Annotated in this window: 53 protein-coding genes and 1 pseudogene (1 of these 54 cut by a window edge); all 54 read left to right on the forward strand. The window is 53.7% G+C overall.

Translation table 11 applies throughout. From position 1 onward, the window contains the following. On the forward strand, nt 1-679 hold a 679-nt coding region (gene prfB, locus DTF_RS27060), incomplete at its 5' end, for a peptide chain release factor 2 (protein WP_226989176.1). Nucleotides 680-871: 192 nt separating this feature from the next. After that, nucleotides 872-2,350: a lysine--tRNA ligase gene (gene lysS, locus DTF_RS0105265; protein WP_027714472.1), complete on the forward strand. Its 1,479-nt coding sequence runs from the start codon at nt 872-874 to the stop codon at nt 2,348-2,350. 86 nt (nt 2,351-2,436) lie between these two features. After that, the gene (locus DTF_RS0105270; protein WP_027714473.1) at nt 2,437-3,687 is read left to right on the forward strand and encodes a lipoprotein-releasing ABC transporter permease subunit; all 1,251 of its coding nucleotides are present in this window, start codon (nt 2,437-2,439) and stop codon (nt 3,685-3,687) included. Nucleotides 3,688-3,737: 50 nt separating this feature from the next. Next, nucleotides 3,738-4,403, forward strand: a complete 666-nt coding sequence (locus tag DTF_RS0105275; RefSeq protein ID WP_027714474.1) for an ABC transporter ATP-binding protein — start codon at nt 3,738-3,740, stop codon at nt 4,401-4,403. Between the two features lie 93 nt (nt 4,404-4,496). Further along, the gene (bamA, locus tag DTF_RS0105280) at nt 4,497-6,797 is read left to right on the forward strand and encodes an outer membrane protein assembly factor BamA (protein ID WP_027714475.1); all 2,301 of its coding nucleotides are present in this window, start codon (nt 4,497-4,499) and stop codon (nt 6,795-6,797) included. Between the two features lie 27 nt (nt 6,798-6,824). Continuing rightward, nucleotides 6,825-7,355: an OmpH family outer membrane protein gene (locus DTF_RS0105285; RefSeq protein ID WP_027714476.1), complete on the forward strand. Its 531-nt coding sequence runs from the start codon at nt 6,825-6,827 to the stop codon at nt 7,353-7,355. 10 nt (nt 7,356-7,365) lie between these two features. Then, nucleotides 7,366-8,397, forward strand: a complete 1,032-nt coding sequence (gene lpxD, locus DTF_RS0105290) for a UDP-3-O-(3-hydroxymyristoyl)glucosamine N-acyltransferase (RefSeq protein ID WP_027714477.1) — start codon at nt 7,366-7,368, stop codon at nt 8,395-8,397. Further along, the gene (gene fabZ, locus DTF_RS0105295; RefSeq protein WP_035055869.1) at nt 8,394-8,837 is read left to right on the forward strand and encodes a 3-hydroxyacyl-ACP dehydratase FabZ; all 444 of its coding nucleotides are present in this window, start codon (nt 8,394-8,396) and stop codon (nt 8,835-8,837) included. Before lpxD ends, fabZ begins: the two co-directional genes overlap by 4 nt. Nucleotides 8,838-8,907: 70 nt before the next feature. After that, nucleotides 8,908-9,678 (forward strand): acyl-ACP--UDP-N-acetylglucosamine O-acyltransferase, encoded by a 771-nt coding sequence (lpxA, locus tag DTF_RS0105300; protein WP_027714479.1) that lies wholly within the window; start codon nt 8,908-8,910, stop codon nt 9,676-9,678. A gap of 95 nt (nt 9,679-9,773) precedes the next feature. Continuing rightward, entirely contained in the window at nt 9,774-10,706 is a 933-nt protein-coding gene (locus DTF_RS0105305; protein ID WP_027714480.1) for a Gfo/Idh/MocA family protein, read from the forward strand. A gap of 126 nt (nt 10,707-10,832) precedes the next feature. Further along, the gene (locus tag DTF_RS0105310) at nt 10,833-11,915 is read left to right on the forward strand and encodes a DegT/DnrJ/EryC1/StrS aminotransferase family protein (protein WP_226989177.1); all 1,083 of its coding nucleotides are present in this window, start codon (nt 10,833-10,835) and stop codon (nt 11,913-11,915) included. A gap of 51 nt (nt 11,916-11,966) precedes the next feature. Beyond that, on the forward strand, nt 11,967-13,136 hold the full coding sequence (gene lpxB, locus DTF_RS0105315) for a lipid-A-disaccharide synthase (protein ID WP_027714482.1): 1,170 nt from the start codon (nt 11,967-11,969) through the stop codon (nt 13,134-13,136). After that, on the forward strand, nt 13,133-14,866 hold the full coding sequence (locus tag DTF_RS0105320) for an ABC transporter ATP-binding protein (protein WP_226989178.1): 1,734 nt from the start codon (nt 13,133-13,135) through the stop codon (nt 14,864-14,866). Before lpxB ends, DTF_RS0105320 begins: the two co-directional genes overlap by 4 nt. Nucleotides 14,867-14,868: 2 nt before the next feature. Then, entirely contained in the window at nt 14,869-15,540 is a 672-nt protein-coding gene (locus DTF_RS0105325; RefSeq protein ID WP_027714484.1) for a lysophospholipid acyltransferase family protein, read from the forward strand. Then, the gene (locus DTF_RS0105330; RefSeq protein ID WP_027714485.1) at nt 15,524-16,813 is read left to right on the forward strand and encodes a 3-deoxy-D-manno-octulosonic acid transferase; all 1,290 of its coding nucleotides are present in this window, start codon (nt 15,524-15,526) and stop codon (nt 16,811-16,813) included. Before DTF_RS0105325 ends, DTF_RS0105330 begins: the two co-directional genes overlap by 17 nt. 4 nt (nt 16,814-16,817) lie before the next feature. Beyond that, nucleotides 16,818-17,879, forward strand: a complete 1,062-nt coding sequence (lpxK, locus tag DTF_RS0105335; protein ID WP_027714486.1) for a tetraacyldisaccharide 4'-kinase — start codon at nt 16,818-16,820, stop codon at nt 17,877-17,879. Between the two features lie 9 nt (nt 17,880-17,888). Continuing rightward, nucleotides 17,889-18,071 (forward strand): Trm112 family protein, encoded by a 183-nt coding sequence (locus DTF_RS0105340; protein ID WP_027714487.1) that lies wholly within the window; start codon nt 17,889-17,891, stop codon nt 18,069-18,071. 71 nt (nt 18,072-18,142) lie between these two features. Beyond that, on the forward strand, nt 18,143-19,174 hold the full coding sequence (waaF, locus tag DTF_RS0105345; protein WP_027714488.1) for a lipopolysaccharide heptosyltransferase II: 1,032 nt from the start codon (nt 18,143-18,145) through the stop codon (nt 19,172-19,174). Further along, entirely contained in the window at nt 19,171-20,226 is a 1,056-nt protein-coding gene (gene waaC / locus DTF_RS22020; RefSeq protein ID WP_035055870.1) for a lipopolysaccharide heptosyltransferase I, read from the forward strand. The genes waaF and waaC overlap by 4 nt, the downstream gene beginning before the upstream one ends. Beyond that, complete coding sequence (locus DTF_RS0105355) at nt 20,214-21,053, forward strand: lipopolysaccharide kinase InaA family protein (RefSeq protein WP_027714489.1); 840 nt, start codon at nt 20,214-20,216, stop codon at nt 21,051-21,053. The genes waaC and DTF_RS0105355 overlap by 13 nt, the downstream gene beginning before the upstream one ends. 38 nt (nt 21,054-21,091) lie before the next feature. After that, nucleotides 21,092-21,919, forward strand: a complete 828-nt coding sequence (locus tag DTF_RS0105360) for a glycosyltransferase family 2 protein (RefSeq protein ID WP_027714490.1) — start codon at nt 21,092-21,094, stop codon at nt 21,917-21,919. Beyond that, complete coding sequence (locus tag DTF_RS0105365) at nt 21,916-23,097, forward strand: glycosyltransferase family 4 protein (protein ID WP_027714491.1); 1,182 nt, start codon at nt 21,916-21,918, stop codon at nt 23,095-23,097. The genes DTF_RS0105360 and DTF_RS0105365 overlap by 4 nt, the downstream gene beginning before the upstream one ends. Further along, the gene (locus tag DTF_RS0105370; protein ID WP_027714492.1) at nt 23,097-24,035 is read left to right on the forward strand and encodes an SDR family oxidoreductase; all 939 of its coding nucleotides are present in this window, start codon (nt 23,097-23,099) and stop codon (nt 24,033-24,035) included. Before DTF_RS0105365 ends, DTF_RS0105370 begins: the two co-directional genes overlap by 1 nt. 17 nt (nt 24,036-24,052) lie before the next feature. Continuing rightward, complete coding sequence (locus tag DTF_RS25215) at nt 24,053-24,895, forward strand: class I SAM-dependent methyltransferase (protein ID WP_155890726.1); 843 nt, start codon at nt 24,053-24,055, stop codon at nt 24,893-24,895. 104 nt (nt 24,896-24,999) lie between these two features. Further along, the gene (locus DTF_RS0105380) at nt 25,000-25,971 is read left to right on the forward strand and encodes a glycosyltransferase family 4 protein (RefSeq protein WP_027714494.1); all 972 of its coding nucleotides are present in this window, start codon (nt 25,000-25,002) and stop codon (nt 25,969-25,971) included. Nucleotides 25,972-26,007: 36 nt separating this feature from the next. Beyond that, a complete protein-coding gene (locus DTF_RS22030) occupies nt 26,008-26,733 on the forward strand; it encodes a class I SAM-dependent methyltransferase (RefSeq protein WP_051360947.1) in 726 nt (241 codons plus the stop codon). Between the two features lie 46 nt (nt 26,734-26,779). Beyond that, nucleotides 26,780-28,288 carry a lipopolysaccharide kinase InaA family protein gene (locus DTF_RS0105390; protein WP_027714495.1) on the forward strand — a complete coding sequence of 503 codons (1,509 nt, stop codon included), beginning with the start codon at nt 26,780-26,782 and terminating at the stop codon, nt 28,286-28,288. Nucleotides 28,289-28,303: 15 nt separating this feature from the next. Continuing rightward, the gene (locus tag DTF_RS0105395; RefSeq protein ID WP_027714496.1) at nt 28,304-29,827 is read left to right on the forward strand and encodes a glycosyltransferase family 39 protein; all 1,524 of its coding nucleotides are present in this window, start codon (nt 28,304-28,306) and stop codon (nt 29,825-29,827) included. Continuing rightward, nucleotides 29,824-30,417, forward strand: coding sequence for a D-sedoheptulose 7-phosphate isomerase (gene gmhA / locus DTF_RS0105400; RefSeq protein ID WP_027714497.1), 594 nt, complete (start codon nt 29,824-29,826; stop codon nt 30,415-30,417). Before DTF_RS0105395 ends, gmhA begins: the two co-directional genes overlap by 4 nt. Further along, entirely contained in the window at nt 30,407-31,378 is a 972-nt protein-coding gene (locus tag DTF_RS0105405) for a hypothetical protein (protein ID WP_027714498.1), read from the forward strand. Before gmhA ends, DTF_RS0105405 begins: the two co-directional genes overlap by 11 nt. A 127-nt stretch (nt 31,379-31,505) precedes the next feature. Beyond that, nucleotides 31,506-32,990: a bifunctional D-glycero-beta-D-manno-heptose-7-phosphate kinase/D-glycero-beta-D-manno-heptose 1-phosphate adenylyltransferase HldE gene (gene hldE, locus DTF_RS0105410; protein ID WP_027714499.1), complete on the forward strand. Its 1,485-nt coding sequence runs from the start codon at nt 31,506-31,508 to the stop codon at nt 32,988-32,990. Further along, on the forward strand, nt 32,990-33,571 hold the full coding sequence (gmhB, locus tag DTF_RS0105415; protein ID WP_369798549.1) for a D-glycero-beta-D-manno-heptose 1,7-bisphosphate 7-phosphatase: 582 nt from the start codon (nt 32,990-32,992) through the stop codon (nt 33,569-33,571). Before hldE ends, gmhB begins: the two co-directional genes overlap by 1 nt. Nucleotides 33,572-33,786: 215 nt before the next feature. Further along, the gene (locus DTF_RS0105420; protein WP_155890728.1) at nt 33,787-35,103 is read left to right on the forward strand and encodes a nucleotide sugar dehydrogenase; all 1,317 of its coding nucleotides are present in this window, start codon (nt 33,787-33,789) and stop codon (nt 35,101-35,103) included. Nucleotides 35,104-35,134: 31 nt separating this feature from the next. Beyond that, complete coding sequence (gene rfbB, locus DTF_RS0105425; RefSeq protein ID WP_027714502.1) at nt 35,135-36,244, forward strand: dTDP-glucose 4,6-dehydratase; 1,110 nt, start codon at nt 35,135-35,137, stop codon at nt 36,242-36,244. Beyond that, nucleotides 36,241-37,170, forward strand: a complete 930-nt coding sequence (rfbD, locus tag DTF_RS0105430) for a dTDP-4-dehydrorhamnose reductase (RefSeq protein WP_027714503.1) — start codon at nt 36,241-36,243, stop codon at nt 37,168-37,170. Before rfbB ends, rfbD begins: the two co-directional genes overlap by 4 nt. Nucleotides 37,171-37,186: 16 nt before the next feature. Further along, nucleotides 37,187-38,062, forward strand: coding sequence for a glucose-1-phosphate thymidylyltransferase RfbA (gene rfbA, locus DTF_RS0105435; RefSeq protein WP_027714504.1), 876 nt, complete (start codon nt 37,187-37,189; stop codon nt 38,060-38,062). Nucleotides 38,063-38,193: 131 nt separating this feature from the next. Further along, complete coding sequence (rfbC, locus tag DTF_RS0105440) at nt 38,194-38,739, forward strand: dTDP-4-dehydrorhamnose 3,5-epimerase (protein ID WP_027714505.1); 546 nt, start codon at nt 38,194-38,196, stop codon at nt 38,737-38,739. Between the two features lie 226 nt (nt 38,740-38,965). Continuing rightward, a complete protein-coding gene (locus tag DTF_RS0105445; protein WP_027714506.1) occupies nt 38,966-40,453 on the forward strand; it encodes a mannose-1-phosphate guanylyltransferase/mannose-6-phosphate isomerase in 1,488 nt (495 codons plus the stop codon). A 53-nt stretch (nt 40,454-40,506) separates the two neighbouring features. After that, nucleotides 40,507-40,875, forward strand: a complete 369-nt coding sequence (locus DTF_RS25970; RefSeq protein WP_081702807.1) for a four helix bundle protein — start codon at nt 40,507-40,509, stop codon at nt 40,873-40,875. A gap of 55 nt (nt 40,876-40,930) precedes the next feature. After that, nucleotides 40,931-42,277 carry a phosphomannomutase gene (locus DTF_RS0105450; protein ID WP_304412849.1) on the forward strand — a complete coding sequence of 449 codons (1,347 nt, stop codon included), beginning with the start codon at nt 40,931-40,933 and terminating at the stop codon, nt 42,275-42,277. A gap of 224 nt (nt 42,278-42,501) precedes the next feature. Further along, the gene (locus tag DTF_RS0105455; RefSeq protein ID WP_081702808.1) at nt 42,502-43,467 is read left to right on the forward strand and encodes a Wzz/FepE/Etk N-terminal domain-containing protein; all 966 of its coding nucleotides are present in this window, start codon (nt 42,502-42,504) and stop codon (nt 43,465-43,467) included. 35 nt (nt 43,468-43,502) lie between these two features. Beyond that, nucleotides 43,503-43,716 (forward strand): annotated as a pseudogene (locus tag DTF_RS27065) (IS481 family transposase); the annotation flags it as partial. A 160-nt stretch (nt 43,717-43,876) separates the two neighbouring features. Then, on the forward strand, nt 43,877-45,430 hold the full coding sequence (locus DTF_RS25975; protein WP_081702809.1) for a lipopolysaccharide biosynthesis protein: 1,554 nt from the start codon (nt 43,877-43,879) through the stop codon (nt 45,428-45,430). After that, a complete protein-coding gene (locus DTF_RS25980) occupies nt 45,415-46,779 on the forward strand; it encodes a glycosyltransferase family A protein (protein WP_226989180.1) in 1,365 nt (454 codons plus the stop codon). Before DTF_RS25975 ends, DTF_RS25980 begins: the two co-directional genes overlap by 16 nt. Next, the gene (locus DTF_RS0105470) at nt 46,776-48,266 is read left to right on the forward strand and encodes a hypothetical protein (protein WP_027714511.1); all 1,491 of its coding nucleotides are present in this window, start codon (nt 46,776-46,778) and stop codon (nt 48,264-48,266) included. Before DTF_RS25980 ends, DTF_RS0105470 begins: the two co-directional genes overlap by 4 nt. 46 nt (nt 48,267-48,312) lie before the next feature. After that, nucleotides 48,313-49,341 carry a polysaccharide biosynthesis protein gene (locus tag DTF_RS0105475; RefSeq protein WP_027714512.1) on the forward strand — a complete coding sequence of 343 codons (1,029 nt, stop codon included), beginning with the start codon at nt 48,313-48,315 and terminating at the stop codon, nt 49,339-49,341. Further along, on the forward strand, nt 49,329-50,174 hold the full coding sequence (locus DTF_RS0105480; protein WP_027714513.1) for an SDR family oxidoreductase: 846 nt from the start codon (nt 49,329-49,331) through the stop codon (nt 50,172-50,174). The genes DTF_RS0105475 and DTF_RS0105480 overlap by 13 nt, the downstream gene beginning before the upstream one ends. Further along, the gene (wecB, locus tag DTF_RS0105485) at nt 50,171-51,304 is read left to right on the forward strand and encodes a non-hydrolyzing UDP-N-acetylglucosamine 2-epimerase (protein ID WP_027714514.1); all 1,134 of its coding nucleotides are present in this window, start codon (nt 50,171-50,173) and stop codon (nt 51,302-51,304) included. Before DTF_RS0105480 ends, wecB begins: the two co-directional genes overlap by 4 nt. Before the next feature lie 118 nt (nt 51,305-51,422). Continuing rightward, the gene (locus DTF_RS25985; RefSeq protein WP_081702811.1) at nt 51,423-52,514 is read left to right on the forward strand and encodes a glycosyltransferase family 1 protein; all 1,092 of its coding nucleotides are present in this window, start codon (nt 51,423-51,425) and stop codon (nt 52,512-52,514) included. A gap of 11 nt (nt 52,515-52,525) precedes the next feature. Further along, complete coding sequence (locus DTF_RS25990) at nt 52,526-53,719, forward strand: glycosyltransferase family 4 protein (protein ID WP_081702812.1); 1,194 nt, start codon at nt 52,526-52,528, stop codon at nt 53,717-53,719. Between the two features lie 13 nt (nt 53,720-53,732). After that, entirely contained in the window at nt 53,733-54,341 is a 609-nt protein-coding gene (locus DTF_RS0105495) for a sugar transferase (RefSeq protein ID WP_035055872.1), read from the forward strand. A gap of 3 nt (nt 54,342-54,344) precedes the next feature. Beyond that, complete coding sequence (locus tag DTF_RS0105500; protein ID WP_035055873.1) at nt 54,345-54,983, forward strand: acetyltransferase; 639 nt, start codon at nt 54,345-54,347, stop codon at nt 54,981-54,983. Nucleotides 54,984-55,050: 67 nt separating this feature from the next. Further along, nucleotides 55,051-56,280: a DegT/DnrJ/EryC1/StrS aminotransferase family protein gene (locus DTF_RS0105505; protein ID WP_035055874.1), complete on the forward strand. Its 1,230-nt coding sequence runs from the start codon at nt 55,051-55,053 to the stop codon at nt 56,278-56,280. Between the two features lie 44 nt (nt 56,281-56,324). Further along, nucleotides 56,325-57,671, forward strand: partial view of a nucleoside-diphosphate sugar epimerase/dehydratase gene (locus tag DTF_RS22035; RefSeq protein ID WP_051360949.1) — the 5' portion only. It continues 573 nt past the right edge of the window; the window shows 1,347 of its 1,920 coding nt (coding positions 1-1,347); its start codon is at nt 56,325-56,327; its stop codon lies off the right edge, out of view.

The raw sequence follows: 57,671 nt of genomic DNA on the forward strand, positions 1-57,671 counted from the left end.
CCAGGATTGGGCCGAGATGCTGCTTCGCATGTATCTGCGCTTCTGCGAGAGAAAGGGTTTCAAGACGGAGATCACCGATTACCAGCCGGGCGATGAGGCGGGGGTCAAGGGAGTCACCTTCACCGCCGAAGGAGACTATGCCTACGGGTGGCTGCGGGCCGAAATGGGGATCCATCGCCTGGTGCGCATCTCCCCCTTCGATTCCAGTGCCAAGCGGCACACTTCCTTCTGCTCGGTGTTTGTCTTTCCTGAACTCTCCGACGAGGTGGAGGTGGAGATCAACGACAAGGATCTCAAGGTTGACACCTATCGCGCCAGCGGGGCCGGCGGACAACATATCAACAAGACCGATTCGGCCATCCGCATCACCCACTTGCCGACGGGAGTCGTCGTGGCCTGCCAGAGCGAACGCTCCCAGCACAAGAACCGGGCTACGGCCATGAAACAGCTGAAGGCGCGGCTTTATGAACTGGAGGTTGGTAAAAAAGAGGAGGAAGCTTCCGCTCTCACCGGCGAGAAAAAGGAGATCGCTTGGGGAAGCCAGATCCGCTCCTACGTGCTGCACCCCTATCGCATGGTCAAGGATCACCGCACCGGCTACGAGGTGGGTAACACGGATGCGGTGCTTGACGGTCACCTGGAGGGTTTCGTCGAAGCCTATCTGCTTAGCCGGAAATAATCGAAAATCAAGCTGTAAGCTCTAAGCTTCAAGCTGTAAGCTGAACCTTTAAACTCATAGGTTTTTGCTTATAGCTTACAGCTTACAGCTTATAGCTTGCAGCGTGCAGCTTGCAGCTTTCCCTTGACTTGCCCCGCCTCGGAGTATATGGTATCAACCCGTCGAATCCGGGGATGAAAGGTATTGGAATAAATGGAAGAACTCAACGAACTCCTTCTGCAGCGCCGGTCCAAAATGGAGGAGTTGCGTCAACAGGGAATCAACCCCTACGCCAACGATTTTGCCGCCGAGCATACGACCGCCGATGTAGTGGCGGCGCATGGTGAACAGGAAGATCTGGAGGATTGTGCGGCGCGTTACATCCTGGCCGGACGGATCATGGCCCGGCGCGATTTCGGCAAGGCCGCTTTCATTCAGGTACAGGATCGGAAAGGTCTTCTGCAGGTGTACGTCGCCCGGGACAGGGTGGGGGAGGAGTCTTTCGATCAGTTCCGCAGATTCGACCTCGGAGACATCGTCGGCTTCTCCGGCACCCCCTTTCGCACCAAGACGGGAGAGCTGTCGCTGCGGGCCGACGCCATCCGAATTCTGACCAAATCCCTGCAGCCGCTGCCTGAGAAATGGCACGGCCTGACCGATGTCGAAACCCGCTACCGGCAGCGCTACCTCGACCTAATCGCCAATCCGGAAGTCAGGGAAGTGTTTCTGAAGCGCAGCCGGATCATCGGCCTCATCCGCGATTTCATGCAGCAGCGTGACTTTCTCGAGGTGGAGACTCCGATGATGCAGCCGATCGCCGGCGGCGCCACGGCAAAGCCTTTCGTCACCCATCACAACACCCTGAAGATGGACCTGTTTCTGCGTATCGCCCCGGAGCTCTACCTCAAGCGCCTGGTGGTGGGGGGCTTCGAGCGGGTGTTCGAGATCAACCGCAATTTCCGCAACGAGGGAATCTCCATTCAGCACAACCCCGAGTTCACCATGATGGAATTCTACCAGGCCTATGCCACCTACAAGGACCTGATGGACTTCACCGAGGAGCTGATCTGTCATGTGTCCGGGGAGGTGGTCGGGAAACTCAAATTCACCTACGGCGGCAAGGAGGTTGATCTGACACCCCCCTGGGACAGGCTGAGCGTCCGGGAGGCGATCGTGAAGTACGGAGACATTGCCGCCGCGGATCTGGAGGACCGGGAGAAGCTCCTGAAATACGCCGGGGCTCTGGGTCTGGAGGTGGACCGGAATATCGGCCACGGCAAGCTGCTGACTGAGATCTTCGACGAGGTGGCCGAGCCGAATCTTTGGAACCCTACCTTCATTACCGAATACCCGACGGAAATTTCTCCCCTGTCACGAAAGAACGAAGCCAATCCCGAGGTGGTGGACCGCTTCGAGCTGTTCATCGTGGGGCGGGAGCTGGCCAACGCCTTCTCCGAGCTGAACGATCCTCTTGATCAGAAAGAGCGTTTTCTCAGGCAGCTGGAAGAGAAGGAAGCGGGTGACGAGGAAGCCCATGCCATGGATGCGGATTATATCCGCGCGCTGGAGCATGGACTGCCGCCTACGGCCGGGGAGGGGATCGGCATCGATCGCCTGGTCATGCTGTTGACCGACTCGGCTTCTATCCGCGACGTCATTCTCTTTCCCCAACTGCGGCCGGAGACACGGTGAGGAGTGAGGCGTGAGGAGTGAGGCGCCAAATCTTTTTGTCCTCGCTCCTCGTTTTTTCTCCTTACCCTCACCCCTCACGAGATCTTATGAGTTACGAACTTTTCGTCAGCTTGAGGTACTTGCGGGCCAAGCGCAAGCAGACCTTTATTTCCGTCATTTCCTTTATTTCCATTGCCGGAGTCACTCTCGGCGTGGCGGCTCTGATCGTCGTGCTGGCGGTCATGACCGGTTTCCACGACGGCGTGCGGCAGCAGATCCTGGGCAATATTCCCCATGTTCTTATCCAGAAACATGGGGAAGACATGGCCGACTACGAGGAAACGATTTCCAGGGTCAAGGCCGCGCCGCACGTGCTGGACGCCACCCCCTTCGTTTCCAAGGAAGCCATGCTTCTCTCCAACCGCAATGTGGCAGCGGTCAGTGTCAAGGGGATCGAAGAAGGCAATAAAATTTTCCAGCAGAAATTCCTGACGGTGGGCGACCGTGATGTCGAAGATCTGCTCTTCGACTCCGAAGCGACCCGGCCCGGCATTGTCATCGGCATCGATACCGCCACGTCGCTGGGGGTCGCCGTCGGCGAGACGATCAACGTCATTCCTCCCATGTTCACCATCACCCCTTTCGGCATGATCCCCAAGATGAAGCCCTTCAGGGTGGTCGGTATTTCCCGCCATCGGGGAGGTTTTCTCGATACCTATTTTGCCTATGTCGCCCTGTCCGAAGCCCAAGTCTTTCTTGGAGAGGAGAATCAGGTGACGGGGGTGGAGGTGGAGGTCGATTCCTTTGACCACGCCAAACCGGTCGCATCCTCCCTGCGTCAGGATTTCAGCTATCCTTTCGTGGTCCGCTCGTGGGAAGATCTCTTCGGCTCCTTTCTTTCGGCTCTGCGCCTGGAGAAGCTCGGTCTTTTCATCGTCCTGGGGATTATCGTTCTGGTGGCGGCGTTCAACATCGCCACGACCCTGATCATGGTGGTGATGGAAAAGCATAAGGACATAGCCATTCTCAGGTCGATGGGAGCGAATGCCAAGAGCATCATGAAGATATTCGTTCTGGAAGGGTTCATCATCGGTACCCTGGGAACCGCTCTCGGCACGATGTTGGGCCTCATCGTGGCGAAGAATGCCGATCCGATCATCAAGCAGCTGGAGAATCTGTTTCACGTCAAGATCTTTGACCAGTCGGTCTACGGCATGGAGAATTTCCCCTCAGTGGTTAACTCTTCGGATGTCATGGCGGTGGTGCTCGTAGCCATGACCATCAGCCTGCTCGCCACCATCTATCCGGCCTGGAGAGCTTCCCGGATGGACCCGGCCGAGGCGTTGCGGTACGAATAAAATCCGAGAGGGGTGCGAGGTAAGCGGGTACGCTTCACAAGGGGTAAAGAGTGATTGAAGTCAAAGATCTGAAAAAAGGTTTCGCTTCCGGCCGGGGGCGGGTCGAGGTTCTCGATGGCATCGATCTGATCATCCGTGAAAACGAACGGGTGGCTGTCGTGGGTGCTTCCGGAGCCGGCAAGACGACGCTCATGCATATCATCGGCGGCCTTGATCACCCAACCTCCGGGACTGTCCTGTTCGAGGGGAAGGATATTTTCACCCTCAAAGGGGCCGCGCTCGATGCCTTTCGGAACAGGACCATCGGCTTCGTTTTCCAGTTCCATCAATTGCTGCCCGAGTTTTCGGCCTTGGAAAATGTCATGATGCCGGCCCTTATCGCCCGCCAGGATCAAAAGGAAGCCGCCGAAAAGGCTGAAAGTCTGCTGGAGGAGGTGGGACTCGGTCATCGACTGACCCATAAGCCGGGGGAGCTTTCCGGAGGCGAGCAGCAGCGGGTGGCCATTGCCCGGGCGCTGGTCATGTCGCCCCGTCTGCTGCTGGCCGACGAACCTACCGGGAATCTGGACAGCGGCACTTCCGATGAAATCTATCGCCTGCTTCACCAGCTTCATCAGACCCGCGGACTGACCATGGTCATTGTGACACACAGTGAAACACTGGCAAAACGTCTTGACCGGATAGTGCACATGGCGGACGGGCGTTTTCTGGATTAACGGACCCGTTAGTTTTGATTTGCGCCCCTGATGGGCTTTGACCTATAATGCGCCCTTTCAATTCAGAATCTTTTCTGCGGAGTTTTCGATTGCATGTATAAGAGGGTTTTCACGGCACTGATTGTGGCGATGCATCTGTTGCCGGGTATTTCCATGGCACAGGAGTATGCCATCGGCGAAGTTGTGATCGAGGGAAATCGGCGGGTGGAGCGAAGCGCAATCCGTTCGGTCATTTCCATTGAGGCCGGCCAGACCGTTTCGGACGAGGATATCGACCGGGATATCCGGGCTATTTACAAGCTGGGCCGTTTCGAAGATGTGTCCGCCGAGTTCGAAAAGAGCGACGGGGCCGGTACTCTGATTTTTCGGCTCACCGAATATCCTCTGATCCGGAACATCGAGTATTCCGGAAACGACGAACTCTCCACCGAAAAGCTGAGGGAACTGGTCACCATCCGCACCCCCGAAATCTATAGCCCCAGAGAAGTCGCAAAAAGCAGTGAGGCGATCAAAAAGGCTTACATCGAGGAAGGATTTCATGCGGTCGAGATCAGCTCGAAGATCGACATCAATGATCTCCACGAAGCGACGCTTACCTTTGACGTCAAGGAGGGCGACAAGGTTCTGATCCGTGATATCCGCTTCGAAGGGAATACGGTCTTCACCGACCGGCAGCTCAAAAAAGTCATTGAAACCAAGGAACGCTGGTTCCTTTCCTGGCTCACGGGGCGGGGCACTTATAAACAGGAAGTCCTGGAGAACGATCTGGAGATCATCGCCGATCAGTATTACAACGACGGCTATGTACAGGTGAAGGTCAAACAGCCCCTGGTGACGCTGCGTGAAGACAAGCAGAGCATGGATCTGCTTATCGAAATTGAGGAGGGTGAACAGTTTCAGATCGGGGAGATGGATGTACAGGGGGACCTCATCCGGAGCAAAGAGGACCTGCTGAAACTGGTGAAGCTCACGGAAGGCGACATCTTCAATCGAAAGCAGTTGCGCGAGGACGTTTTTACCCTCAATGATCTCTATGCCGACCAGGGCTATGCCTATGTGAACGTCTCTCCCCTGACCCGTCTCGATGTTCAGCAGAAGCGGATCAATGTGACCTTTGACATCGAGCAGGGAATCCAGGTCGTGATAGGCCGGGTTCAGATCTCGGGGAATACGAAAACCCGGGACAAGGTCATACGCCGGGAGATGAAGCTGGTGGAGGGAGAACTGTTCAGCGCCAGCAAAGTGAAGGAGAGCCGGCGCCGGATAAACAACCTGGGTTTTTTCGAAGAGGTAAACGTCACCACAGGCAAGGGGACGGACGAAGCCCACATGGACCTGGATGTGAATGTCAAGGAGCGACCGACCGGAACGTTCAGTGTCGGATTCGGCTACTCCTCCGTGGACGGCATCATCGGCCAGGGCTCGGTCTCCCAGGAAAATTTTCTCGGACGGGCTCTTAAGCTGAACCTGGCAGGTTCCTTCGGCGGCAGGAGCACCACATACCAGTTGGGGGTTCTCGATCCCTACTTCCTCGATAAAGACCTGGCTCTCGGCTTCGATGTGTTCAAAACCGAACGGGAATACGTCGATTTCAGCAAGAAAGCGGTTGGGGCAAACATAAAGCTCGGCATTCCGCTGACGTACGATCTCAGGACCTTCTTTCTCTATCGTTACGAGGAAAAGGAAATTTTCGATGTCGACGCGAACGCTTCTTTCCTGATCCGGGATCAGGTGGGGACTTCCACCATCTCTTCGATCACCGCATCATTGACCCGCAATACCACCGATTACCGGCTAGATCCTTCGATGGGATCCGTTTCCGAAGCTTCGATCGAATTCGCCGGGTTGGGCGGTACGGAAAAATTCGCAAAGTACAACATTGATCACCGCCATTTCTTTCCCTGGAAGTGGGGAACGGTTTTTTCCGCTCACGGTCGTCTCGGCTATATCCAGGAGGTCGGAGGAGAGGATATTCCTCTCGATGAACGATTCTGGCTCGGCGGCATCAACACCATTCGCGGCTTTGAAACCCGAGAGGTCGGACCGAAGGTTCGACGGACGACGGAACAGATTGATCCCGTCACCGGAAAAACCGTAACGGTCCCGACCGATGAATTCGAGTTCATCGGTGGGGAAAAACAGGCCTATTTCAACTTCGAATATACTTTTCCACTGCTCAAGGACATGGGCCTCAAAGGGTTGCTCTTCTTCGATGCCGGCAATGCCTGGAGAAAGGATGAAGATTACTTCTCAAACATGCGCTACAGCGTCGGCGGCGGCATCCGATGGTTCAGTCCCATGGGGCCGCTGCGACTTGAATGGGGTTATAATCTCGACCCTGAAGAAACCGAGAAGCCCAGTCAGTTCGAATTTTCCATCGGCAAATTTTTCTGATCAGTGTATCAGCACAAGGAGACAGTTATGAAACGACTCATCGGTTTGACTCTCATCATGCTACTGACATCGGCAGGGGCGGCCCTGGCTGCTGAAGCCAAGATCGGCTACGTCGACCTGCAGAAGGCATTGAATCTCTCCGTGGCGGGTAAAGCCGCCAAGGAGAAGATCTCAGGCAAGGTCAAGGAATACGAAACCATTGTCGAATCCCGCCAGGAGGAACTCAGGAAGCTGAAGGAGGAACTGGAAAAGAAGGCCCTTCTCCTGTCCGAGACCGCCCGCGCCGACAAGGAGCGGGATTATCAGCAGAAACTTAAGGAATTCCAGCGCTTCACCAAGGACATTCAGGAAGAGTTGCAGCAGCAGGATGCCGATCACACCCGGCGGATACTTGAAGAGCTGTTCCAGGTGATCAAGGAGGTCGGGGTAAAGGAGAAGTATACGCTGGTTCTTGAAAAAACCGAAAGTTCCATTCTTTTTGCCGATGATCAGATTGATCTCACTGCCAGGATCATCAAGGCCTATGATGCAAGGTTCGCCACCGAATCGACTAAGTAGGAGGGGGAGCGTGGCGCTGCTAAAAGAACTGGCCGAACTGGCGGGGGGGACGGTCGTCGGCGACGGAGATCTGGAAATCCTGCGCCTGGCTTCCATTGACGAGGCCCGGGAAGGGGATATCACATTTATCTCCAATCCCAAATATCTGGCGAAGATCGAGCACTGCCGGGCCTCGGCCATCATCGTCTCTCCGGGCATTGAAGCTCCAGGGTTTTCGCTGATCGTCTGCCGCAACCCCTATCTCGCCTTCGCCAAGATTCTCACCTTTCTTATGGTGCGTCGGCCTGAACCGAAAGGGGTCATGAAGGGGGCCATTGTTGCTGCCAGTGCGACGCTCGGCGAAGGGGTTACCGTTCATCCCGGCTGCGTGATCGGCGAAAATGTCCAAGTAGGACTGGGGACGATTCTTTATCCGGGAGTCGTTCTCTATGACGATGCGGTGGTTGGAGAGGAATGTACCCTGCACGCCGGTGTCGTCGTGCGGGAGCAATGCAGGATCGGCAATCGGGTCATCATTCAACCTTCGGCGGTCATCGGCGCCGACGGGTTCGGCTTTGCTCCCGACGGATCGCGATACTACAAGATCCCGCAGATAGGAATCGTGATCATCGAAGACGATGTGGAGATCGGCGCCGCCACCTGCATCGACCGTGCGGCCCTCGGGGTCACACGTATCAAGCGAGGGACGAAGATCGACAACCTGGTGCAGGTCGCTCACAATGTTGTCATCGGCGAGGATTCGATTCTCGTCTCGCAGGTGGGAATCGCGGGCAGCACCGAAATCGGAAATCACTGCACCTTCGGCGGTCAGGCGGCGACATCGGGGCATCTCAAAATAGGCAACAATGTCACCATCGGCGGCCGCGGAGGAGTGACCAACCACGTTGATGACAACCAGTTTCTATCAGGCCTTCCCGCCATACCTCATAAGGAATGGCTCAAAGCCACCATGAGCTTCACCAGGCTGCCCGAAATGCGCAAGGAGCTCAGCCATATGAAACGTCAGCTCGAAGAGCTTGAAAAATTAATCAAGGAAGGATGACCGTCATGGAATTGAATGTTGTCGAAATCATGAAGCTGATTCCCCACCGTTACCCCTTTTTGCTTGTCGATAAGATCATCGAGTCCGAGGGGGACACGAAAGTCGTCGGGATCAAGAACGTCACCATCAATGAGCCGTTCTTTCAAGGACATTTTCCCGGGCACCCGATCATGCCGGGAGTCCTCATTGTCGAGGCCATGGCTCAGCTCGGCGGCGCCTTTGTCCGGGCAAAATACGACATCGGTGACGACAAGGTCACCTATTTCGTGGGGATCGACAATGTCAAGTTCCGCAAGCCGGTGATCCCCGGAGACGTCCTGAGATTTGAGCTGGAGCTGGTCAGCACCCGTCGGGGAATCTACGCCTTTGCCGGGAAGGCTTATGTGGAAGGGAAACTGGTCTGCGAGGCAGATCTTAAGGCAACTTTCGCCGACCGTTAGGGGAAATCCGTGAAGCGCAAGTTCCCCTGCCACCTCACACCTTTGAGCTATTAAGGGAATATATCGACGCATGATCCACCCGACAGCCATAGTGCATTCCGCCGCCCGGATTGACGAAGGAGTCTCCATCGGCCCCTACGCCGTTATAGGCGAGCATGTTTCCATCGCCGCGGGGACGACCGTGGGACCGCATTCGGTCATCGAAGGGTGGACCGAGATCGGACGGGACAACCGGATCTTCCAGTTCGCTTCCGTGGGAGCCGATCCCCAGGACCTCAAGTTTCATGGCGAGCAGTCCTTCCTTCGCCTCGGGGACCGCAATACGGTGCGCGAATTCGTGACCCTTCATCGCGGGACCGAAGACGGAGGAGGGGAGACCGTGATCGGAGACGACAATCTGTTCATGGCCTATTCGCACGTGGCTCACGACTGCCGGGTCGGGAACCGCGTTATTCTTGCCAACGCCGCCACGCTCGCCGGGCATGTCGTCGTTGATGATCATGCCATTCTGGGAGGACTCTCCGGCGTTCACCAGTTCACCCGCATCGGCTCTCATGCCATGATCAGCGGAGGCTCAGTGGTCGTACAGGATATTGTCCCCTTCATCATGGCCCAGGGGGACCGGGCAAAACCAGCGGGACTGAACCTGGTCGGCCTCAAACGGCGGGGCTTCTCCGATTCCACCCTGCACGATCTCAAAACGGCCTATAAGCTCATTTTCCGTTCAGGCCTGCGCCTTGAGGAGGCCTTGGAGAAAGTTACCGCCGAACTCGATGAAACGCCTGAACTGAAGATGTTTACAGAATTCATTCGCAACAGCCACCGGGGGATTGCGCGTTAAAGACCTGTGACGGGGTGAGGCGTGACAGGTAGAATTATCTTTGTTTTTAGTCACGCGTTAAGCGTCACGCGTCATGACTTGAGAAGGTTGAGCAAATGAACAAATTGCGCGCCGCTGTTATCGGGGTAGGATATCTTGGTCGATTCCATGCCCAGAAATACGCCTCTCTGGAGGATGTGGACCTTGTCGGAGTGGTCGATGCCAGCCGGGAGCGGGCCGAAGAGGTTGCCGCCGAGGTGGGCACGGCCGCTTTCACCGATTATCGCCAGTTACTCGATTCCGTCGATGTTGTATCGATCGTGGTTCCGACGCAGTATCATTATCCCGTGGCCAAAGAATGCCTGGAGGCCGGCTGCCATATCCTTCTGGAAAAGCCGATCACCCAGTCCGTGGAAGAGGCGGATCACTTGATCAGGCTGGCTGAGGATCGTGGTCTGGTCTTCCAGGTAGGGCACCTGGAGCGTTTCAACCCTGCGGTTCTGGCTCTGGAAGGTGTTCTGAAAAACCCACTTTTCATCGAGTCTCATCGACTGGCACCCTTCAAGACAAGGGGGACGGACGTCACCGTCGTTCTCGATCTTATGATTCACGATATCGATATTATCCTGAGCATGGTTCCTTCGGCGATCAAGCTGGTAAATTCGATGGGAGTTCCGGTGCTTTCGGAGGAAGTCGACATTGCCAACGCCCGGCTTCAATTCGAAAACGGCTGTGTGGCCAATGTTACGGCAAGCCGTGTCAGCCGCGATGCGGTGCGCAAGATCCGGATCTTTCAGTCCGATGCCTATATTTCCATCGATTATCAGGCCCGCAAGATCTCCATATTCCGTAAAGATGACGGCGGCGTGCCGGTTCCTGGGCTGCCCAACGTCTCCATGGAAGAAAAGAGCTTCGAACAGAGCGATGCTCTTTTAGCCGAAATCAGGGCCTTCGTCGATGCGGTCAGGGACGGTACCGCTCCGGTGGTTACGGGGGAAGACGGCAAGCGGGCTCTGGAACTGGCTCTGCAGATCAACGGAAAACTCTAGCTGGAAAATCGGGGCTTCAGGCGCAAAGGCGTGAGGTGTGAGGCGTAATGGTTTTCCCCCTCATTTCTCACGCCTCACCTGTTTTTAACCAATTCAACTGAAGGACGGTTTACGATGAATATCCCAATGGTTGACCTAAAGGGTCAATACGAGTCGCTCCGGGAGGAAATCGAACGGGGCTTCCGGCAGGTGCTTGAAACGACCCAGTTCATCATGGGTCCCAACGGCGCCGCACTGGAACAGGAAGTGGCTGCTTATTGCGGGATCAGGCATGCCATCGGCGTCGCCTCAGGGACCGATGCTCTGCATCTCGCCCTGCGGGCCGCGGGGATCGGCGAGGGGGACGAAGTCATCACCTCTCCTTTCACTTTCATCGCGACCGCCGAGGCGATCTCCTATGTGGGCGCCCATCCTGTTTTCGTCGATATCGATCCTCAGACCTTCAATATCGATGTGGATCTCATCGAGGCGGCGATCACCGAACGGACCCGGGCCGTCCTTCCCGTTCATCTTTTCGGGCAACCTGCCGATATGACTCCCATTGCCGCGCTGTGCCGCAGACACGGTCTCAAGCTGGTGGAAGACTGCGCGCAGGCCTTCGGGGCCGAGTACGGCGGCAAAAAGTCTGGAGCGTTTGGCGATCTGGGTTGTTTTTCCTTCTTCCCGAGCAAGAACCTTGGCTGTTTCGGCGACGGAGGAATGATTATCACCGACGACGACGCCGCCGCCGAGGCGGTGCGGATGTTGCGCAATCACGGCAGCCGCGAGAGATATCATCATGCCGTCATAGGTTACAACAGCCGTCTGGACGATCTGCAGGCTGTGATTCTGCGGGCCAAGCTCAAGCACATCGATGATTACAATCGCCGGAGGCGGATCAACGCCCACCGGTACAGCAGCCGCCTGCAGGGGTCCGGAGTGCTGCCGCCGGTGGAAGATGGAAAGGGTCTGCACGTCTATCACCAGTACACCATCCTCTGCGAAGCCCGTGATGCGATCCAGAAGGCCTTGAACTCGAAAGGCATCGCTTCGGCCATCTATTACCCGATCCCCCTGCACCGGCAGGAGGTATATCAAGAGGAGTGGGCCGGGGTCTCCCTGCCTGTCACCGAGGATGTCGCCGGAAAAGTTCTGTCGCTTCCCATGTACCCCGAACTGACCGGGGAGCAGATCGACAGGATTTGCGACGTCATCCTGGGGGCCTTGTAGAGACGCCCGCAGGGCGACCTATACTCAAGAATGAAAACAGGCGTCAAAAATATGGATCAGCGTCGAAAGGCCCTGATCGTCACCGGAGAAGCCTCCGGGGATCTCCATGGCTCTAACCTCATCAAGGCCGCCCGGGAGGTTGACCCCGGGCTGTCTTTTTTCGGTGTAGGCGGCCGGCTCATGGAGGCGGCCGGGTGCGAAATTCTCATTCCCGGCGAAGAACTGGCCGTCATGGGACTGGTGGAAGTGGCCGGTCACTTTCCGACCATTTATAGGGCGTTTAATCGGTTGAAAGGGATTCTGAACGGGGAGCGGCGGCCTGACGTGCTTATCCTCATCGATTTCCCCGATTTCAATCTGCGCCTGGCCAAAGCGGCGAAAAAGGCTCATGTCCCTGTCCTCTACTATGTCAGCCCGCAGGTCTGGGCATGGCGTCGAGGCCGGGTTAAAAAGATCGCCGGGGTGGTCGACCGGCTGGCGGCCATTTTCCCTTTTGAACCTGATTTCTACAAGGATCAGGATATCGAGGTGGAATATGTGGGCAACCCGCTGCTGGATGAAGTCCACGTCAGCCGTTCGCGAGTCGACTTTCTCGGCAGCTACGGTCTGGATCCGGATCGCCCCGTAGTCGGCCTCTTTCCCGGGAGCCGCAAAAACGAGCTCAAGTATAACTTCGATACCATCCTCGGGGCGGCGGAATTGATCCGGCGACAAAAGACTGAAATCAACTTTCTTCTCCCGGTCGCTTCTTCCCTCGATCCCGAGATCTTCCAGGCCAGATTGGCGGAACTGACACTTCCGATCACCCTGGTGCAGGAAAACATCTATGACGCGGCAAATGCCTGCGACGCGGTGATCACGGTTTCGGGGACGGTGACCCTGCAGACGGCCCTGGTCGGAACTCCCATGGCGATTCTCTACAAAATGGCTCCCCTGACCTATGCCATCGGCAAACGTCTCGTGAAGGTGGATCACATCGGCCTGGCGAACATCGTCGCAGGCGACGGGGTGGTCAGGGAATTCATTCAGGAGGAGGCGACGGCCGAAGCGGTAGCCGGCGAAATCCTTCGCATCGTCGATGACGCCGAATACGGTCGGCTGATCCGCCACGGACTCTCCCGCATCCGTGAAAGGATGGGGGAAGGAGGATGCTCTCGGCGCGTGGCCCGCATGGCCTCGGAGATGAGCAGGGGCATTCTGCATAAGGAACCGTCCGAGTGAAAGATCAAGGTATCCATATATATCGTCGTCTTCTGAGATATTCGCGGCCCTACGCGGCCCGGGTACTCTTTTCCATGGCGGCTTCGCTGCTGGTGGCCGGCTCCGACGTGGCCGCGGCCAAACTGGTCCAGCCCCTGATCGACAGAGTCATTACCGCCGGGAACGCCTTCCTGGTCAATATCGTTCCCATGGTGGTCATCGGTCTTGCCGTCGTCAAGGGCGCCTCACGCTATGTTCAGGAGTATCTGATCAAGACAGCCGGACAGATGGTGGTTCAGGATATCCGCAACGATCTCTATGAGCATTCCATCTCCTTGTCCATGGGATATTACGCCCGCAACTCCACGGGCAATCTCATGTCCCGGATTCTCAACGACGTCGGGATCCTGCAGCGTTCCGCCGCGGACGTCCTGGTGGATGGACTGCGAGAGGGGTTCACCCTCATCGGCCTGACGGCCCTGGTCTTCTATAACGACTGGAGACTGGCGACCCTCGCCTTTCTGGTTTTGCCCGTCTCCGTCCTTCCGGCTTCGATCATCGGCCGCAAGATCAAGGACAATACCCGCCGGGGTCAGGCGACGCTGGGGAGTCTCACCGGCATGCTGCAGGAGACCATGTCGGGGATCAAGGTCATCAAGGCCTTCGGCACGGAAGAGAGTGAGAATCAGCGTTTCCGCAAGGAAAATCTCTCTTTCTATCGATTCATGCGGAAAGTCCTGAAATACGATTCAGCTGCGGCGCCGGTCGTTGAAATTTTGGCGTCCTTCGGGGTCGCCGCCGTTTTCTGGTACGGAATCAACCGGGTTCTGGCGGGGGCGATGACCCAGGGGGAGCTTTTCTCATTCTCCGCCGCCATACTCATGATGTATACCCCGGTCAAGCGTCTGACCAAAGTCGGCAATACGATTCAGAAATCCCTGGGGGCCGCCGAGCGGGTCTTCGAAGTCATGGACGAGGTTCCCGAGATTTCAGATGCTCCCGATGCCGTATCCATTGGACGCGCCAGGGGAGAAGTGGTCTTCGACCGGGTTGTTTTCTCCTATGGAGAGGAGCCCGTGCTGAAGGACTTTGTTCTCAGCGCCGACCCGGGAGAGGTTGTGGCCCTGGTGGGACCGAGCGGAGCGGGCAAATCGACCGTCGTCGGACTGCTGAGCCGCTTTTACGATCCCCAGCAGGGGGCGATTCGCATCGACGGCCGTGACATCCGCCGAATCACCCTGGAGAGTCTTAAACGCAACATCGCACTGGTTGATCAGGAAACCTTTCTGTTCCATGACACCATTCGCAACAATATCCGCTACGGATCGCCGGATGCGGATGATGCCGCGGTCGAGGAAGCGGCCCGGCTTGCCTATGCCGACGAGTTTATCCGCCTGCTGCCTCACGGTTACGAAACAAGCATCGGAGATCGCGGCGTACGCCTCTCCGGCGGGCAGAGACAGCGCCTTTGCATCGCCCGGGCGATACTGCGCGACGCCCCCGTTCTGATTCTTGATGAGGCGACCAGCGCTCTCGATACCGAGAGTGAGGCCATGGTCCAGCAGGCCCTGGCCAACCTGATGCGCAATCGCACTACGTTCGTGATTGCCCATCGCCTTTCGACCATCATGCATGCGGACAAGATCGTGGTCCTTGATGCGGGAAGGGTCGAACAGGCCGGAACGCATCAGGAACTGCTCCAGAGCGGCGGTCTTTATCAGAAGCTTTACGAGATTCAGTTCCAGGATTAGACATGAAAAAATCCTTCGGCGACTGGCTCCTGCTGAATCTGGCTCCTCCCGTGGCGGCCGGCATTATCAGATTCCTGCGTTTCTTCCTCCGGATCGAGTTCATCGGGGAGGAACACCCCCGTGCCTTCTGGAAAAGAGGAGAACATGTGATTCTCGCCTTCTGGCACGATCAGCTGCTGCTCATGGTCCAGGGATATCGCGGACCGGGGGCGAAGATCCTGATCAGCGCCTCCAAGGACGGAGAGCTTATTGCGAGAACCATGCAGTGTTTCGGACAGGGGGCGGTGCGCGGTTCATCGACCAGAGGGGGACGCTCCGCCTTCAAGGCGATGATGGCCCTGGCCGAAGAGCCCTTCGACCTCGTCATCACCCCCGATGGTCCCAAGGGGCCGCGTCACCAGATCAAGCCCGGAGTGGTGCAGCTCGCCCGGCTCACCGGCCGAGCGGTGATCCCCATGGCATTTATCTGCTCCCGGGGGCATCGGTTCCCTTCATGGGACCGTTTTCTTCTCCCTTATCCGTTCTCCCGGGGCGTTTATGCCTTCGGCGAACCGATTGTCTATCAAAAGGGAGAGGACGCCGAAGGCTTTCGTGTCCGGCTGCAACAGGCCATGGAAGAAAATGTACGACGTGCTCAGGCCCGTCTGGAGAAGTCCGGTGTATCTGCTGTATGACTTGATATTGCTGATTTCCGCATTCTTTCTGATCCCTTTTTATCTGATCAGAGGGCTGCGCCACGGTAAGGTTCGGCGCGGGATTCGGGAGCGGCTCGGCTTCTTTCTTCCGGATCGCCTGGCATTGCTGCGGGGTCGCAAGGTTTTCTGGATTCATGCGGTTTCTGTCGGCGAGACGAGGGCGGCCATAAGCCTGCTCAAAGGCCTCAGGAAAACGTATCCGGATGCCGCCCTGGTGCTCTCCAACGTGACCGAAACGGGTCACGCCATCGCGCTGGGGATCAAGGAGGTCGATCTCTGTCTTTTCTTCCCCTTCGATCTTTCGCTGGTGGTGAGAAAGGTTCTGCGTCAGGTGCGACCCGACTTGATCATCATCGTGGAGACGGAGATCTGGCCCAACTTCGTACGAATCTCCCACGAAGCGGGGATTCCGATTCTTCTGGTCAACGGACGCATTTCCGACCGCTCCTTTCCCCGCTATCAATTGGCGAAGCCACTGCTGCAACCTCTGCTTCAGAGATTTTCCGCATTCTGCATGCAGACCGATCTGGACGCCGAACGTATTCGACTCATGGGCGCCCCTGAAGAAAGAGTGGAAGTCACCCGGAACCTCAAGTTCGACATGCAGACATCGGCTCCCGACCGGACCGCCATTGACACCCTGAAGGATCTTTATCGGATTCCCTCCGGGACTACCGTATGGGTGGCGGGGAGCACTCATGCCGGCGAAGAGGAGATCATCATAGAGGTTTACCGGCACCTGGTGGCGGAAGGGGAGAATCTTATTCTGATTCTGGTCCCCCGGCATCCTGAAAGATGCCGGGCGGTGGGTGATATGCTGACCACATGCGGGCTCCCTTACGTTCTGCGCAGCGAGATCGAATCCAGCCGTAATCCGCTCCGGGCCGGAGAGGTTCTTCTGGGGGATACGCTGGGTGAGATGCTCAAGTTCTATGCCGCTGCCGATGTGGTTTTCGTTGGCGGCAGCCTGGCGAACATCGGCGGTCACAACATCCTGGAAGCCTGTCTTTTGAAAAAGCCTGTCCTGTTCGGCCCTCACATGCACAACTTCAAGGAAATTTCCCGTCTCGTCGCCGAGGTGAGGGGCGGGATCGGGGTCGCCGATGACAAGGAACTCCTCGGCACTCTCCGGGAGTTGATCGGGAACCCTCAAATGCGCTGCACCATGGGCGAGGCCGGATTTGACCTGCTGCAGCGGAACAGCGGCGCTACCGCCCATACCCTTGCCGTGATCAGCCGCGTTCTGAGATAAGGCGATGAACCGTGTGACCGCATGGCATCGACGGCTGGTTCTTGAGGGGCCGAAAAGTCCCGGGCAGTGGCTGCTCCAGTCTTTGCTGCTCCCCCTTGGATGGCTCTACGGCATCATCGCATCTGTCCGCGTGTGGCTCTACCGCCGGGAGGTCCTTTCTTCCTATCGCGCCGGAGTCCCTGTTGTTTCCGTCGGCAATCTCTCGGTCGGAGGGACAGGCAAGACCCCCATGACGGATCATCTGATCAGGTATTTCCAGAACAGGGGGCGCAAGGTGGCCGTGGTGAGCCGGGGATACCGTGGGCGCGTGCGGGATGTCGCCGTGGTCAGTGCCGGCGACGATCCCCTCCTGTCTCCGGAGATCTGCGGAGACGAGCCGCTTCTTCTGGCCCGGCGCAATCCGGGAGCTGTCGTCCTTGCCGCCCCACGCCGCTCCGCCGGAGTCCGTCTGGCTGTGGAGCGCTTCGGCGCCCAGATCGTCATCCTTGACGATGGATTTCAGCACCTAGCCGTGCAGCGCGATCTCGATATCGTCCTTCTCGATGCCCGTTGTCCTATGGGAAACCACAGAGTTCTGCCGGCGGGCCTGCTGCGGGAGTTTCCCTCGGCTTTGGAGCGAGGCGACCTGCTGGTGCTCACCCGCAGCCAGGGCGATGAAAAATTCCTTTTTCGGCATGGAAAGCCGCTAGTCCGCTGTCGCCACGCCTTCGACGCCCTGGCGATCTCTCTGCGCGGTGAGAGCATCCCGCTCATTCATCTGGCCGATAAGAAGGGCGTCGCTTTTGCCGGTATTGCTGATCCCGAGGGGTTTTTTGCTTCCCTGACATCTGCCGGTCTCAGTCTGGTGAATACCGTTTCGTTTCCTGATCACGCCGCATACAATGAGGAAACACTCTATCATTTGGAAAAGGTCGCCGGCGAGGCCGATTTTCTGGTGACCACGGAAAAGGACGGTGTTAAACTGGCAAGCGATGCTTTTTCACTCCCCTGCTATCAAGTATCTCTGAAACTCGATTTTTTTGAACCGGCCGACCTCGAAAGGGCTCTCGATTCACTGATCGAATAAGGAAGAAAAATGGCCATATCGAAAGAACTACTGAGTATTCTGGCTTGTCCCAAGTGCAAAGGGGACATCTATCTGAAAGAGGACGAGGGGAGCATCGTCTGCGACAGCTGTCGTCTGGTCTATCCGATCCGTGACGACATCCCGGTGATGCTCATCGATGAGGCGGAAGAATTCCAGGAGGAGAAAGGTTAAAGGATAAAGGTTAAAGGAAAACCTTTTATCTTGAATCTTGAATCTTGAACCTTTTACCTTTACATAGAATTTTGAAATCCCTCGATTTTTCGAACATAGAACGAATTCTTGTACGCCAGACCAACTGGATCGGCGATGCCGTCATGACTACTCCCGCCATGGGAGCGATCCGGGCCACTTTCCCCCGGGCCGAGATCGTGGTGACGGCCAATCCTCTTGTGGCCGAACTCTTTCGACATCATCCCGATTGCGACCGTGTCGTGGTGTTTGATAAAAAGGGTGCGCACAGAGGAGCCCGAGGGATGCTTCGCTTTGCCGGAGAATTGCGCCGCGAGAGATTCGACCTGGCAGTGCTGCTGCAGAATGCGGTAGAAGCGGCGGTGATCGCCGTTCTGGCCGGAATTCCGAGGCGGGCAGGATATCGTACCGACGGCCGCCGTCTTCTTCTGACTCACGGCGTGACAATGGGCGAGGCGGAGAAACGTCTGCATCATACGGCCTATTATCTTCACATGCTGGAGGCCGTGGGGATCCGGGGCGGGAAAGGCGCGCTTCGGCTGCGGTGCACCGCGGAAGAATTGGATTGGGCCCGGAAAACGCTGGGGGACGGGGAGTTCGTCGCCATCAATCCCGGGGCGGCTTACGGCTCGGCCAAGCGCTGGATCCCGGAGCGTTTCGCTGAAGTCGGCGATTGCCTGGCAAGGGAATACGGAATTCGCGTCGTGCTCACCGGTGGTCCCGGAGAGGTGGAAATCGGTCGGGATATCGAGGCGGACATGTCGTCGCGTCCGCTGAACCTTATCGGCCGAACGGGAGTCCGTCAGATGATGGCCGTTCTCTCTCTGTGCCGGCTGATGGTCACCAACGATTCCGGCCCGATGCATGTGGCGGCGGCCTTCGGTATCCCCATTGCGGCCATTTTCGGTCCCACCGACCATACCACCACCTCTCCCCTGGCTGAAAACTGCCGGATTATCCGCAAGGAGATCGACTGCGCCCCCTGCCTGCTGCGCCAGTGCCCCACCGACCACCGGTGCATGGAGGCGGTTTCCGTCGGAGACGTCCTTGCCGGAGCCCGCCAGTTGTTGGGGAGGGAAGGATGAAGGTACTGATCGTCAAGGTGAGCGCCCTCGGCGATGTCGTCCATGCGCTGCCGGTGCTCGCCTGGCTCAAGAGCGCCGATCCGGAGATGGAGATCGACTGGCTGATGGAGGAATCCTTCGCGCCGCTGCTTGATGGGCACCCTCTTATCCGCAAGGTGCACCGACTGCGCACCCGGGCCTGGCGGCTAGATGGACCGGGCGCCGGAATCCGGGGGTCCCTGGAGATCGCCGGCCGACTGCGGCGGGAAGCCTACGATGTGGTTCTCGATCTGCAGGGAAACAGCAAGAGCGCCCTGTTTACTCTTTTGACCGGTGCTCCCCATCGTTTTGGTTTCGACCGGGACGGTGTTCGCGAATGCCCTAACCTGCTGGCCACCAATCGAAAAGTCGCCCTGGGAACGGAAAACCATCACATCACCGATCGTTCGCTGGCGATTGCCCGGAAGGCATTCCCGGGCGGGACCCAGCCTCCCGCAGCCGGTCCCCTGCCCATCGACGGCAAGGCCCGTTCGGTGATTGAGCAGATGCTGAACGAGAGAGGAATGTCCGGGAAGACCCTCGTCGTTCTTCATTACGGCACCACCTGGAAGACGAAGCTGTGGCCTCTCGATCTCTGGTGCGAGCTTGCCGGCGCGCTGTGCGGTCTCGAAGGGTGCCGGCCCATTCTGACCTGGGGCAGCGAGGAGGAGCGGGTCGCCGTCGCGTCCATCCATGAGGCCTCCGGGGAGCGGGCGGCGATATGGCCGAGGGGGTCGCTGACGGAACTGGCTGCCCTGCTTGAGCGGGCCGACCTGGTGATCGGAGGAGATACCGGTCCGATCCATATCGCGGCCGCAGTGGGCACGCCGACCGTTTCCCTCTTCCGGGTCACCGACGCGGAGCGGAACGGCCCGCAGGGGAAAGACCACATCCGCCTGCAGGCCCCCCTGGACTGCTCCCCCTGCTTGAAGAAAGCTTGTGAACGGGACGACGAGTGCGGACACAGCATAGACATTGATAGGGTTCTGCGCGCTGCCTTGTCCCTGATTGAGGGGCGATCATGCACGAAATGATCGAGAAGGGGGGAATGGTGGTTGCGGCCGATGCTTATCCCCTCCTGCAGAAAGCCGGGCTTACCAGCTTCGATGCCTTCATGGAATTTACCGGCGGGACCCGGATCTGTCATAAGCGGGGGCGTTCGGTTTATCGATTCGAGCTCGACGGTCGCGCATTCTACCTGAAACGGAATCGTCTTCAGCGTGTCGAGTTCCTCAAGCGTCTGAGCCGCTTCAAGCTGCCAGCCCGCGGAGCTTGGGAAGAATGGGAAAGCATCCGACTTGTCCGGGAGACGGGATTGCCGACGATCACGCCGATCGCATATGGTGAAAGGCGGGCCCTGAACCTGGAAATAGGCTCCTTCACTCTGACCGAAGAACTCTACGGGGCAGAGCCGCTCGATGCCTTTATTGAGCGCGAGTGGTCCGCAGCTCCTCGCAGCTCGAAGCGTGGAGAGAAGCGAAAGGTTATATGTGATCTTGCCCGGTTGGCGCGGCGTTTCCACGACCGAGGGATGAATCACCAGGATTTTTACCTTAACCATTTTTTTATTGACGAGACGGGGAATCTTTATCTGCTTGACTTGCAGCGCGTTCAACACCGGCCGGAAGTGCCGATACGATTTGTGGTGAAGGACCTCGGTCAGTTGTTTTATTCGAGTCTCCGTTTCCCCTGCATCAGCAAGAGCGATAAGATGTTTTTTCTGCTTAATTATCTTGGCCAGAGACAGTTGGATCGAAAGGGCAAGTCGCTGGCCAGAAAAATTCTGACCAAGAACGCCCGGATCGCTCGCCACGATGTGAAACTGCATGCCCGGCGACGCAAACGAGGAGAACTGCGGTAAGTATGGAGAATGCAACAAATAAAGATGTATATGCAGGCATGAGAGAGAACGATTGGTCGCACATCAGGCTTGCCTATGTGATTTACTTTTATTTCGACCAGGAAAACTCGACCTCTCTTACCGAGCTTTTGCGTGAGTACGCCACCTATCCCAGGGAGGTCATCGATCATGTACATTTCACCATTGTCGACGACGGTTCTCCTGTTAAAGTCGAGATCCCCGAAGACATCAATCTGAACATTCTATACCTGCGTATAGATGAGAATATTCAGTGGAATCAGGGCGGGGCTAGAAACCTGGGGGTTGTTATGGCCAGGGCCGACAAGGTATTTGCCACCGACCTCGACCATAAACTGCCTGAGCAGACTCTGAGGGAACTCGTGACCCGGAAAAATCCCGGCCGCACGTTTTACAAGTTCAAGCGTCTGAACGAAAAGGGAGAAGACATTGGTTACCATCTGAATACCCTTTTTTTCTCCCGGGCCCGTTTCTTTCGTTTTCACGCTTTGGATGAGCAGTTCTGCGGGCATTACGGCTACGAAGACGCTCTTTTCTGGAGATGGCAACGATACCACGGGACGAGATTTCTCTACCTTCCGGGCAGGCATCACTGTGTTCATCGCAGCAGCCTTGATCTGAAAAAATCCTACCATTCGCTGGAACGCGATCTGTCCCGGAACAGGACCATCGCGGAAAGGACCAGGAAGGCCTGGAAGACGTATGGCCCGCAGGCGGGACATAGCCGGCAGTTTCTCTGCTTTCCCTGGCATGTCATAGAAGAAAGGGCCCGCCGAACCACCCTTCCGTCTTTGAAAACCGCCCGGTCCTGGGCCCGGACCTGGTGGTGGCGCTGGTTGTTCGGATGAAAATTGCACTGGTAAATCATAGTTTTTCCCTCTCCCACGGCGGACTGGAGCGCTTTTCCGTCAATCTGGCCCTGGCACTTCACTGTTCCGGTCACCAGGTTCATACCGTCGGAATGACGGCGGCGGATATTCCGCCGGAGATCGAGACACATACCATTTCAATCCCCCGGAAACCGTCATGGAGGAGAATCCTCGGATTTCATTCCAAAGCATCCCATTCCGTGCGGGGGAAAGGATTCGACATCGTATTCGGTCTTACCCGCTTTTTCCCCATGGATGTTTACAGGATGGGCGACGGGGTACAGAAACACTGGATGCGCATCAGTTATCCCTTCGCCCCATGGCGCTGGATCAACTACTTGTTCAACCCAGCGCACCTGCTGAACGTTCTGCTTGAGAGGAAAATTCTTGCCGCGAACGGAGCGAAGAGAATCATCACCAATTCACACCTCTGCCGGCAGCACGCGCAAGATTACTACGGCGTTTCCGCCGACAGGATCAGCGTCGTATACAACGGCGTCGATCACGGTCTGTTCAACCCTGGGACGGTGTCTACGCTTCGTGGCGGAATTCGGAAGTCCCTCGGCCTGCAGGACGACGATATCGCCATCCTGCATGTTTCCAACAACTGGCGGCGCAAGGGGCTGGATGTGACCTTGAAAGCTATCAACCAGCTTGGTGAACGCGGTAACAGGGCCCATCTTCTGGTGGTCGGGCGGGGTCGTCCGACCGCGTTCCAAAACCTGGTGCAGAAACTTGGACTGGAGACGAGAGTCCATTTTGTCGGTCCAACAGATAAGGTGGAAAAGTACTACGCCGCCGGAGACCTGCTTGTTCTCCCTACCCTTTATGATCCGTTTTCAAACGTGTGCCTCGAAGCGATGGCCTGCGGCTTGCCGGTGATCACCACGTCGGCTAATGGTGCCGCTGAAGTCGTCGGGGAAGGGGAGAGCGGTTTCATTCAGAAGGACCCTAAAAGCGCCGAAGAGCTTGCAGACCTGATCGGCCGTTGCCTCGATCCTGAAAAATTGCGCAGGATGGGGAAGGCGGCTCATAGGGTTTCTATCGGGTTCACTCCACAGAAGAACATGGAAGAGACTCTGGCTGTCTTCGAAGAGATCATCAGAAAGAAGGAAGCCCGGGTGCCCAGCCCTGATGTAATTAAGGAGTCGGATTAATGGCGAAATTTCTGGTAACCGGAGGGGCCGGATTTATCGGCTCCCACATCGTCGATGAACTCCTTCGGCGGGGCGAGACCGTCCGCGTGCTGGACAATATGGCGACGGGAAAACGGGAGAACCTGGAACACTGTCTCGAACGGATCGACTTCATCGAAGGCGACATCCGCGACATGGAGATATGCCGGAGGGCATGCGCCGATGTGGATTTCGTGCTGCATCAGGCCGCCCTGGGGAGCGTGCCCCGCTCCATGGAAGATCCCCTGACAAGCCACGATGTCAACGTCACCGGCACGCTCAAGATGCTCATCGCGGCTCGGGACGAAGGGGTGAAGAGGTTCGTCTATGCCGCCTCTTCCTCGACCTACGGCGATCATCCCGCTCTGCCCAAGGTCGAGGATCGCATCGGCAACCCCCTCTCGCCCTATGCCGTGACCAAATACGCCGACGAACTCTATGCCCGGGTGTTCGGACGCTGTTACGGCCTGGAGACGGTGGGACTGCGCTACTTCAACGTCTTCGGCCCACGCCAGGATCCCTTTTCCCAATACGCCGCGGTGATCCCCCTTTTCGTCAGCGCCCTGCTGCGGGGGGAGGCGCCGACCATCAACGGCGACGGGGAGCAGACCAGGGATTTCACCTACGTGGGGAACGCCGTGGAGGCCAACCTGCTGGCCTGCGCTGCCCCGGCCGAGGCGGTGGGGGAGGTGTTCAACGTCGCCTGCAATGAGCGAACCTCCCTGAATCGTCTTTACCGCCGACTGCAGGATCTGCTTGGCTCCACCATCGAGCCGGCGTACGGGCCTCCCCGGGCCGGAGATGTGCGCGACAGCCTGGCGGACATCGGCAAGGGAGAACGCCTGCTGGGGTACAAAGGGGAAATCAAGTTCGATAAGGGACTGCGACGTTCCATCGAATGGTATCGGGATAATCTGTGATTGGAGGAGAAAAAATAGTGACTGATCCTATCTGTATAGATACGAACTGCGACATATGTGGCAGCTGGGATTCTAAAGAACTCCTGAAAGCAAAAGGATCTGCATACCATGAATGTAGTTCATGCGGAATGATTTTTGCTAAACCAATGCCTGAAAATTTTTTTGAGATCAATGAGGAGCAATTTTTGAAGAGGCTAGATCTTTATTCCAAAAAGATCGAATCGAAACGAAAAAGGAACCGGAATAAACTAGCAAAGTTTGAGAGCTTCCGGCAAACCGGCAATTTTCTGGAGATTGGCTGTAATGCCGGTGCGGTGTTGGTTGCCGCCCGTGACATAGGCTGGCAGGTTAAAGGTGTAGACACTTCCACGGCTGCCGCCGCGTTTGCCAGGGAGAAAATGAATTTGGATGTCTTTACGGGAAATGTAGAGGAAGCGGGTTTTCCAAACGACTTTTTCGATGTTGTTTTTACCAATGCCACTCTTGAACATCTCCGCCACCCTCTTTCGACCATGAAGGAGTGTTTGAGAATTTTACGTCCCGGCGGGATCTTTTATGCCGATACAGTCAATGGGGATAGTTACACAAGGCACCTGTTAGGCGCTGATTGGAAGCTTATAAATCCTTACAGCCATCTGCATCTGTACACTCCTACCAACATCCTCTCGTTATGCCGCTTCGCGGGATTCGATCATTATAAGACCTGGACCACCGGATCCAGGGTCACGGCCAATGCTCCCGGATCATCCTTCAAAACTCCATGGCATTGGCACCTTCTAAAGGGCCCTTTGTCTTTTCTTGCCCGTTTGAACAACAAGGGTGACAGTATCGAATTTATGGCGCGGAAGCCCTTGATCTGATCAGTCGGAAGATAACTTTCTGCAATCGCCTACTTCCACAACGGACTTTTGAGACGAGCATATCGTGCGTGGAAACTTATTTCGTGCCGAAAGTATTCTGAGATATGTTTATACTTGCTGTCGTCAGCCGCGACCTGGAAAAGGGTAGCACCAAGTATCGCCTTGCCCAGTATCTCGATAATCTGCGTCGGCATGGGGCGGAGGTCGAATTCATACGCCGCGATGCAATCGACAATGCCGCCCTTGATCGGGCCAGGCAGGCGGACGTGCTGTTCAACCAAAAGTGCCTGATCCGCACCTCCTTGGCCAAGCGCCTGATCGATGTCAGCCGACGAGTAATCTTCGACTTCGATGACGCTATCTACACGCGCCCTGGCAAGCCCTTTTCCTGGCTGACCCGGCTTAAGGTGCGCCGTCGCTTCCATCTCTGGCTCAGGCACGCCAGTGTCGTGACGGCGCCGAACGAATTCCTTGCCGGCTACGCACGGCGCTATTCGAAGGCGGTCGAGGTTGTTCCCATGTCACTCGATTTGGGGGCTTGGCGACAGAAAGAGTACAGGGCGTCGGAAAGGGTCACCATTGGCTGGGCCGGGGCACCGGTCAACGTCCCTCTGCTGGAGCGGCTCGATCCGATCCTGGGGCGTGTGCTGGAGCGCTTTCCTCAGGCTCGTCTGGCCGTCTTCTCGGGACGGAAACCGCGACTGACCGTCCCTTTTGACTATCACCCGTTTCGTCCCGGCGCCGAGCCTGACTTCGTTCGTAGCCTCGATATAGGCCTGCTGCCGCTCGCCGACGAGGAGTATGCTCAAGGCAAGTCGCCGATCAAATCCCTGCAATACCTGGCATGCGGCGTGCCGGTGGTGGGCAACGTCTTCGGTGCCACCGCAGAGATTCTAACTCCTGACAACAGCATTGCGGTAGCTGATGAACAACAGTGGTTGGCCGCCTTGGAGAGGCTCATCCCGCAGCCCGAACTGACCCGGCAACTGGGTGGCGCGGGGCGAGCCATGATCGAACGCCGGCACGATCTGCGGCGCGTGTCTGAAAAGCTGTACGAGGTGCTGGCCGGGCGCTGAGGCGGCGCGTAACAATAATACTTATGGGTGGTTATGATGAAAAAACTCTATTATCGAATGCTGAAGGGCCGTCATTTTGCCCAGGGGCTTAGTCAACTGCGCCAACTCGAGAAGAAGCTCTTTTCTCGCGAGTCAAGGTTTGCCATACCTTTTGCCTATCGGGGCAAGGGGTTCTATAAGACCATCGAACCGCGGCAGAACCCGCTGGAGATCGAGGAGCTCTACCGCGCCGTCTGCGGATTGGCGCCGCAGCGGGTGCTCGAGGTCGGCACGGCGCGCGGCGGCACTCTCTACCTCTGGGCCCAGGCGACTATTGATGGGGCCACTATTGTCAGCGTCGACTTGCCGGAGGGTGATTTCGGCGGCGCCTATCCTGAAGAGAAGGTCCCCTTCTATCAGGCTTTCGCCCGCCCGGGCCAGAGACTGCATTTGCTACGCAAGGACAGCCATGACCCGAAGACGGTGGCCGAGGTGCGACAGCTATTCGCCGCCTCGCCAGTCGACTTCGCTTTTATCGACGGCGATCATACCTATGAGGGAGTAAAGGCCGACTTTTTCGATTACGGGCCACTGGTCCGTCCCGGTGGACTGATCGCCTTTCACGATATCCTGCCTCGCCCTGACATGCCTTCTATCCAGGTCGACCGCTTTTGGCAAGAACTCAAGTCGACCCATCGCACCCGAGATATAATCGGCGCCGATGCCTCAGGGCGCAAGATCGGCATCGGTCTGCTCTATGTCGAAGAGGGCGGGATTCGTTGAGGTTGCGAATTTACCGGCCTGTTTCGGTATTCCAAGAAAAACGGTGATGACGAAAATTTCCTTTAAGGATATCCGATGGGATTACCTCTCCGAGGAGGGGAGTGCCTGGCTTAATGATCGACACGACGGCGCCAGGATCGAGGAGACGGTCAAGGAATCTTCCAAACGCAGGGTTGTCTATTTGCAGGGGATTTATCTCAAGGAGGTGCGCTACAGCGGCATCGCCGTTCTTCTCAAAGGCATTAGCGGCGGAACCGCCTGTAAAGAGGGGCGGATTTCCCGAAAACTCGCCGAGCGTGGGATCTCCGTTCCCCAGGTCATCGGATACGGGAAGGCGGTCAATAACGGACTGGTCCGGAGGGACGTCCTTCTGACCCGGGAGGTTGCGGGTGGAAAAAGTCTTTTCGATTTTCTCCATCGGGAATTCCCCCAACTTGCCGCTGGCGAAAAACGGAAATTTGTCCGGGGGTTCGCCGCGTATGTCCGGAAACTCCACGATGCCGGAGCCCTGCATGCCGATCTGCACATCGGCAATATCCTGCTGGAACCCGAAGGGAGCGAATATCGCTTCGTTCTTCTCGACAACGACCGTCTCACCCTGAAAAATGGCAAGATTTCGACTCGCCAGAGGATAAGGAACCTGGCGCTGGTTCTTTCCAACCTACGGAACCACCTGAGCCGGACCCAGTATCTCCGGTTTCTCCGCGAGTATGGTTTGCCCTCCGGCGAGGAGGGACGGGTCCTCCTGTCGGCTCTGGAAAATAGCGTGCTTGCGCATTCGAAGAAAATCTGGAACGGAAAAGCTCGCCAATGTCTCTCAAACAACCGCCGGTTCAGCAAGGAGCACCGGCAGGGTTTCACGATCTACAGGAAAAGCGGACTTCGCTGGAAGAATCTTGTTGATGCCCTCCTCCCCGACCCGGACCTGATGCTGGAACAGGGAGAGATTTTCAAGGCGGGTCGCACCGTGAGAGCTGCCAGGATCACCATCGACGGACAGAGCTATTTTCTCAAGCGCTACAACTGCAAAGGATTCATTTACCGGTTGCGAAATGCCTTTCGGCGGTCGCGTGCGGTAAGGACGTGGCTGGTCAGTTGGGGATTTCGCGTCAGAGGAATACCGATTCCTGAACCGATCGCGTGTATCGAAGAGCGACGTTGGCGTCTGTTGGGACGTTCTTATATTCTTTCCGTCTTCGTTTCGGAGTCCGAATCTCTACCTCATTTCTGGTCCGGAATAGATGCAGGTAGACAAAAAGAGCTTCTGGGAAAACTGGCAGGCTTGCTGGGACGCATGCACCGCTTCGGGTGTTTGCATGGAGATCTCAAGTGGAATAACATCCTCGTTTCCCGATCCGGGCGGATCGTCCTGACCGATCTGGACGGCAGTCGCATCCTCAGCCGCTTGGGGTCCAAAAGTGCAAGGCGGGATCTGCGCCGTTTCCAGCGCGATCTCGCAAGCAGGCAGATCGCTGCCGCGGAGAGGGATTTCTTTCTCGCCTGCTGGCGGCGTTGGGCCTCGCCCCCGGAGCCGGGAGTGCGGACAAGGGTTTAGGAGGGAGTAGAGCGGATGGAAAATTGGAAGCGATGGCCGGATGACCGTCGGGGGCTTTACCTGCTTCTGTTCATCTCCTTGCTGCTCAAGGGGATCATGGTTGCCTGCTCCGACGTAGTCAACGACGACGGAACTCTTTATATAAGCGCCGCGCAGGAATTTGCAAAAGGGAATTTCAGGGAAGGGCTGTCCATCTACCCCATGCCCTTTTATTCCCTTCTGATCGTGGTTTCGCACTGGGTCATACCACAATGGGTTCTTGCCGGCCAGACGATTTCCTTTCTCGCCCTGGGTCTCGCGGTCATCCCGCTTTACATGACGATTCGCCTTCTCTTCGGGCCGGCTGAGGCCTTCTGGGGAGGAATGGTCTTTGTGGTCGCTCCCTGGTTCAACGATCTTGCCACGGATGTCGTTCGTGATCCCGCTTTCCTCTTCTTCTTCTCGTGGGCGCTTTATTTCGGCGTATGCGCCGTTACCCAAAGCAGAACAAGGGATTACATCTTTGCCTCGATATTTTCCATTTCGGCCTTCCTGTGCCGGATTGAAGCCGTCGTGTTTCCGTTGGCCTTCCTGGTTGTCCTCGTTATCCTTTTGGTTTGGGACCGAAAAGAGAGAATGACCCGTTTGAAGGGAATCGGCCTTTTCCTTTCGGTTCCGGCGATTCTATTCCTTATCTTCCAGTTAGCTGCCGACACGCAGGTTTTTTCCTTTAACCGCATCAGCGAGATTGCCAAGTATTTTGAAGGTTTTCTTCATCTCAACTTTCTCGATAGTTATCGGACTATCTATGAACAGATGAAGGATTTGGAACAGACCATGCCGGGTTGGTCGCTGAGTCGAAGCTTCTCTGAAATTACCCGCTACAATCTCTGGTTGATCTATCTGCTCGGACTGTTTCAAGGTATTTTCAAGATCCTCTTTCCGTACATGGTCATACCCTTTGTGGCAGGGTTTGCCGGCAGGTGCGGATTGAATCGAGGGCATGTTTTCCTGTTGGCCCTCAGCGCCGCATATGTGGTGGCATGTTATATCTATCATGTGAAGATGAATTTCATCGATACGCGGTATCTCATTGTGCCCGCCATACTTTTCCTTCCCTGGATCGGAGTCGGAATCGCCAGGTTTTTCGATCGGGCTCACAATACTGCTCGTCCCCGGATTGCCGTGCTGTCCCTGCTTCTCATTTTTGTCCTGGTCCCCTTCGTTAAATCCGTGGATGTGACATGGAGAGAAGAAGACGATGCGGTCAAGCAAGCAGGCCTTTGGCTGGACCGCCAGCCGGAATCTGATGCTATTTCCATGATCTGCACAGACAGGCGTATACCCTTTTATTCCGGGCGCGGAGTAAATTACCTTCATTTCGATGGAAAAGATTACCGGGAGATGGAGCAGATTGCCGTAAAGGATAAAATCGACCTGCTGGTCATCGAGGATTCAAAAAAGAGATTGCCCGAGCCCCTGGCCTTCGAATATTACGAAATATGGAAAATGATTGAGAGCCCCAAAAATATCGCCTTCATCTATCGGAAGAAATCATGAACGGAATTGAAGAAATCGAAATCCAGCTTCAGCGTCACATCGAGACCATTCGGTTGGTGGCGGAGTCCATGGCTCCGACTATCGAGCGTTGCTGCACCCTGTTGGTGTCCGCCTTGAAAAGGGGGAACCAACTTCTGATCATGGGCAACGGAGGGTCGGCCGCCGACGCTCAGCACATGGCGGCGGAATTCGTGGGGCGTTTCCTGCTGGAGCGGAAAGCCCTGCCAGCCGTTGCACTGACCACCGATACTTCGATCCTGACCGCGGTCGGGAACGATTACGGCTTCGACGAAATTTTCAAGCGGCAGGTGGAAGCTCTTGCCCGGCCTGGAGATGTGGTGATCGGTATTTCCACAAGCGGACATTCGAACAACGTTTTCCACGCCCTCACCGCCGCCAATGAGATGGGGTGCAGCACCATCGGTCTTCTCGGCCGGGAGGGGGGGAACATCGCCGGAATCGTCGATGTGAACCTGACGGTGCCGGTTCAGGAGACGCCTAGAATCCAGGAGGCCCACCTGACCATCATCCACATCATTTGCGATCTGGTGGAACGGAACCTCTTTGGCGGAAGAAAAGATGATGAATAAGGAAAAGAACCCCTACAAACCCATAGACCTTTCTGGAATCAAAACCTATTCCATCAAAACCCGTGACAATAAGGTCAACATCTCAGAGCATTTCGCTGTTGCTCCGACGGACGGGATGTCCTTCCTGGATTTCTACGAACGCCTCCCACGGCTCCTCGGCGCCGACAGCCTGAGGGGAGTGGTCGATGCCGTCGTGAATGCCCGCGAAAAGGGGAGGCCGGTAATCCTGGCGATGGGAGGGCATGTCATCAAGTGCGGTCTGCAGCCGGTTCTGAAGGCTTTGATCGAGGCCGACGTGGTTACCGCGGTGGCCATGAACGGTTCCGCCTCCATCCATGACTTCGAGGTCTCGCTGGTCGGCGCCACCTCTGAGGATGTGGGCGCAGTGCTGCATTCGGGGGATTTCGGTTTCTCGGAGGAGACGGGGGGGGGAATGAACCGAGCGCTCAGAGAGGGTCTGGAGCAGGGAATCGGATTCGGCGAGGCGATCGGCCGGCGAATCATCGATAATGACCATCTTCACAAAGAGTACAGTCTGCTGTCCGCCTGCGTGGAGAAGGGCATTCCCGTCACCGTGCACGTGGCCATCGGCACCGACATCATCCACCAACACCCTGAATTCGACGGCGGGGTCACGGGAGAGATGACGGCAAGGGATTTCCGACTGCTGACCTCCGTGGTGGCCGACTTGGGGGACGGCGGCGTATGGCTAAACGTCGGCTCGGCGGTGCTTCTGCCGGAGGTTTTCCTGAAAGCCCTTTCCATCGCGCAGAATCTGGGACATCATGTCGATGGATTCACCACTGCCAACTTCGACATGATCCAGCACTACCGACCCCTCCAGAACGTGGTCAAACGACCGACATCAGGGAGCGGCCGGGGATACACCATCACCGGTCACCACGAGATCAATATCCCGCTCTTTGCGGCGGCTGTGCTTGAAAAAACAGGTAAAAGGTGAAAGGTTAAAGGAAAAAAGGAGGGGAGAATGGAATTTGAGAATCTAGATGTTTGGTAACGAGGAAGCGACGTTTTGCATGCGCCTCTAAACCTTGAACCTTTAACCTTTTACCTTGAACCTGGATATTATGGACCGTCAACTCGTTGAACGTTTTCTGAGCCGTATCAGGCAGATCAGGGCCCTGGTGATCGGCGATCTGATGCTGGACGAATACCTCTGGGGGAAGACCGAAAGAATTTCCCCGGAGGCGCCCGTGCAGGTGGTGGATATATCCCGGGAGGACCTGCGGCTCGGCGGCGCGGGGAACGTGATCAACAACCTGATGACGCTGGGGTGCCAGGTCCATGTCGCCGGCGTTCTCGGCGATGATGCCGACGGCAGACTGCTGCGCCGCCTGCTGGAGGAAAAATCCGTCGGCATTCAAGGGGTTCTCATGTCTCCCGATCGAACCACCAGCCGTAAGACACGCATCCTGGCCAGCAACCAGCAGATGCTGCGGATAGACCGGGAGAGCCAGAATCCAATTTCCCCGGAGATGGAAGCCCGGCTGGCCGATCATGTGCGGAGAGTGGCGGAGGATTTCCAGGTGATCCTGGTTTCCGACTATCTCAAAGGGGTCCTTACTGAAGGGCTCCTGAAGGAAATCGTCGCCATTGGTCGGGAGAAGGGGATCCCCGTGGTGATCGATCCCAAGGGGAGCGACTTCCGCAAATATCGCGGAGCGACCCTTCTGACCCCGAACCGGAAGGAGGCGCAGACCGCTTCGCACATCGCCATCGTCGATGAAGCCAGTCTGCTCCAGGCCGGACGATTCCTGGCCGAGGCACTCGATCTCGAAGCGCTGGTTCTGACCCGCAGCGAGGAAGGGATGACCCTGTTCCCTCGTGATGGCGAGGAAATTCATCTGCCGACCGAGGCCCGGGAAGTCTACGATGTTTCCGGGGCAGGCGACACCGTTCTGGCCATGATGGGCCTGGGGCTGGCCGGGGAGCTTTCCCTGGAGGAGGCGGCCCGGCTCGCCAACGTGGCTGCGGGGATCGTGGTGGGCAAGGTGGGGACCTCCACCGTTTCTCACGGAGAGATCCTGGAGGTGATCGGGCGCCGGCACCAGGATACGGACCTGAAAATAAAGGATCGGGAAGTTTTGGCCGGTATTCTGGAAATGGAACGGGAAAAGGGCAGAACTGTCGTGTTCACTAACGGCTGCTTCGACCTGCTTCACGTCGGGCATGTCAAATATCTGCAGAAAGCCCGCCGGCTCGGGGATCTGCTGGTGCTCGGGCTCAACTCCGACGAGTCCATCCGTCGCCTGAAAGGACCCAGACGTCCCCTGATCAATCAGGATGAAAGAGCCCATATCCTGGCAGCCCTGGACTGCATAGACTACCTGGTGGTCTTCGACGAGGATACGCCGCTTGAGCTGATCGAAGCCCTGAGGCCGAAAATCCTGGTCAAAGGCGGAGACTACTCTCCCGAAGGGGTGGTCGGCAAGGATCTTGTCGAGAGCTACGGCGGCCGGGTGGAGCTCATCCAGTTCGTCGACGGCAAATCCACCACCAACATCATCGAAAAAATTCTGCAGCACTACGGTGAAGAAGGCGGCCTGCCTTGATTCCCTCAGCGAAGCGTCGAGCGGTCTTCCTCGACCGCGACGGCACCATCAATGAGGAGAAGGACTACCTCCACCGCATCGAGGATTTCGTGTTCATCCCCGGGGCCGCAGAGGCGATCCGTCGCCTGAAGGAGGCCGGTTTTCTGGTTATTGTGGTCACCAACCAGTCCGGCGTGGCAAGGGGGTACTACACTCTGGAGGAGGTGGCCATCCTCCACCGGCACATGCAGAGGGTATTGGAAACCGTCGGCGCCGCAGTCGACGGTATTTACGTTTGCCCCCATCATCCCGTCGAGGGGGTCGGAGAGTATCGACGGGAGTGCGACTGCCGTAAAGGGCGTCCGGGAATGCTGCTGCGGGCTGCACGGGAGCATGGGATCGATCTTTCCCGATCCTATATGATCGGGGACAAGATAGCCGATGTTGAAGCCGGTGAAGTGGCCGGATGCCTTCCGCTCATGGTCCTGACGGGATACGGAAAAACGGAGTCGGCAAAAATATCTTCCGACCGGGTTCGGCGTTTCGCCGATCTCGTGGATGCGGCGGATTTCATCCTTGCCCGAAACCCGGCGCAGAAGTGAAGATTCATTTAAAAGAATTGTTCCTAAATGAGAATCATGGTAGCTTGCGTGTTTTTGACGGGTGAGCCGGGTTCCAGTGTAGGCCGGAATAAGCGAAGCGTTTCCGGCAGCCCAAGGTATGCCGGGAACGGCTGACGCCTTTATCCCGGCCTACAAGGCTTTTCTGCAGGATAAGGTGCAAGGGATTTCTTTTCCAGGGGGAATGAATGGAAAGCATGGTTACGGAGACGCAGATTCGGCAAGGGAAAGCAGCGATCGCTGTCATCGGCCTGGGGTACGTCGGACTGCCGCTGGCCGCCGCCTTCGGCCGTCAGGCCAAGGTCATCGGTTTCGATATCAGTGTCAAAAAGATCGAAGAATTGCGCGGCGGCTTCGATGCCACGGGCGAACTCACAACCGAGGATCTTGCCTCGACGCGCATCGACTATACGATCGATGCCGGACGCCTCAAAGAAGCTTCCTTTTTTATCGTCACGGTACCCACACCCATCGACAAATACAAAAAGCCGGATCTGACGCCGGTTGTCTCGGCCTCCCGCAGCATCGGAAAGTCTCTCTCCCGAGGCTCCATCATCGTCTATGAATCGACGGTTTATCCGGGCGTGACCGAGGAGATCTGCGTGCCGATTCTGGAGCAGGAGTCCGGCCTCAAATGCGGGGCCGATTTCAAGGTCGGCTATTCCCCGGAAAGGATCAACCCCGGCGACAAGGTTCATACGGTGGACAAGATCGTCAAGGTGGTCTCCGGCCAGGATGCCGAGACCCTGGAGACGGTGGCGAAGGTCTACGAGATGGTGGTCGATGCAGGGGTTCATCGCGCCTCCAGCATCAAGGTGGCGGAAGCGGCAAAAGTAATCGAGAACACCCAGCGAGACCTCAATATCGCCCTGATGAACGAGCTGGCACTCATTTTCAACCGGCTGGGGATTTCCACCAGGGATGTTCTGGAAGCCGCCGGAACCAAATGGAATTTCCTGAAATTCTTTCCCGGTCTGGTCGGAGGTCACTGCATAGGCGTCGATCCCTACTATCTGACCCACAAGGCCGAAGAGATCGGATACCATCCCCAGGTGATCATGGCGGGGCGCCGCATCAACGACGAGATGGGAAAATACGTGGCCGAAATGACCGTCAAGAAACTCATCCAGGCTGACAAGACGGTGAAGGGGGCCAGGGTTCTCGTGTTGGGATTGACATTCAAGGAGAACGTTCCGGATATACGCAATACCCGCGTGATCGATATCATCGAGGAGCTGCGGGAGTACGGCGTGGAAGTCCTGGTGCACGACCCCGTTGCATCCGCCGAGGAGGCCCGGCACGAATACGGGATCGACTTGGTCGACATCGAGGTCGCCGGAAAATTCGACGGGGTGGTCTGGGCCGTTGCGCATCAGGCTTTTCAATCCCTTGATCCCGCACGGTTGCGCCAGTTTTGCACGAGCGGCAACGGAAAGGGCGTGGTCATCGACGTCAAGGCCGTTTTGAATGGGAACGACGTTGAGGCCGAAGGACTGATCTACTGGAGTCTTTAAATTGAGCGGATTCAACTCTGAGGGATGAAATATGAAGAATATACTCGCCACCGGCGGCTGCGGCTTTATCGGTTCCAATTTCGTGCGCTGCGCCTTGGAAAAGCTTCCCGGCTGCCGGATCGTCAATCTGGACAAACTGACCTATGCCGGCAATCCGAAAAATCTTTCCGATGTGGAGAATGATCCCCGTTACCGTTTCGTCAGAGGGGATATCTGCAATGGGGAACTGGTGGAGCGTATTTTCGCCGAGGAATCGATTGACACGGTGGTCCATTTCGCCGCCGAATCCCACGTCGACCGCAGCATCTCCGGACCGGACGAGTTCATCCGGACCAACATCGTCGGGACCTTCACTTTATTGCAGGCCGCCCGCAAAGCATGGCTCGGTAACGCCTCATCCGCCTTCGCCAGCGCTTCGGCGGACAAGCGCCTCACACCTCACGCCTCACGCTTCCTCCATGTCAGCACCGACGAGGTCTACGGGTCCCTGGGGGAAACGGGATTTTTCACCGAGGAAACCCCCTTCGACCCCCGCTCTCCCTATTCGGCCAGCAAGGCCTCCTCGGATCACCTGGTCAGCGCCTACCATCACACCTACGGTCTGCCCACTCTGATCACCAACTGCTCCAACAACTATGGACCCTACCATTTTCCCGAAAAGCTCATTCCCCTGATCATCAACAACGCTCTCAACGGCAGGCAGCTCCCCGTCTACGGCGACGGCAAGAACGTTCGCGACTGGCTCTACGTCGTCGATCACTGCGAAGCGATCCTCGCCGTTCTGGAAAAGGGCAGGGTGGGGGAAACCTATAATGTCGGCGGCAACAACGAGAAGCAGAACATCGAAGTGGTCCTGACCATCTGCGATCTGCTGGATGAAAAGGTGGGGCTCCTTTCCGGCGGGGAGCCCCGGCGCTCCCTCATTCACTTCGTCAAAGATCGCCCGGGCCACGACCGCCGATATGCGATAGACGCCTCAAAACTGAAGGAAGAGCTGGGCTGGCAGCCCTCGGTCACCTTCGAGGAAGGGATTCGCCGCACCATCGAATGGTTTCTTGAGCATCCGGAGTGGGTCGCTTCCGTCCTGGATGGTTCCTATCAGGAGTATTACGAGAGGCAATACGGGTGTGAGGTTCTGTGAGAAGGGAAGAAGAACAAAAAGTCCGCCTCGCATTGGTGGGGGCCAACGGCATGCTGGCCGGCGCGGTGCGGAGTCTAGCTCCGGAAAATTACGACCTCGTCCTCCTGGATCTTCCGGATTTCGATCTTACCGATAAGGATCGGGTCCTTTCGGTGATGAATCAGGTCCGACCGGACGTGATCGTCAACTGCGCCGCATACACCAACGTCGATGGCTGCGAGACGAACGAAGAGACCGCCCTTCTGGTCAACGGACGTGGGCCCGGCCATCTGGCTGAAGCGGCGAAGGAGTTCGGTGCGACGCTGGTGCATGTCTCCACCGACTATGTCTTCGACGGCACGAAGAACAGTCCGTATACTGAAGAGGACGCTCCCAACCCCCAATCGGCCTATGGCCGTTCCAAGCTTCTGGGAGAGCAGGCGATCCTGCAAAGCGGCCTGGAGAAATTCTTTATCATCCGCACCAGCTGGCTGTACGGTCCGGGCGGTAAGAATTTCGTCGAGACCATTGTTCGACTGGCGAAAGATCGGGACGAACTCCGAATCGTTGACGACCAGGTCGGTTCTCCGACCCTTACCGACGATCTGGCCCGGGCGATCTTCGGTCTTCTGGAATTAGACGCGTCACCCGCTTTCGCCAAGGCTTCAGCGGGCAGGCCCCTCACGCCTCACGGAATTTACCACTTCGCCGACGAGGGGGAGTGCAGCTGGTACGAGTTCGCCGAGGCGATCGTCGCTCATCTGCTCAGGGCGGGGACGCCGCTGCAGATGAAAAGGATTCTGCCGATCGCCACCCATGAATATCCTCTCCCTGCGGTCCGGCCGGTCTATTCCGTCTTCTCCAAGGAAAAGTACCGGCGTGCTACAGGCGCCACGGTGCCCCACTGGCGGGAGAGTCTGGAAGTGTATTTCCGCACGCGTAACTGAAAATGAGCTAGATATGATGGGCATCAAAAAAGGAATTATTCTCGCCGGCGGCGCCGGGTCCCGCCTTTATCCCCTGACCCTGGTTGCGAGCAAACAGCTGCAGCCGGTTTACGACAAGCCGATGATCTATTATCCGCTGTCGACCCTGATGATGGCGGGGATCGATGATATTCTGGTCATCTCCACGCCTCAGGATACTCCGCGTTTTCAGGCCCTCCTCGGGGACGGAAAACGCTGGGGAATCCGCCTGTCCTATAAGGTTCAACCCGAACCCAAGGGGATTGCGCAGGCCTTTCTGGTCGGCGCCGAATTTATCGACGATGACCCGGTCTGCCTGATCCTCGGCGACAACATTTTCTATGGCAAGATGGGTCTGGACAAGATCGCCGCGCATTTCTCCGGAGGGGCGAAGGTCTTCGGATATCCCGTCACCGATCCCGAACGCTATGGAGTGGTCGAATTCGACAAAGAGGGAAAAGTCCTCAGCATCGAGGAAAAGCCGGCAGCGCCCAAATCCCACTATGCCGTTCCCGGGCTCTATCTTTACGACAACAAGGTGGTGGAGATCACCCGAGAGTTGAAGCCGTCCCTCCGAGGTGAACTGGAAATAACCGATGTCAATCTCGAATACCTGCGCCGCGGCGAACTGCTGGTGGAAAAACTCGGGCGAGGCATCGCCTGGCTCGATACCGGAACGCATATGAGCCTGCTGGAGGCCAGCCATTTCATCGGCACCCTCGAAGCCCGGCAGGGGCTCAAGATCGCCTGCCTCGAAGAGATCGCCCTGCGCATGGGGTTTATCGACAAGGCGGGGATGGAACGGATCATCGAGGATACGCCCAAATCCAGTTACCAGGATTATCTCGCCATGATTCTGCGGGACGGGTTTTAAAAATCAGGTACGAGGTAAAAGGTTAAAGGTACAAGGGAAAACCTTGAACCAGCCGTCGCCTGCGGCTTTGGTTGGCAAGCCTTGAACCTTTAGCCTTGATCCTTTTACCTTATCGACTTTTCGGATCTTTCATGAACATCATACAAACAGCCATCCCCGATGTGCTGATCATCGAACCGAAGGTGTTCGGTGACGAACGGGGTTTCTTCTTCGAGAGTTACAATGAAAGACAATGGGAGGAGAAAACCGGTCTGAGGACACGATTCGTCCAGGACAATCACTCCCGCTCCGCAAAGGGGGTGCTTCGCGGCCTGCATTATCAGATCAGACAGCCGCAGGGGAAGTTGGTGCGCTGCGTTTTCGGAGAAGTATTCGATGTGGCCGTCGATTTGAGACGGAGTTCTCCCACCTTCGGGAAGTGGTCGGGAACCCTTCTTTCAGATGAAAACAAACGTCAGATGTGGGTTCCCGAAGGATTCGCCCATGGTTTCCTGGTTCTTTCCGATGCCGCGGAGTTTCTGTACAAGACCACCGATTACTATGCACCGGAAAATGAGCGGGAGATCGTATGGAACGATCCGGAGCTGGGAATTGACTGGCCGATCGAAGTCGAGCCCGTGCTTTCAAAGAAAGATGCGGAAGCGGCGCCTTTCATGGATGCTATATATTACAAATGATGATGTTACGGCGTTTTTTCAGGACCTCGACATACCTGATGTATGCCTTCGCCCCTGAAAAACCACCAAGCCTTATAGGACGAAATTTTTGCTTAGCCATCCTCTGAGTTTTTGAGAGTATATCAATGATGCCTCATCCGTTCATATTTTTTCTGCGACCGGTCCAAAGCTGCCTGCGGGAAGGAATCGAATCGACCTGTCGCTCTCATAAGGAGAAAATCCGTCAATGATCGTACCGGTAATTCTTTCAGGGGGCTCCGGGACCCGTCTTTGGCCGCTTTCCCGGGAGCTCTATCCCAAACAGCTGCTTCCCCTGGTGGGTCCGCATACCATGCTGCAGGAAACAGTCATGCGTCTTTCCGGCCTTGAAGGGCTGGAGGCGCCTATGGTGGTATGCAATGAGAACCACCGTTTCATGGTGGCGGAGCAGCTGCGCTCCACCGAGCACAGCCCGTCAGCCATCCTTCTCGAACCGGTCGGGCGCAATACGGCCCCGGCCGTGGCCGTGGCCGCCATTCAGGCCACGGGAGACGGAAGAGATCCCGTGTTGCTGGTGCTTCCGGCCGACCACATCATCCAGGATGCAGCCGCCTTGCGCTCGGTCGTGAAGAGTGGCGTCCCCTGGGCCGAAAAGGGTAAGCTGATCACATTTGGCATCGTGCCCCGCGGGCCGGAGACAGGGTATGGGTACATTCGAGCGGACAAAAGCCGTCCTTTGTATTTGTCCAAAGTCAATGACCAGGTACCAATGGTCAATAACGATTTTACAAATGACCAAGGACAAATGACCAATGACGCCACCGCCTATGCGGTGGCCGAGTTTGTGGAAAAGCCCGATCTGGCCACCGCCCACTCTTACGTGAACAGCGGCGAGTATTATTGGAACAGCGGTATGTTCATGTTCCGCGCCTCCCGCTTTCTCGAGGAATTGGAGCGTTTCGCCCCCGAGATGCTGGCGTCCTGCCGCAGGGCACTGGAAGGGGCGGGACGGGACCTGGATTTCGTTCGTCTCGATGCCGATGCCTTCACAGCCTGTCCCGGCGACTCCATCGACTATGCGGTGATGGAGAAAACCTCCGATGCGGTCGTCCTTCCGCTTGATGCGGGATGGAACGATGTGGGCTCCTGGTCGGCCCTTTGGGAAGCCGGAGGAAAAGACGCCGACGGCAATGCCATCCTCGGAGATGTCCTGACCAGAGATGTCAGAAACTGTTATCTGTATTCCGGCAGCCGCATGGTGGCCGCGGTCGGCCTGGAAGATCACGTCGTTGTGGAAACGGCCGATGCGGTCCTGGTCGCTCCCAAGGACCGCGTGCAGGATGTGAAGCACATCGTCGAGCAGCTGAAGGCGCAGGGCAGGGGGGAGGCTCTGCTGCACCGGCGGGTAAACCGGCCGTGGGGGAGCTACGAGTGCATCGACAGCTCCGAGCGCTTTCAGGTCAAACACATCACCGTCCATCCAGGCGCAAGTCTTTCGCTTCAGATGCACCATCACAGGGCCGAACACTGGGTCATCGTCAAGGGAACGGCCAGGGTCACCCGAGGGGAGGAGACCTTCACGCTGAGTGAAAACGAGTCCACCTATATCCCGCTCGGAGTGAACCATCGTCTCGAAAATCCGGGCAAGATCCCCCTGGAGATCATCGAGGTTCAGTCGGGGAGTTATCTTGGGGAAGATGATATCGTGAGGTTTGACGACAAATACGGCCGCTGACGCGGCGTCATTTGTCACTGGTCATTAGTCCTTTGTGAAAATCATAAGCGGGAATGCCAGTCAGAAGTTTTGAAGATCTTCAAGTGTACCAACTTGCTGAAAGGCTTTCCGACATCATTTGGGAAGTTGTTCTCAATTGGGATTCTTTAGCCAGGGATACGGTTGGAAAGCAGCTGATCAGGGCCATGGATAGTGTGGGAGCCAATATAGCTGAAGGAACTGGCCGAGGTACATATCAGGACAATCGCCGATTTGTTAGAATCGCCCGTGGTTCGCTGTATGAAGTTCGACACTGGCTGCGCCGCGCTCACGCCCGAGGCCTTCTCGATACTTCCCATGTCAAATCCACCAAGCCGCTGCTTGATGAGCTAGCCCCCAAACTGAACGCATACTTACGGTCCATTGGCCCGATTGAACAATGACTATGCACCAATTGACCCTTTGAGGTTTTAACAAATGACCAATGACAAAGGACAAATGACAGCTTTTAAGGCCTACGACATCAGGGGCCGTATTCCCGACGAATTGAATGAAGACATAGCCTACCGCATCGGTCGCGCCTATGCCGAATTTCTCAAGCCGCAGAAGGTTGTCGTCGGCCGGGATGTGCGCCTGACCAGCGAAGCTCTCTGTCGTTCGCTGGTCGCCGGACTCACCGACGGCGGGTCGGATGTTTTCGATATCGGGCTCTGCGGCACGGAGGAGATTTATTTCGCCACCTTCAGCGAAAAGATGGACGGGGGAATCATGGTGACCGCAAGCCATAACCCCATGGATTACAATGGCATGAAGCTTGTTCGCGAAGGATCGAAGCCGATCAGCGGGGACAGCGGCCTCGATGTCATCAAGGAGCTGACGGCCCGAAACGATTTTGTACCTTCCCACCGCAAGGGGAAGGTGACCGGCCTGGATATCAAGGATAAATATATCCGCCATCTGCTCGGTTACAGCGACCTTCGGAATCTGAGCCCTCTCAAGGTGGTGGTCAATGCCGGAAACGGCTGCGCGGGCCCAGTCATCGATCTGCTGGAGGCTCATCTTCCCTTCGAGTTCATCAAAATTCATCACCGCCCTGACGGTTCTTTTCCCAACGGCATCCCCAATCCTCTGCTCCCCGAAAACCGGGATGCCACCATCAAGGCGATCCGAGAGAACGGAGCCGACGCGGGGATCGCCTGGGACGGGGATTTCGACCGCTGCTTTCTCTTCGACGAGGAGGGGGACTTCATCGAAGGGTACTACATCGTCGGACTTCTGGCCTCGGCCGCCCTCCGGCGCAACCCCGGAGCAAAGATCATCCACGATCCGCGCCTGATCTGGAACACCATCGACCTGGTCTTGAAAGGGGGAGGGACGCCCATTCAGAGCAAGACCGGGCATGCCTTCATCAAGGAACGGATGCGCCAGGAGGATGCGGTCTATGGTGGGGAGATGAGCGCTCATCATTATTTCCGCGATTTCGCCTACTGCGACAGCGGCATGATCCCCTGGCTCCTGGTTCTTGAAATTCTCTCTAAAAGCGGGAAGAATCTGTCCGAACTGGTCAAGGAGAGGATAATGCGGTTTCCGGCCAGCGGTGAGATCAACCGACGCCTGCGGGACCCATTGAGCGCCATTCGCAAGATCGAGGAGACGTTCAAGCCTGACGCGCTCGCCGTCGATTTCACTGACGGTTTGAGCATGGAATTCCCGGACTGGCGGTTCAATCTGCGTTGTTCCAATACTGAGCCGGTTCTGCGGCTGAATGTTGAGGCAAGGGGGGATGAGGGGCTCATGAAAACGAAAGCCGGCGATCTACTGAAATTGATCGATGGATTTTCATAGATCCGGGGTTTCTATTGCCTGCGCTCTGGCCTGAAGGGAACTCCGGATAGGGGCGTAAAGGTTTTTGAACTTCGGTTTTTTTTTGACAGAGGGGGATTTCAAAAAGCACGGGCCGTAGCCTTTAATTATCATTAATTTTGTAATTGACCGATCTTGGTCGATATGTTAACTTCCCAATTTCCAAGGGAAAATCGTAGTTTACTAAATTTTAGCTCTGGGAGGGAATGCTAGTGGCAGAAGATGAAATTGAACTTATTGATCTCTTTCGGATAATCTGGAAGAGAAGGAATCTGATCATCTTTGGCACCTTGATTGCTGTCATCGCCGCCGCCGGCATAGCCTTCCTTTTGCCCAAGGTTTACGAGGTCTCGGCCATTTTGGAACCGGGAACTCGCCCGATCAGCAATGACAAGGGACAGATTGTCGATGAGAAAAACGTGGTTTCTCCCGAGTCCTTAAAGGTGAGCATTCTCGGTGGGGCATACGATCAGACCATCCGCGAGAAGCTCAATATCCCCGCAGATAAATTCCCCAAGTTCAAAGTGACCACCCCACAGCAGACAAATCTGGTCAAGATCACCATCGAGAGCAGCCATCCCGACGAAGCATTGGTTACCCTGCGTGAGCTGGTCGCGGTTGTTGCCGCCGGAATCCAGGAGAAACTCGAGGTTGAGAAGGGCCAAGTTGGGAACGAGATAAAGTTGGCTCGCATTGAGGAAGAGGGACTCGCTAAAAGAATCGAATTGATCGAGACACAGATCGGCGAGACACAGGGGAAAATCGGGGCGCTGCTGAATGATCGCCAGAAATCGATGGCACGCAATCCTTCTGATGCCATGTCCGTACTGCTTTATTCCAACGAGATCCAGAATCAGCAGATCTATCTCAATGATCTGCAGGAGAGACTTCGGGAGTTGCAGACCACCGCTGAGGGGTCCGGCATCCGACTGGAAAACCTGCAGCTGAAGATGGCTTCCATCAAAAGCACCCGCCTCGCCAAGTCCCCCGGCATATCGCCCAAGCATATCCGACCCAAGAAGCCGTTGATTGTTGCATTGGCACTGATTATGTCAGCGATGGTCATGACTATGGCTGCTTTTTTCCTGGAGTACCTGGAGCAGCATCGGATTATCCTAAAGGGTCGTTCCGAGGTCCTTCGTTCGAATGTTGTGCCAAGCAGTGAAGCGTGATGAAAAAAGCTCTTCTCATCAAGAGAAAAGCCTCAGAGCTGAAGTTCCCAATGGAAGATGAACCTCCCAGGCACCCATTGGGAAAATCAGAGGGCGGAAAATATCACCTTGTTCGGCTTATTCGTAGCGACCAGAAACTGGACGTTTTTTGTGATCAATCTGGTTCCGCTGAAGATGATGCTCCAGTATGCGGTGGCTACTATCGAAGAGCAGAAGCTGAAACTCTTCCTAGGAGTCTGTCGGACTTGAGGTAAAAGGACTGAACAAGTCCAACTCTCTTGAACAGTTATTGAAAATCAGCAGGTGCACTCGTTGGGTGGTGAGAGACCCAAAAAGCAGCGCAGTGCTCTCACTTTTCAAAGTTCATTAGAGAACGTCTTTTTTACGCTATCAATCAATTAAGGACGCGATGAGACATAACTCAAATCCGACATTTGTTGGGTTACGTACACTTTTATTATCAAACAGATTAGGCAAGAATATAGCTTCGAATCTGATTGGAGGTGGATGGAATGGGCTACTGATAGTCCTTGCGACGCCATGGTATATATCCTTGTTAAGCATGGAAGGTTACGGCCTATTGGGATTCTGGCTGTTAATGCAAATGGTGCTTTCGCTATGTGATCTCGGGCTGGGAGCTACTCTCGTAAGGGAGTTCGCAAATTCTAAAGGACAAGAGAGCGGTAACCGGCGACGTGACCTATTACGCACACTGGAGTATGTTTACTGGCCAATAGCAGCATTACTAACTATAGTAATGTTTTTTTTATCTGAATGGATAGCCAATAATTGGTTGAAATTCAATTTTTTATCGGTAGATCAAGTTACCATTGCGATTAAAATTATGGCGTTGTCTTTAGGCCTGCAATTTCCTTGCGCGCTTTATTCAAGTGGATTGGCTGGATTGCAAAGTCAGGGACGAATGAATTTTCTCCAGATAGTTGGAAACAGCCTTCGATATGGTGGTGGGGTAGCGATATTATTCTGGAGGTCGGATCCAGGTTGGTTTTTTTGTGTGCAGGCTTTTGTCGCAGGGGTTCAAACTTTAGCTACTCGGGCAGTACTGTGGCATATGGTAAACGTTGTGGGAAGCAGACAGCCGATCTTCCGATTTTCTTTTCTGAAGAGTCTATGGCAATTTTCAGCCGGAATGGCACTGACTATGATGGCAGGTGTTTTGCTGAGTAACGTCGATCGATTATTTTTAAGTAAGTTGGTGTCTGTAGAGGAGTTGGGGAAATACACATTGGCCTTTACTGCCACTGGTCTTTTACAAATGGGAATCCAGCCTTTTTACCGTGCCTATTTCCCGCGATTTGCTGAATTGTTTGCTTCGGGCGATTCTGTCAGATTGCGGGAGGAGTATTATCGGGGATGTCGATTAGTGGCTGGGATTATAATACCTTTTGCCATTATTGGTGTAGTGTTCGCTCCTGAAATTTTTATGGCATGGATAGGCAGGTCCGATAATACGATTGTGAGTGTATTCCGATGGTTATTGGTTGGGATTACAGGAGCCGGATTAATGTGGCTACCGGCGGCTTTTCAACAAGCACAGGGGTGGACCCGACTGCATGCCACAATGATAACCGGAGCTTTATGCTTGGGTTTCCCCAGCTTGTTCTGGGCTATTAATCAGTGGGGGACAGTAGGAGCAACGGTCGTTTGGGTATTGCATGGTGTTTCGGATGTTACGTTAGGGCTATGGCTTATGCATAAGCGGCTACTATCAGGCGAATTTGTTTTATGGTACCGTACCGTAGTTTTGCCGCCTTTGCTATGCAGTTTGCCGATTGTTGGATTATCCCGGTGGTTGTTACCTCTAGGTCTAAACAGTTTTTCCAGCGCGGTTTGGCTAGGAATAACTAGCCTGCTTGTCGTTATGAGTACATTAATCTTTGTAAAATTTAAAAATATTGCAAACAAGACTCATGAAGATATCTTATTATGGAAATCAAAATGATAGATAAAAACAAAGATAAATATCCTCTTTTTACCGTAATCATACCGGTCAAAAATCGAGCAAAGTACTTGTATCACACCTTGCGCACATGCATGATGCAAAATTACGATAATCTTGAAATAATAGTATCTGATGATGGCAGCACAGATAATACCCGGGATGTGGTTGAAGATGCGTCGCGCATAGATTCTCGCATTCGCTATCTTTCGCAGGGCGCCGGAGTGGGAATGCGTGAAAATTTTGAGTTAGTTCTGCGGCAAGTCAAGCCTGGATTTGTAATTGCTTTGGGCGGGGACGATGGTCTTTTGCCTGATGGCATAAAAGGCATGCAAGATATTTTGTACGATACAGGGATGGATTTACTTGCATGGCCAGCACCTTTGTACTCATATCCGAACGTAACTGGTCCAAACGGACAATTGGTAATCTACCACAAAAGAGGGATAAAAATTGTCGACTCTCATGAGTTTTTGAATAGGCAAGCAAAGAACCTTCATTATTTAAGTGATATCGAATCCCCAATGTTTTATGTCAAAGGTGTTGCCTCAACAAAACTAATTGATAGGGTTCGTAATCGAACTCCAGATGGACGTTTTTATTCATGCCCGACTCCTGATGGATATTCAGGAATTGTCCTAGCTGGTGAGGTTCCTCAATATACCTTTTCTGGAAAACCTTTTTCAATTTTTGGAATGTCACCTACTTCACAAGGGTTAGGATACCTGTCTAATGATGAGGAAGCTAAGAAAGGATCGGAAACTTTTTTTCGGGATGTATCATTAAAATCAATGCACCCGGAGTTAGCTTCACAACCGTATTCGCCATTGATCACTTTGATGACGGTTGATTATTTGCTCACTGCCCGGGATCTGCCAGGGTGGAATGGTTCTTTTCAGCCAATTAATTATAGGGAAGTATTACTTAAAGGATTAAAAGAATTAGCGCATGGATTATATGGGGAAGAGCGGATTTGCCGTGAGCTGAAAATACTTAATGAGATAGCAGAGAAACATGGGTTTGGTGAGTTCTTTCGGGGAAAAGTTCTGCGAGCGAAACGCTACAGGAAAAGAACTCCGTTTGAAGGTAATGGCATTAATACGGATGGCTTTCTCTTGGATGGAAAAGCATATAACCTCTGTAATATATTCGATGCATCTCATGCAGCTAAAAATATATATCAAGTTTATTCCGATCTGAAGCCTTCTTCCTTAGTTAATATAATTTCAAAATCGCTGCTCTATCGTTTTCGTGCCCTTAGAAAGGGAAGCCTGTTCCCTCCCGATTCAGAGTGGGGTAGAAATAGTTCCGAAATTAGGCAAATTAGCAGTTCGTTAAAAAGAGAAGAATGAAAATAAATAATAAAAATCATATCGATTTCGCCCAAAAAGGTTGCGTCAAGCAACCTCAAGAAATTATCGTAGGGGGTATGTTTGTCCTCAGCATTGTAGCTCTGTGGGCTGTGCTGGGAATTGTGACTACATTGATTTTTACTGCCGAACAGATGTATGTAATTGTACCACTGCTAGCCGCCGTAGCTATTTTTATTATTTTCTCTTATGTTCTTTGGTTTAGGACGGGGGCCCTTATATTTGGTGAAATCGGATTTATCTATCTGGTTTTTGCGTTGGCTTATACAATTTTGCCATCCATTACATTTCTTACGATAAACTTTGATTTTCCGATAGGTTTCGATAATCTAAACTTCTCCATCCTATCGCCACAACCTGAAGAGTTAGGTGCTCACTGTTGGCGGCATTTTCTATTTATTTTCGGTGTAGCGACTGGTTACATAGCAGTGCGTGGCGGAACTATGCCAACAATGCCTCTACATGAAAACTCAATGTCTAGAGATTCACAAATCGTAGCAGTAATGAGTTTGATTACGATATTTTGCGTTATTTCAGTTTCATTATTGTCATCACCGGTTGCTACATATTGGGACCACTATTCTCGATTTGACCATCTTTCGTGGTCTCTTCGCAGATTCGTTTATTTGTGTTTGATTTTTAAAAACGGTAGTTATTTCATTTTAATGACATTAATGTTTAGGCAATACCAGAAATATAGAATTATTATTTTCATAATAGTCCCCATTATATGCATCTATGAGACCGTCTATTCTTTCGGATCACGTATAGAAACTTTAACTCTATTACTTGCCTTTATCGGTTTCTATCATTTCAAGGTAAACCCGATAAGTTTAAAAAAAGGTATATTGTATTTGCTTTTTCTTGCCATTTTATTCACTGGAATTGAATTGATACGTTCTTCCGATAACAGCTTTGAAATCGCTAAAAACGCAGTAGCGACCGAAGGAATAAAATCAGCTTCTGAGTTTGGCGCTATATACTATACAGGTTTTCATCTTTATGCTGAGCGAGATCAAGGGAACATTCCGCCTCGGGATTGGCAGATGTTTTTTTATGAATTTATTTCGTTAATACCTTTTCTTGACCACACGGCATATCATCCCCAATATTGGTACGCACGACACTATTTTCCTAATGCAATCGTGCCACCTCAAACGATGGGTGTTATAGTGGACAGCGCAATTTGGGGTGGCGAATTCGATTTATTCATACGCAGTTTAATTAATGGCGCGTTGTTTGCAATGCTGACGCGCTGGTTTCTTGCCCATAGAAATAAATGGTGGGCGTGTACTATCTATATCTATTGGTACGCTACTTGTGTTATGACGTTAAAATATTCTGTTTTATATCAACTTATTCCATTTACTAGAATATTGATTCCAGTGTTATTGTGTACAGGAATTCTTTTTTTATTACAAAAAAATCTTATGTCTTTGAAGTCTGTTTGCAATGAGACTGTTGACTAAAATTTACTACGACTTATTATCCCTTTAAGAGTATTGGGTATGCCTTATGTTTAAAGACAAAATATTACTCATTACCGGTGGCACCGGTTCTTTTGGTAATGCAGTATTGCGGCGCTTTCTTCATACCGACATCAAAGAAATTCGTGTTTTCAGCCGGGACGAAAAAAAGCAGGAAGACATGCGAATTGAGTTGAATAATGACAAAGTTAAATTTTATATAGGTGATGTTCGCAATTATAAAAGTGTATACTCTGCTTCCTCCGGAGTGGATTATGTATTCCATGCAGCCGCTTTGAAACAGGTTCCATCCTGTGAGTTTTATCCTATGGAGGCCTTCCGCACAAATGTTCTAGGTACTGAAAATGTTTTAGATGCTTCCTTGGCAAATGGTGTGAAAAAAGTCATCACCCTTAGCACCGATAAAGCAGTTTATCCAATTAATGCCATGGGCATTTCAAAAGCAATGATGGAAAAATTAATGTCAGCCAAAGCCCGCATGGCTGACGAAACAAAAACGATTTACACAGGTACTCGATACGGCAATGTAATGGCATCCCGTGGCTCTGTTATTCCGCTCTTTATCAAACAGATTCGTGAGGGGAAGCTATTAACAGTTACGGACCCGAACATGACACGGTTTCTTATGTCGCTCGATGATGCTGTTGATCTGGTGTTGTACGCCTTTTGCAACGCTCGACAAGGCGATATCTTTGTACAAAAGGCACCCGCCTCTACCATCATGGATTTGGCAATTGCAGTAAGGGAGTTGTTTAACGCAGCGACGGATATTAAAGTGATCGGCACACGCCACGGTGAAAAATTGTACGAGACACTGCTGACTAGAGAGGAATTATCAAAAGCAGAAGATATGGGTGACTACTACCGGATTGTACCTGATGAACGTGATCTGAATTACGGGAAATATTTCACCGAGGGAGAGGAGCAGATTTCAAGGTTGGATGATTATAACTCTCACAACACTCAAAGGCTCACAATCTCAGAAATAAAAGAAAAACTCTTGCAGTTGGAGTTTATTCAGCAGGAACTTAGAGGAGGTGTTGGGTGCGCATATTAATTTTAGGCGGCGATGGCATGCTCGGACACCAATTACTGAAACACCTTTCACTTCGTCACGAGGTAAAAACAACCTTACGTCAGGACTTAGGCGCTTATTCATCTTACTGCTTATTTAATAAACAGAATTCGTTCGATGCTGTCGATATCCGTTCTCTGGAACGACTTGTTGAAGTAATCGCCGACTTTCAACCAGAGGCAATTGTTAACGCTGTTGGCATAGTAAAGCAGCGACCGAATGCCAAAGAAAGCATTCCAAGTCTTGAAATCAATGCATTGCTGCCTCATCGTTTGGCTATACTGTGCAAAGGGATCGGTGCACGCCTGATCCATCTGAGCACCGATTGTGTTTTTTCCGGCAAAAAAGGGAACTATCTGGAGAGTGATCCATCCGATGCTGAAGACCTGTACGGCAAGACCAAATATTTGGGTGAGGTGCATGACAACAACTGCCTGACCTTGCGCACATCGATCATCGGGCGGGAGCTTTCCCGCAACAGGAGTCTTCTTGAATGGTTTTTGGCCCAGAAAGGCACGGTTAAGGGTTTTACAAACGCTATCTATACAGGCTTTACCACTCTGGAGATGAGCAGGATTATAGAAAAAATGCTCGTAGAGTTCCCCAATGCCTCAGGTGTCTATCAAGTATCCAGCGAACCCATCAACAAATACGAACTGCTTCTCCTGTTCCGGGAGAAGCTGGGTCATGATATTGAAATAGTGCCGGAGGACAGTTTCTGCTGCGATCGTAGCCTTGATTCGTCCCGCTTCCGGGCCGATTTCATGTATAACCCGCCAGATTGGAACGCCATGCTCGAGGAGCTTCGCATATGACCATGAAAGTTATGACTATTGTCGGTACCCGGCCGGAGATCATTAAGCTAAGTAGGGTCATCAGCGAACTGGACCGGCATGTGACTCATATCTTGGTACATTCTGGCCAGAATTATGATTATGAACTGATCGACATTTTCTTTAACGAGATGGGCATTAGGAAACCAGACTATTTTCTTGAGGCGGTCGGCGCAAACGTGGCTCATACCATCGGTAATGTGATTGCAAAGGCTGATGAGGTTATAGAAATAGAAAAGCCGGACGCTCTCCTGCTGCTAGGGGATACCAACAGCTGTCTGGCGGCCATCGCTGCCAAGCGACGCAAGATACCGATCTTTCACATGGAGGCAGGTAACCGCTGTTTCGATATGCGTGTACCGGAGGAGATCAACCGCAGGATCGTCGATCATCTCAGCGACATCAACATGACCTATACGGAACACGCTCGCCGCTATCTGCTGGCAGAAGGATTGCGGCCCGAAACAGTTATTAAAACAGGTTCTCCCATGCAGGAGGTGCTTGCATATCACCGGGAGCAGATCGACGCCTCGGATGTATTGGCACGACTGAATGTTCGCACAAAAGAGTATTTCCTGGTAAGCGCCCACCGGGAGGAGAATGTGGACAGCGAGGTCAATTTCACCAATCTGCTGCAATCGCTTTCTACCATTGTTGAACGCTATGACAAGCCGGTCATTGTCTCCACACACCCGCGCACCAGAAATAGGCTAAAAGAAAAGGGCACCACAAACCTCGACAGCCGCATACAATTTCTCAAGCCGCTCGGTTTTCCTGATTATGTCAAGCTGCAGGTGAATGCAGCCTGTGTTATTTCCGATAGCGGTACCATTATGGAAGAATCATCTATCCTCAATTTCCCTGCGGTGACCATTCGCCAGGCCCATGAGAGGCCAGAGGGGATGGATGAGGGGACACTTATCATGTGCGGACTTGAGGCAGAAGCGGTCATCATGGCCATAGAAGTTGTGATGGCCCAAACAGCAGAGCTTAGTAAACCTTTCAAAGTTGTGCACGATTATAATGTAGATAATGTTTCACAAAAAGTTCTGCGGATTATTCTTAGTTATTACGACTATATTAATAGGACTGTCTGGAGGAAAAAACTGTAATTAAAATCAAGAAGCCGAGATCCGTTTGTAATTCCAAATACGATATAGAATTATACTATTGTGAGCCTAACAGTTTCACCTCTAAATTAATAATCAGGTTTCTGAGGTCTGAAATATAATGAGAATATACCTTGATAACATTGCATTCAATATACAGAAAGCCGGAGGGGTATCTGTATATTGGTCTGAAATTGTTAAACGCTCTGTTTATTCAGGTCATAATGTGACATTTATTGAAAAAAAAAAGGATATTAATAATATTTTTAGGAAGCAGATCAATATTAGTCCCTCAAATATAACAGATCAGAAATATATTCCAATCAGCATTTCTCGATATTTACCGGTTCACTTAAATACAGATACTCCTTCAATTTTTCACTCAAGTTATTTCAGGATCTGCAATAATCCTAAGGTTCTAAATGTTGTCACTGTTCATGATTGTATTTATGAATTATTCGTTAGTGGATTTAAACAAAAACTGCATTTATGGCAAAAGAAAATCGCTCTTAATAAATCCGATATTATAATATGTGTATCTGAAAGTACGAAGAGGGATCTTTTAACAATTTATCCTCATTTGCCTTCAAATAAAGTTAAGGTTATTTACAATGGGGCAGGTGATGAATTTTTCCCACTCGAAAAACAATTACCAACACCTAGACCTTACGAACAGTTTTTAAGGAAAAAATATATTCTTTACGTTGGTAGTAGAGTTAGCTATAAAAATTTCAATTTGATCATTGACGTTGTGAAGCAATTGAAAGACTTTTCACTTGTAGTTGTTGGTGGGGGTGAATTTACAGATAGTGAAGTCCATAATTTATCTCAAATAAAAGACCGCCTTTTTCATGTCAAGTCTCCTTCTAGCAATGATCTTAACATGTTTTATAATTATGCTTATTGTTTATTGTATCCATCAAGTTATGAAGGTTTCGGGATTCCAGTAGCTGAGGCTATGAAAGCTGGTTGCCCAGTGATAACTTCATCCGTTTCATCGATTCCTGAGGTTGCCGGAAATGCCGGATTACTGGTAGATACTATTTCTACTGCTTGTATTATAGCTAAAATCCAAGACCTTAAAAATGAATCTTACCGAAATGAGATTGTTAAATTAGGGCTTATTCAAGGAAACACTTTTTCATGGGATAAATGTTTTCGAGAGACAATTGAATGTTATGAACATGCCTATGGTAATAAATTCAATCCTTGAAAGCGCCTATTATGCCAAATAAACAGAATTCTAGGCCCATAATTTTTTTAAATCAAACCACTGGTAAATTATTTCATGAACTTGTTGAAGATTCAGCAAAGGCATGCGCTCAAGTATTCTTGTTTTCTGGTCCAGTCTCGAAACCATCTGTTGATAATAATGATTTAAATTTAGTAGCCGCCCCTACCTACAATCGCAAAAATTATTTCACTCGATTATGTTCTTGGATTCATTACTTCCTAAAAGCATTTCTATTCGTATTCACCCTATGTAGCAGTTCGCTATTGTTTATAGTTACCAATCCCCCTTTTCTGGGATTAGTAGGTCTATTTTTTAAAATTTTTAGAAAACAAAATTATGTAGTTCTTGTCTATGACATATACCCCGACCTTCTTGTGGGAATGGGGACCCTCCGCAATGGTTGGATCTCACAGCTTTGGACAAAAATGAACCGGCTTGTGTTAGAGAATTCAAGTGTAGTCTTCACTATAGGTGATGATATGGCGCATCTGCTTGAAAAAAGTTTCGATCTGAGCCGTACGATTGCTGGACGTGCAATCGTTATCCCCAACTGGTCTGACGTTGATACGATCAAGCCCCTTGCGAAAGATAATAACGCGTTTGCTATTGAGCATGATCAAGTAGGAAAAATTACTGTTCTCTACTCTGGCAATATGGGGAACACTCACGATATAGAAAGTATTCTTGCTGTTGCTCGAGAATTAAGGGATTATGAGGCTATTCATTTTTTGTTCATTGGTGAAGGGGCAAAGAGACCTCTCGTGGAGAGAACCAAGGTAGACGAGGGATTGCAAAACATTTCTCTTTTGCCGTTTCAGTCTGAAGAAGCACTTCCCTACTCTATGGCTGCAGGTGATATCGGGATTGTTTCTTATCAATCAGGTACAGAGGCTTGTATTGTGCCGAGTAAGACATACTATTACATGGCAGCTGGTCTTGTTCCATTAGTGATTTCAGGGAAAGAGACTGATCTGTCGAGAATGTTAGTTAAAAACAATTCTGGCATCTTTGTCCGCAGTGGAGACATTGATGGGATGAAACGGGCGATACTTATATTAGCAAACAACGGTGAACTATTGAAAAATTACAAGATCGCAGCACGTGCCACTGCAGAACAACATTTTTCGCGCCACAACATAAAACTGTATATTGATGCACTCAAACGGTATGAATTGTTTGAATAATGGTACCCTTCTGATGACTTTTTCTAAACGTATGTTTGATATCTGTGCAACCTTTCTGGGACTTTTGGTAAGTTCACCGTTGTTGTTGGTGCTTTCTCTGTTTGTCAGAGTTAATCATGGCTCACCAGTTTTTTTTAGACAACAACGCCCCGGCCTAAACGGGAAGCCGTTCTACATGTATAAATTTCGTACTATGACAGAAGAACGGTATGAGGGTAACCTGCTTCCAGACTGCCAACGCATCACCGGTTTTGGAAAATTTCTGCGGGGTACCAGTATGGACGAACTGCCCGAACTGATTAACGTGCTGAAGGGGGAAATGAGCCTAGTTGGACCAAGACCGCTTCTGATGGAATATCTGCCCCTCTACACTTCCGAACAGGCCCGCCGCCATGAGGTCCGCCCAGGTATCACCGGGTGGGCTCAAGTCAACGGCCGCAACGGCATCAGTTGGGAGGAGAAATTCAAGCTTGATGTGTGGTATGTGGATAACCGGTCGTTTTGGCTTGATATCAGAATTCTCTGGACGACTATAGTCAAAGTTTTCAAACGGGAGGGGATCAGTCAGGAAGGGCAGGCGACGGCTGAGAAATTCATGGGAACAAAAATCGGTAATGGGTGAGGTGTGAGAGGAACGGAGAAAGAAAAAATCTTTGTGTTTGGCGCCAGCGGACATGCCAAGGTGGTGATGGACATCATTGAGCGCCAGGGACTCTTCGATATCGCTTTTCTTGCCGACGACAATCTGGAGTTAAAGGGAAAGGATTTGTTCGGCTACCCAGTTATCGGTGGAAAAGATGATCTTCTATTATCTGACGGCGAGGTTCGCAGGGGTATCGTCGCGATTGGCAGCAACCGTGCACGCAGAGCGGTAGCTGGGTGGCTCATTGACCATGGTTTCAAGCTTATTGGTGCCGTCCACCCCTCGGTGCAGTTGGGACGGGGCGTTCAGATTGGCGCCGGAACGGTGGTTATGGCCGGTGCGGTGATCAACAGCGACACCCGCATTGGCGACAATGTCATCGTCAATTCCCGAGCCAGCATCGACCACGACTGCATTATAGGTGACGGTGTGCACATTGCCCCTGGTTCGATCCTCTGTGGCTCGGTTAGTGTCGGCGAAGAAACCTTCGTCTGCGCCGGCGCGGCAGTGATCCCCAATTTGACCATCGGCCGGAACGTTATAATCGGTGCAGGTGCCACGGTGATCCGTGATGTGCCTGATGGGGTGACGGTAGTGGGAAACCCAGCTAAGATCATTTAAAACTTTACCTCACACAAATGCCGTAAGGGGCAACGAGGGAAATGGATAAAAAGCCGAAGGCTAAATTATGAGATATGATGTGAATACTTCTGAAAAGTTAGTTGTCGATGGGGGGAAACCTGTCCGTACAACCCCTTTTTCCCCCTGGCCCTTTTTTGAGGCGGACGAAATTGCAGCGGCTACCGTCCCACTCACGTCCGGTAAGGTCAACTACTGGACCGGCCAGGAAGGGCGGGAATTCGAAAAGGAATATGCAGCCTTTACCGAGTGCCGCCATGCCATCGCTCTCGCCAACGGTACCGTCGCCCTGGAACTGGCCCTTTATGCCTTGGATATCGGCCCGGGGGATGAAGTCATCACGACCAGTCGCACATTCATGGCTTCGGCCAGTTGCGTGGTGATGCGCGGGGCAACGCCTGTCATCGCTGACGTCGACCCGGTCACACAGAATATTAGTGCCGAAAGAATTCGTCCTCTTATCACACCAAAAACCCGGGCTATCATCGCGGTGCATCTGGCCGGCTGGCCATGCGAAATGGACGATATTCTGGCTCTGGCGAAAGAGTTCGGCCTGAAAATCATCGAGGACTGCGCCCAAGCGCATGGAGCGACCTACAAAGGGCGCCCGGTCGGCTCCATGGGCGATGCGGCCGCTTTCTCTTTTTGCCAGGACAAGATACTGACTACGGGCGGTGAAGGGGGAATGCTGGTGACTAGCGACACCGCCCTGTGGAAAAAGGCTTGGGCCTTCAAGGATCACGGTAAGAGTTTCGATGCTGTTTATAATCGGGAGCATCCCCCGGGGTTTCGTTGGCTACACGACTCCTTCGGAACAAACTGGCGCATGACAGAGATACAGGCCGCCATAGGCCGGGTGCAGCTGCGCAAGCTTTCCGAGTGGACGCGCCTCCGGCGGCGCAATGCCGCTCTTCTTGACGAAGCTTTTTCCGGCATACCATCTCTCAGGGTCACGTTGCCACCAACTGAGGTTGGCCATGCCTATTACAAGTATTATGCTTTTGTCCATTCCGATCAGTTGAAAGAAGGATGGAGCCGCGACAAAATCATGAATGCTGTCACGGCTGAAGGAGTTCCCTGCTTCAGCGGAAGTTGCAGTGAAATCTATCGGGAAATGGCTTTCGTTGGTGCCGGCCTCGAACCGGCGAATCGTTTGCCTGCCGCCAGAGAATTGGGTGAAACCAGTCTGATGTTCCTAGTGCATCCGACCCTCAGCGAACAGGATATGAATGATACCTGCCGGGCCGTGGAAAAGGTTTTAAAACAAGCTTCCCGTTAGAAGCGTATTGTTTTTTCATTGATGGAGTGCAGGGGGGAAATTACATGTACAAATCTTTACTTGAAAAGCGCGTGTGGATCATTGTTGCTGTACAGGTGGCCGCCATCATAGGGTCCTTTGTGCTTGCCTTCGCTTTGCGCTTCGACATGAAGATCCCCGAGAACTACTGGTCGACTCTGTGGGCTTTGTTTCCGGTTCTTTTGGCGATCAAACTGATAGTATTCTGGAAAACGGGTCTTTTCAAGGGGTGGTGGCGATATGCCTCCATGGCCGACCTGATTGTCATCTTCAAGGCTAACCTGATCGGATCAGGCGGGTTCGTCCTGTATGCGGTCTACGTCTACCGGCTTGAAAACATCCCTCGCAGCGTTCTTGCCCTGGATTTCATCTTCTGTTTCCTGCTGATGGGCGGTGTACGCTTCGTGACACGGGCCTTTCGGGAGAACTACTTCCCCATGCCCTTGAATGCGAGACCTGAACGAATCCGGGTCCTGGTGGTGGGCGCCGGGGATGCCGGGCAGATGATCGCGCGGGAAATTCGCCAGAATCCACGACTTCGCTCCGAAGTGGTCGGGTTTCTGGATGACGATCCTAAGAAAAAGGGAGAGCGGTTCCAGGGGATTCGCGTTCTGGGGCGTCAAGGCAACCTCGCCTCGGTTTGCAGCAAAAATAATGTTCATGAAGTGATCATCGCTATCCCCTCCGCCTCCAGCAGGGAAATCCGCCGAATTGTGGAACGGTGCCTGGAGGCGGGGGTCAAATTCAAGACCCTTCCGGGCGTGGGCGATCTCATCGACGGGAGGGTTTCCGTCCAGCATATCCGCGAGGTGAACCTGGAGGATCTTCTCGGCCGGGAACCGGCCCGCCTCGATGTCGAAAAGATAAGGGCCTACCTGAGCGGGAAGCGGGTCCTTGTAACCGGCGCCGGCGGCAGCATCGGGAGCGAAATCTGCCGGCAGGTAGCCCGTTTCTCCCCCGGGAAAATCATCCTGTTCGAAAATGCCGAAACTCCCCTTTTTCATATCGAGCAGGAGCTTCTCAAGAACTTCCCCGACGTCCGTCTGTCGCCCATTGTCGGCGATATCCGCTACCGAGCCCGGGTAGAGGCGATTTTCGACGAATTCATGCCTGAAGTGGTTTTTCATGCCGCGGCCTACAAGCATGTTCCCATGATGGAGCATAATCCTGCCGAGGCTGTGAACAATAATGTCAGAGGGACCAAAATTATTGCCGATGCGGCAAATTCCTTTGGTGTCAAGAATTTCGTCATGATCTCCACCGATAAGGCAGTCAACCCGACCAATGTGATGGGGGCGAGCAAGCGGGCGGCGGAGCTCTATATTCAGTCTCTGGGCAGAAGAAGCCAGACGCATTTTGTCACGGTGCGCTTC

Source organism: Desulfuromonas sp. TF (assembly GCF_000472285.1).
Classification (GTDB): Bacteria; Desulfobacterota; Desulfuromonadia; order Desulfuromonadales; family ATBO01; genus ATBO01.

Excerpts from the sequence above, each read along its gene's own strand:
- DTF_RS0105325 (WP_027714484.1), top strand. The coding sequence starts at position 14,869 with ATGAAAAAATCCTTCGGCGACTGGCTCCTGCTGAATCTGGCTCCTCCC.
- DTF_RS0105380 (WP_027714494.1), top strand. The coding sequence starts at position 25,000 with ATGTTTATACTTGCTGTCGTCAGCCGCGACCTGGAAAAGGGTAGCACC.
- DTF_RS25985 (WP_081702811.1), top strand. The coding sequence starts at position 51,423 with ATGAGAATATACCTTGATAACATTGCATTCAATATACAGAAAGCCGGA.
- DTF_RS0105285 (WP_027714476.1), top strand. The coding sequence starts at position 6,825 with ATGAAACGACTCATCGGTTTGACTCTCATCATGCTACTGACATCGGCA.
- DTF_RS25970 (WP_081702807.1), top strand. The coding sequence starts at position 40,507 with ATGCCAGTCAGAAGTTTTGAAGATCTTCAAGTGTACCAACTTGCTGAA.
- DTF_RS25990 (WP_081702812.1), top strand. The coding sequence starts at position 52,526 with ATGCCAAATAAACAGAATTCTAGGCCCATAATTTTTTTAAATCAAACC.
- DTF_RS0105450 (WP_304412849.1), top strand. The coding sequence starts at position 40,931 with ATGACAGCTTTTAAGGCCTACGACATCAGGGGCCGTATTCCCGACGAA.
- DTF_RS0105370 (WP_027714492.1), top strand. The coding sequence starts at position 23,097 with ATGGCGAAATTTCTGGTAACCGGAGGGGCCGGATTTATCGGCTCCCAC.
- DTF_RS0105405 (WP_027714498.1), top strand. The coding sequence starts at position 30,407 with ATGATGAATAAGGAAAAGAACCCCTACAAACCCATAGACCTTTCTGGA.
- DTF_RS0105305 (WP_027714480.1), top strand. The coding sequence starts at position 9,774 with ATGAACAAATTGCGCGCCGCTGTTATCGGGGTAGGATATCTTGGTCGA.
- DTF_RS0105475 (WP_027714512.1), top strand. The coding sequence starts at position 48,313 with ATGTTTAAAGACAAAATATTACTCATTACCGGTGGCACCGGTTCTTTT.
- DTF_RS22030 (WP_051360947.1), top strand. The coding sequence starts at position 26,008 with ATGAAAAAACTCTATTATCGAATGCTGAAGGGCCGTCATTTTGCCCAG.
- DTF_RS0105505 (WP_035055874.1), top strand. The coding sequence starts at position 55,051 with ATGAGATATGATGTGAATACTTCTGAAAAGTTAGTTGTCGATGGGGGG.
- lysS (WP_027714472.1), top strand. The coding sequence starts at position 872 with ATGGAAGAACTCAACGAACTCCTTCTGCAGCGCCGGTCCAAAATGGAG.
- DTF_RS0105395 (WP_027714496.1), top strand. The coding sequence starts at position 28,304 with ATGGAAAATTGGAAGCGATGGCCGGATGACCGTCGGGGGCTTTACCTG.
- wecB (WP_027714514.1), top strand. The coding sequence starts at position 50,171 with ATGACCATGAAAGTTATGACTATTGTCGGTACCCGGCCGGAGATCATT.
- DTF_RS0105390 (WP_027714495.1), top strand. The coding sequence starts at position 26,780 with ATGACGAAAATTTCCTTTAAGGATATCCGATGGGATTACCTCTCCGAG.
- DTF_RS0105445 (WP_027714506.1), top strand. The coding sequence starts at position 38,966 with ATGATCGTACCGGTAATTCTTTCAGGGGGCTCCGGGACCCGTCTTTGG.
- rfbB (WP_027714502.1), top strand. The coding sequence starts at position 35,135 with ATGAAGAATATACTCGCCACCGGCGGCTGCGGCTTTATCGGTTCCAAT.
- gmhA (WP_027714497.1), top strand. The coding sequence starts at position 29,824 with ATGAACGGAATTGAAGAAATCGAAATCCAGCTTCAGCGTCACATCGAG.
- DTF_RS0105355 (WP_027714489.1), top strand. The coding sequence starts at position 20,214 with ATGCACGAAATGATCGAGAAGGGGGGAATGGTGGTTGCGGCCGATGCT.
- DTF_RS25975 (WP_081702809.1), top strand. The coding sequence starts at position 43,877 with ATGAGACATAACTCAAATCCGACATTTGTTGGGTTACGTACACTTTTA.
- bamA (WP_027714475.1), top strand. The coding sequence starts at position 4,497 with ATGTATAAGAGGGTTTTCACGGCACTGATTGTGGCGATGCATCTGTTG.
- DTF_RS0105365 (WP_027714491.1), top strand. The coding sequence starts at position 21,916 with ATGAAAATTGCACTGGTAAATCATAGTTTTTCCCTCTCCCACGGCGGA.
- DTF_RS0105360 (WP_027714490.1), top strand. The coding sequence starts at position 21,092 with ATGAGAGAGAACGATTGGTCGCACATCAGGCTTGCCTATGTGATTTAC.
- waaC (WP_035055870.1), top strand. The coding sequence starts at position 19,171 with ATGAAGGTACTGATCGTCAAGGTGAGCGCCCTCGGCGATGTCGTCCAT.
- fabZ (WP_035055869.1), top strand. The coding sequence starts at position 8,394 with ATGACCGTCATGGAATTGAATGTTGTCGAAATCATGAAGCTGATTCCC.
- DTF_RS0105455 (WP_081702808.1), top strand. The coding sequence starts at position 42,502 with ATGCTAGTGGCAGAAGATGAAATTGAACTTATTGATCTCTTTCGGATA.
- hldE (WP_027714499.1), top strand. The coding sequence starts at position 31,506 with ATGGACCGTCAACTCGTTGAACGTTTTCTGAGCCGTATCAGGCAGATC.
- DTF_RS0105270 (WP_027714473.1), top strand. The coding sequence starts at position 2,437 with ATGAGTTACGAACTTTTCGTCAGCTTGAGGTACTTGCGGGCCAAGCGC.
- DTF_RS0105340 (WP_027714487.1), top strand. The coding sequence starts at position 17,889 with ATGGCCATATCGAAAGAACTACTGAGTATTCTGGCTTGTCCCAAGTGC.
- DTF_RS0105495 (WP_035055872.1), top strand. The coding sequence starts at position 53,733 with ATGACTTTTTCTAAACGTATGTTTGATATCTGTGCAACCTTTCTGGGA.
- DTF_RS0105420 (WP_155890728.1), top strand. The coding sequence starts at position 33,787 with ATGGTTACGGAGACGCAGATTCGGCAAGGGAAAGCAGCGATCGCTGTC.
- lpxK (WP_027714486.1), top strand. The coding sequence starts at position 16,818 with ATGAACCGTGTGACCGCATGGCATCGACGGCTGGTTCTTGAGGGGCCG.
- DTF_RS0105310 (WP_226989177.1), top strand. The coding sequence starts at position 10,833 with ATGGTTGACCTAAAGGGTCAATACGAGTCGCTCCGGGAGGAAATCGAA.
- lpxA (WP_027714479.1), top strand. The coding sequence starts at position 8,908 with ATGATCCACCCGACAGCCATAGTGCATTCCGCCGCCCGGATTGACGAA.
- DTF_RS0105470 (WP_027714511.1), top strand. The coding sequence starts at position 46,776 with ATGAAAATAAATAATAAAAATCATATCGATTTCGCCCAAAAAGGTTGC.
- rfbA (WP_027714504.1), top strand. The coding sequence starts at position 37,187 with ATGGGCATCAAAAAAGGAATTATTCTCGCCGGCGGCGCCGGGTCCCGC.
- DTF_RS25980 (WP_226989180.1), top strand. The coding sequence starts at position 45,415 with ATGGAAATCAAAATGATAGATAAAAACAAAGATAAATATCCTCTTTTT.
- rfbC (WP_027714505.1), top strand. The coding sequence starts at position 38,194 with ATGAACATCATACAAACAGCCATCCCCGATGTGCTGATCATCGAACCG.
- lpxB (WP_027714482.1), top strand. The coding sequence starts at position 11,967 with ATGGATCAGCGTCGAAAGGCCCTGATCGTCACCGGAGAAGCCTCCGGG.